Origin of the sequence: Lutibacter aestuarii, assembly GCF_042676885.1 — a bacterium.
Classification (GTDB): Bacteria; Bacteroidota; Bacteroidia; order Flavobacteriales; family Flavobacteriaceae; genus Lutibacter; species Lutibacter aestuarii.
Genome location: NZ_JBHTIC010000006.1, coordinates 173,014 through 230,684, shown reverse-complemented (window position 1 = coordinate 230,684; position 57,671 = coordinate 173,014). Strand labels below are relative to the sequence as shown.

57 protein-coding genes (2 of these 57 only partly in view) are annotated in these 57,671 nt (G+C 28.1%); 23 read left to right on the top strand and 34 right to left on the bottom strand.

Annotation, left to right across the window (positions count from 1 at the left end):
- The 6 genes from ACFQZW_RS05775 to ACFQZW_RS05750 form a co-directional block, all read right to left on the bottom strand.
- On the bottom strand, positions 1 to 350 hold the start of the coding sequence (locus ACFQZW_RS05775) for a penicillin-binding protein 1A (RefSeq protein WP_298262751.1). It extends 1,933 nt beyond the left edge of the window; 350 of the gene's 2,283 nt are visible here — the first part of the coding sequence; the start codon lies at positions 348 to 350; the stop codon falls past the left edge of the window.
- Complete coding sequence (locus tag ACFQZW_RS05770) at positions 347 to 850, bottom strand: gliding motility lipoprotein GldH (protein WP_298262752.1); 504 nt, start codon at positions 848 to 850, stop codon at positions 347 to 349. Before ACFQZW_RS05770 ends, ACFQZW_RS05775 begins: the two co-directional genes overlap by 4 nt.
- Positions 825 to 2,126 (bottom strand): PSP1 domain-containing protein, encoded by a 1,302-nt coding sequence (locus tag ACFQZW_RS05765; RefSeq protein ID WP_386781715.1) that lies wholly within the window; start codon positions 2,124 to 2,126, stop codon positions 825 to 827. The genes ACFQZW_RS05770 and ACFQZW_RS05765 overlap by 26 nt, the downstream gene beginning before the upstream one ends.
- 114 nt (positions 2,127 to 2,240) lie before the next feature.
- A complete protein-coding gene (locus ACFQZW_RS05760) occupies positions 2,241 to 2,471 on the bottom strand; it encodes a ferredoxin (protein ID WP_298262754.1) in 231 nt (76 codons plus the stop codon).
- 1 nt (position 2,472) lies between these two features.
- On the bottom strand, positions 2,473 to 3,726 hold the full coding sequence (locus tag ACFQZW_RS05755; RefSeq protein ID WP_386781712.1) for a peptidase U32 family protein: 1,254 nt from the start codon (positions 3,724 to 3,726) through the stop codon (positions 2,473 to 2,475).
- 115 nt (positions 3,727 to 3,841) lie between these two features.
- Positions 3,842 to 5,185, bottom strand: a complete 1,344-nt coding sequence (locus tag ACFQZW_RS05750; protein WP_386781710.1) for a Kelch repeat-containing protein — start codon at positions 5,183 to 5,185, stop codon at positions 3,842 to 3,844.
- Between the two features lie 188 nt (positions 5,186 to 5,373).
- Between ACFQZW_RS05750 and ACFQZW_RS05745 the strand changes: the two genes are divergently transcribed.
- On the top strand, positions 5,374 to 6,363 hold the full coding sequence (locus ACFQZW_RS05745; protein WP_298262757.1) for an aspartate-semialdehyde dehydrogenase: 990 nt from the start codon (positions 5,374 to 5,376) through the stop codon (positions 6,361 to 6,363).
- A gap of 54 nt (positions 6,364 to 6,417) precedes the next feature.
- Here ACFQZW_RS05745 and trxA read toward each other — a convergent pair whose 3' ends face one another.
- Positions 6,418 to 6,777, bottom strand: a complete 360-nt coding sequence (trxA, locus tag ACFQZW_RS05740) for a thioredoxin (RefSeq protein ID WP_298262758.1) — start codon at positions 6,775 to 6,777, stop codon at positions 6,418 to 6,420.
- A gap of 208 nt (positions 6,778 to 6,985) precedes the next feature.
- Here trxA and ACFQZW_RS05735 point away from each other — a divergent pair, with 208 nt between their 5' ends.
- Positions 6,986 to 9,130, top strand: coding sequence for a prolyl oligopeptidase family serine peptidase (locus ACFQZW_RS05735; protein ID WP_372800759.1), 2,145 nt, complete (start codon positions 6,986 to 6,988; stop codon positions 9,128 to 9,130).
- Positions 9,131 to 9,183: 53 nt separating this feature from the next.
- On the opposite strand, the gene ACFQZW_RS05730 is transcribed toward ACFQZW_RS05735, so the two are convergent.
- Complete coding sequence (locus tag ACFQZW_RS05730; RefSeq protein ID WP_386781706.1) at positions 9,184 to 9,639, bottom strand: 3-oxoacyl-ACP synthase; 456 nt, start codon at positions 9,637 to 9,639, stop codon at positions 9,184 to 9,186.
- 39 nt (positions 9,640 to 9,678) lie between these two features.
- Positions 9,679 to 11,013, bottom strand: coding sequence for a YfcC family protein (locus ACFQZW_RS05725; protein ID WP_298262761.1), 1,335 nt, complete (start codon positions 11,011 to 11,013; stop codon positions 9,679 to 9,681).
- A 103-nt stretch (positions 11,014 to 11,116) separates the two neighbouring features.
- On the opposite strand from ACFQZW_RS05725, the gene ACFQZW_RS05720 reads away from it, so the two are divergent.
- The 6 genes from ACFQZW_RS05720 to ACFQZW_RS05695 all read left to right on the top strand — a co-directional run bounded on the left by ACFQZW_RS05720 (position 11,117) and on the right by ACFQZW_RS05695 (position 16,191).
- On the top strand, positions 11,117 to 12,061 hold the full coding sequence (locus ACFQZW_RS05720; RefSeq protein WP_298285175.1) for a TIGR01212 family radical SAM protein: 945 nt from the start codon (positions 11,117 to 11,119) through the stop codon (positions 12,059 to 12,061).
- A gap of 57 nt (positions 12,062 to 12,118) precedes the next feature.
- Positions 12,119 to 12,853 (top strand): sulfite exporter TauE/SafE family protein, encoded by a 735-nt coding sequence (locus ACFQZW_RS05715; RefSeq protein WP_298262763.1) that lies wholly within the window; start codon positions 12,119 to 12,121, stop codon positions 12,851 to 12,853.
- Positions 12,854 to 12,989: 136 nt separating this feature from the next.
- The gene (locus ACFQZW_RS05710) at positions 12,990 to 14,123 is read left to right on the top strand and encodes a saccharopine dehydrogenase family protein (protein ID WP_298262764.1); all 1,134 of its coding nucleotides are present in this window, start codon (positions 12,990 to 12,992) and stop codon (positions 14,121 to 14,123) included.
- Positions 14,124 to 14,187: 64 nt separating this feature from the next.
- Positions 14,188 to 14,751, top strand: coding sequence for a TetR/AcrR family transcriptional regulator (locus ACFQZW_RS05705; RefSeq protein WP_298262765.1), 564 nt, complete (start codon positions 14,188 to 14,190; stop codon positions 14,749 to 14,751).
- Positions 14,752 to 14,834: 83 nt separating this feature from the next.
- Positions 14,835 to 15,977, top strand: coding sequence for an MBL fold metallo-hydrolase (locus ACFQZW_RS05700; RefSeq protein WP_298262766.1), 1,143 nt, complete (start codon positions 14,835 to 14,837; stop codon positions 15,975 to 15,977).
- Positions 15,978 to 15,984: 7 nt separating this feature from the next.
- Complete coding sequence (locus tag ACFQZW_RS05695; RefSeq protein WP_298262767.1) at positions 15,985 to 16,191, top strand: hypothetical protein; 207 nt, start codon at positions 15,985 to 15,987, stop codon at positions 16,189 to 16,191.
- Positions 16,192 to 16,212: 21 nt separating this feature from the next.
- Here the strand turns inward: ACFQZW_RS05695 and dinB are convergent, their stop codons facing one another.
- The gene (gene dinB, locus ACFQZW_RS05690; RefSeq protein WP_298285184.1) at positions 16,213 to 17,307 is read right to left on the bottom strand and encodes a DNA polymerase IV; all 1,095 of its coding nucleotides are present in this window, start codon (positions 17,305 to 17,307) and stop codon (positions 16,213 to 16,215) included.
- A 100-nt stretch (positions 17,308 to 17,407) separates the two neighbouring features.
- Here dinB and ACFQZW_RS05685 point away from each other — a divergent pair, with 100 nt between their 5' ends.
- A complete protein-coding gene (locus ACFQZW_RS05685) occupies positions 17,408 to 18,709 on the top strand; it encodes a M18 family aminopeptidase (RefSeq protein WP_298262769.1) in 1,302 nt (433 codons plus the stop codon).
- 61 nt (positions 18,710 to 18,770) lie between these two features.
- Here the strand turns inward: ACFQZW_RS05685 and gdhA (ACFQZW_RS05680) are convergent, their stop codons facing one another.
- From gdhA (ACFQZW_RS05680) to gdhA (ACFQZW_RS05670), 3 genes are all read right to left on the bottom strand, one after another.
- The gene (gdhA, locus tag ACFQZW_RS05680) at positions 18,771 to 20,108 is read right to left on the bottom strand and encodes an NADP-specific glutamate dehydrogenase (protein ID WP_298262770.1); all 1,338 of its coding nucleotides are present in this window, start codon (positions 20,106 to 20,108) and stop codon (positions 18,771 to 18,773) included.
- A gap of 193 nt (positions 20,109 to 20,301) precedes the next feature.
- Positions 20,302 to 23,334: a PEP/pyruvate-binding domain-containing protein gene (locus ACFQZW_RS05675; protein WP_298262771.1), complete on the bottom strand. Its 3,033-nt coding sequence runs from the start codon at positions 23,332 to 23,334 to the stop codon at positions 20,302 to 20,304.
- Positions 23,335 to 23,454: 120 nt separating this feature from the next.
- Positions 23,455 to 24,798 (bottom strand): NADP-specific glutamate dehydrogenase, encoded by a 1,344-nt coding sequence (gdhA, locus tag ACFQZW_RS05670; protein ID WP_372802692.1) that lies wholly within the window; start codon positions 24,796 to 24,798, stop codon positions 23,455 to 23,457.
- A gap of 262 nt (positions 24,799 to 25,060) precedes the next feature.
- Between gdhA (ACFQZW_RS05670) and pheS the strand changes: the two genes are divergently transcribed.
- Positions 25,061 to 26,080, top strand: a complete 1,020-nt coding sequence (gene pheS, locus ACFQZW_RS05665; RefSeq protein WP_298262773.1) for a phenylalanine--tRNA ligase subunit alpha — start codon at positions 25,061 to 25,063, stop codon at positions 26,078 to 26,080.
- Positions 26,081 to 26,109: 29 nt separating this feature from the next.
- Positions 26,110 to 26,511 carry a hypothetical protein gene (locus ACFQZW_RS05660; protein WP_386781698.1) on the top strand — a complete coding sequence of 134 codons (402 nt, stop codon included), beginning with the start codon at positions 26,110 to 26,112 and terminating at the stop codon, positions 26,509 to 26,511.
- Positions 26,512 to 26,520: 9 nt separating this feature from the next.
- On the opposite strand, the gene ACFQZW_RS05655 is transcribed toward ACFQZW_RS05660, so the two are convergent.
- The 5 genes from ACFQZW_RS05655 to ACFQZW_RS05635 all read right to left on the bottom strand — a co-directional run bounded on the left by ACFQZW_RS05655 (position 26,521) and on the right by ACFQZW_RS05635 (position 33,875).
- Positions 26,521 to 30,267, bottom strand: coding sequence for a PAS domain S-box protein (locus ACFQZW_RS05655; RefSeq protein ID WP_386781696.1), 3,747 nt, complete (start codon positions 30,265 to 30,267; stop codon positions 26,521 to 26,523).
- 138 nt (positions 30,268 to 30,405) lie between these two features.
- Positions 30,406 to 31,290, bottom strand: coding sequence for a hypothetical protein (locus ACFQZW_RS05650; protein WP_386781694.1), 885 nt, complete (start codon positions 31,288 to 31,290; stop codon positions 30,406 to 30,408).
- 35 nt (positions 31,291 to 31,325) lie between these two features.
- On the bottom strand, positions 31,326 to 31,853 hold the full coding sequence (gene hemG, locus ACFQZW_RS05645) for a menaquinone-dependent protoporphyrinogen IX dehydrogenase (protein ID WP_386781692.1): 528 nt from the start codon (positions 31,851 to 31,853) through the stop codon (positions 31,326 to 31,328).
- 106 nt (positions 31,854 to 31,959) lie between these two features.
- Positions 31,960 to 32,955 (bottom strand): NAD(P)H-dependent glycerol-3-phosphate dehydrogenase, encoded by a 996-nt coding sequence (locus ACFQZW_RS05640; RefSeq protein ID WP_298262778.1) that lies wholly within the window; start codon positions 32,953 to 32,955, stop codon positions 31,960 to 31,962.
- A gap of 50 nt (positions 32,956 to 33,005) precedes the next feature.
- Positions 33,006 to 33,875 (bottom strand): fructosamine kinase family protein, encoded by an 870-nt coding sequence (locus tag ACFQZW_RS05635; protein ID WP_298285206.1) that lies wholly within the window; start codon positions 33,873 to 33,875, stop codon positions 33,006 to 33,008.
- Positions 33,876 to 33,973: 98 nt separating this feature from the next.
- On the opposite strand from ACFQZW_RS05635, the gene ACFQZW_RS05630 reads away from it, so the two are divergent.
- Genes ACFQZW_RS05630 through dut form a run of 4 tightly spaced genes read left to right on the top strand, consistent with a single transcriptional unit; the run spans position 33,974 to position 37,188 of the window.
- Complete coding sequence (locus ACFQZW_RS05630; RefSeq protein WP_298285207.1) at positions 33,974 to 35,428, top strand: oligosaccharide flippase family protein; 1,455 nt, start codon at positions 33,974 to 33,976, stop codon at positions 35,426 to 35,428.
- A gap of 4 nt (positions 35,429 to 35,432) precedes the next feature.
- Positions 35,433 to 36,275 (top strand): alpha/beta hydrolase, encoded by an 843-nt coding sequence (locus tag ACFQZW_RS05625; RefSeq protein ID WP_298285210.1) that lies wholly within the window; start codon positions 35,433 to 35,435, stop codon positions 36,273 to 36,275.
- Positions 36,276 to 36,292: 17 nt separating this feature from the next.
- Positions 36,293 to 36,730, top strand: a complete 438-nt coding sequence (locus ACFQZW_RS05620; protein ID WP_298262782.1) for an SRPBCC family protein — start codon at positions 36,293 to 36,295, stop codon at positions 36,728 to 36,730.
- A gap of 26 nt (positions 36,731 to 36,756) precedes the next feature.
- Positions 36,757 to 37,188 carry a dUTP diphosphatase gene (gene dut, locus ACFQZW_RS05615; protein WP_298262783.1) on the top strand — a complete coding sequence of 144 codons (432 nt, stop codon included), beginning with the start codon at positions 36,757 to 36,759 and terminating at the stop codon, positions 37,186 to 37,188.
- A gap of 96 nt (positions 37,189 to 37,284) precedes the next feature.
- Here dut and ACFQZW_RS05610 read toward each other — a convergent pair whose 3' ends face one another.
- From ACFQZW_RS05610 to recA, 5 genes are all read right to left on the bottom strand, one after another.
- On the bottom strand, positions 37,285 to 38,238 hold the full coding sequence (locus ACFQZW_RS05610) for an ABC transporter ATP-binding protein (protein WP_298285213.1): 954 nt from the start codon (positions 38,236 to 38,238) through the stop codon (positions 37,285 to 37,287).
- 8 nt (positions 38,239 to 38,246) lie between these two features.
- Positions 38,247 to 39,206: a succinylglutamate desuccinylase/aspartoacylase family protein gene (locus tag ACFQZW_RS05605; protein WP_386781687.1), complete on the bottom strand. Its 960-nt coding sequence runs from the start codon at positions 39,204 to 39,206 to the stop codon at positions 38,247 to 38,249.
- A complete protein-coding gene (gene rimK / locus ACFQZW_RS05600; protein ID WP_298262786.1) occupies positions 39,196 to 40,071 on the bottom strand; it encodes a 30S ribosomal protein S6--L-glutamate ligase in 876 nt (291 codons plus the stop codon). The genes ACFQZW_RS05605 and rimK overlap by 11 nt, the downstream gene beginning before the upstream one ends.
- 11 nt (positions 40,072 to 40,082) lie before the next feature.
- Complete coding sequence (locus ACFQZW_RS05595; protein WP_372800363.1) at positions 40,083 to 40,520, bottom strand: ATP-dependent zinc protease family protein; 438 nt, start codon at positions 40,518 to 40,520, stop codon at positions 40,083 to 40,085.
- Between the two features lie 185 nt (positions 40,521 to 40,705).
- Positions 40,706 to 41,713: a recombinase RecA gene (gene recA / locus ACFQZW_RS05590; protein ID WP_298262788.1), complete on the bottom strand. Its 1,008-nt coding sequence runs from the start codon at positions 41,711 to 41,713 to the stop codon at positions 40,706 to 40,708.
- 97 nt (positions 41,714 to 41,810) lie between these two features.
- On the opposite strand from recA, the gene ACFQZW_RS05585 reads away from it, so the two are divergent.
- Positions 41,811 to 42,326: a DinB family protein gene (locus ACFQZW_RS05585; protein WP_298262789.1), complete on the top strand. Its 516-nt coding sequence runs from the start codon at positions 41,811 to 41,813 to the stop codon at positions 42,324 to 42,326.
- A gap of 9 nt (positions 42,327 to 42,335) precedes the next feature.
- On the opposite strand, the gene ACFQZW_RS05580 is transcribed toward ACFQZW_RS05585, so the two are convergent.
- The 8 genes from ACFQZW_RS05580 to ACFQZW_RS05545 all read right to left on the bottom strand — a co-directional run bounded on the left by ACFQZW_RS05580 (position 42,336) and on the right by ACFQZW_RS05545 (position 47,417).
- Entirely contained in the window at positions 42,336 to 42,920 is a 585-nt protein-coding gene (locus tag ACFQZW_RS05580) for an NUDIX domain-containing protein (protein ID WP_386781683.1), read from the bottom strand.
- A 13-nt stretch (positions 42,921 to 42,933) separates the two neighbouring features.
- Complete coding sequence (locus ACFQZW_RS05575) at positions 42,934 to 43,458, bottom strand: hypothetical protein (protein ID WP_386781681.1); 525 nt, start codon at positions 43,456 to 43,458, stop codon at positions 42,934 to 42,936.
- 18 nt (positions 43,459 to 43,476) lie between these two features.
- Positions 43,477 to 43,920: a GNAT family N-acetyltransferase gene (locus ACFQZW_RS05570; protein WP_372800358.1), complete on the bottom strand. Its 444-nt coding sequence runs from the start codon at positions 43,918 to 43,920 to the stop codon at positions 43,477 to 43,479.
- 1 nt (position 43,921) lies between these two features.
- Positions 43,922 to 44,830 carry a cation diffusion facilitator family transporter gene (locus ACFQZW_RS05565; protein ID WP_298262793.1) on the bottom strand — a complete coding sequence of 303 codons (909 nt, stop codon included), beginning with the start codon at positions 44,828 to 44,830 and terminating at the stop codon, positions 43,922 to 43,924.
- A gap of 36 nt (positions 44,831 to 44,866) precedes the next feature.
- On the bottom strand, positions 44,867 to 45,292 hold the full coding sequence (locus ACFQZW_RS05560) for a Fur family transcriptional regulator (RefSeq protein ID WP_372800356.1): 426 nt from the start codon (positions 45,290 to 45,292) through the stop codon (positions 44,867 to 44,869).
- A gap of 1 nt (position 45,293) precedes the next feature.
- Complete coding sequence (gene rpiB / locus ACFQZW_RS05555) at positions 45,294 to 45,731, bottom strand: ribose 5-phosphate isomerase B (RefSeq protein WP_298262795.1); 438 nt, start codon at positions 45,729 to 45,731, stop codon at positions 45,294 to 45,296.
- A 504-nt stretch (positions 45,732 to 46,235) separates the two neighbouring features.
- Complete coding sequence (locus tag ACFQZW_RS05550) at positions 46,236 to 46,421, bottom strand: hypothetical protein (RefSeq protein WP_298262796.1); 186 nt, start codon at positions 46,419 to 46,421, stop codon at positions 46,236 to 46,238.
- A gap of 81 nt (positions 46,422 to 46,502) precedes the next feature.
- The gene (locus ACFQZW_RS05545; RefSeq protein WP_372800353.1) at positions 46,503 to 47,417 is read right to left on the bottom strand and encodes a diacylglycerol/lipid kinase family protein; all 915 of its coding nucleotides are present in this window, start codon (positions 47,415 to 47,417) and stop codon (positions 46,503 to 46,505) included.
- Positions 47,418 to 47,526: 109 nt separating this feature from the next.
- On the opposite strand from ACFQZW_RS05545, the gene ACFQZW_RS05540 reads away from it, so the two are divergent.
- From ACFQZW_RS05540 to tatA, 4 genes are all read left to right on the top strand, one after another.
- A complete protein-coding gene (locus ACFQZW_RS05540; protein WP_298262798.1) occupies positions 47,527 to 49,386 on the top strand; it encodes a sensor histidine kinase in 1,860 nt (619 codons plus the stop codon).
- A 154-nt stretch (positions 49,387 to 49,540) separates the two neighbouring features.
- Positions 49,541 to 51,751, top strand: coding sequence for a ribonuclease R (gene rnr, locus ACFQZW_RS05535; protein ID WP_372800349.1), 2,211 nt, complete (start codon positions 49,541 to 49,543; stop codon positions 51,749 to 51,751).
- Between the two features lie 61 nt (positions 51,752 to 51,812).
- Complete coding sequence (locus ACFQZW_RS05530) at positions 51,813 to 52,487, top strand: head GIN domain-containing protein (RefSeq protein WP_298262800.1); 675 nt, start codon at positions 51,813 to 51,815, stop codon at positions 52,485 to 52,487.
- Between the two features lie 94 nt (positions 52,488 to 52,581).
- Positions 52,582 to 52,776 (top strand): twin-arginine translocase TatA/TatE family subunit, encoded by a 195-nt coding sequence (tatA, locus tag ACFQZW_RS05525; RefSeq protein WP_298262801.1) that lies wholly within the window; start codon positions 52,582 to 52,584, stop codon positions 52,774 to 52,776.
- A 66-nt stretch (positions 52,777 to 52,842) separates the two neighbouring features.
- Here the strand turns inward: tatA and ACFQZW_RS05520 are convergent, their stop codons facing one another.
- The 3 genes from ACFQZW_RS05520 to gltX all read right to left on the bottom strand — a co-directional run bounded on the left by ACFQZW_RS05520 (position 52,843) and on the right by gltX (position 55,752).
- Positions 52,843 to 53,160 carry a heavy metal-binding domain-containing protein gene (locus ACFQZW_RS05520; RefSeq protein WP_298262802.1) on the bottom strand — a complete coding sequence of 106 codons (318 nt, stop codon included), beginning with the start codon at positions 53,158 to 53,160 and terminating at the stop codon, positions 52,843 to 52,845.
- Between the two features lie 3 nt (positions 53,161 to 53,163).
- Positions 53,164 to 54,090 carry an SPFH domain-containing protein gene (locus tag ACFQZW_RS05515; RefSeq protein WP_298262803.1) on the bottom strand — a complete coding sequence of 309 codons (927 nt, stop codon included), beginning with the start codon at positions 54,088 to 54,090 and terminating at the stop codon, positions 53,164 to 53,166.
- A gap of 135 nt (positions 54,091 to 54,225) precedes the next feature.
- The gene (gene gltX / locus ACFQZW_RS05510; RefSeq protein WP_298262804.1) at positions 54,226 to 55,752 is read right to left on the bottom strand and encodes a glutamate--tRNA ligase; all 1,527 of its coding nucleotides are present in this window, start codon (positions 55,750 to 55,752) and stop codon (positions 54,226 to 54,228) included.
- 501 nt (positions 55,753 to 56,253) lie between these two features.
- On the opposite strand from gltX, the gene ACFQZW_RS05505 reads away from it, so the two are divergent.
- The 3 genes from ACFQZW_RS05505 to ACFQZW_RS05495 all read left to right on the top strand — a co-directional run.
- A complete protein-coding gene (locus ACFQZW_RS05505; protein WP_298262805.1) occupies positions 56,254 to 56,643 on the top strand; it encodes a hypothetical protein in 390 nt (129 codons plus the stop codon).
- 290 nt (positions 56,644 to 56,933) lie between these two features.
- On the top strand, positions 56,934 to 57,308 hold the full coding sequence (locus ACFQZW_RS05500) for a hypothetical protein (protein WP_386781671.1): 375 nt from the start codon (positions 56,934 to 56,936) through the stop codon (positions 57,306 to 57,308).
- A 33-nt stretch (positions 57,309 to 57,341) separates the two neighbouring features.
- Positions 57,342 to 57,671, top strand: partial view of a sensor histidine kinase gene (locus ACFQZW_RS05495; protein ID WP_298285245.1) — the 5' portion only. 447 nt of this gene lie beyond the right edge of the window; the window shows 330 of its 777 coding nt (coding positions 1-330); the start codon lies at positions 57,342 to 57,344; its stop codon lies off the right edge, out of view.

The window sequence follows — 57,671 nt, the reverse complement described above, 5'->3', positions numbered from 1 at the left end:
GCAACAGCACGCATTGTAGCTTTAAAATCTATTCCAGAATGCTCGTAAAAACGCTCGTCTTCAGTTGCAATAAGAGCCTCCACTAGGTTTTGAGGCAAGTCAGAGTATTTTACAGGAGTACGGTTTTCAAATGCATATTTTCCTAGGGTTTTACCATCAATAGAAATGACTTCTGAAGCTAAGTTTTTTTCGGGATTTTCTAACTCTTCAAATGTGGGTAGTTTTCCAAAAACACCCCAAGACGCTAATAAAAATATTAAAATTAACGAAGCTGTTCCTCCTAAAACAACCATCCAAAACCATTTTACATATTTGTTAAATTGAGTGCTTGTAGTTTCTTTTTTTGTCATTTTTTAACTTTTTCTATACTTAAACCTACATTTGTAATACCTTTTAAAGGTTCTTTTCCTTCAATATCTTGAATACTTCTTGTAGCTTGTTGAATCATAAATTTGTAATCTCCTTTTTCAGAAAATACTACATTTTCTTTATAAAAAAGTTTGTTTTCTTTAATATCTGTAAAACCAGAACCCAACCATTTTCCTGAAGCATCCGTCATTTCATATTCCAAAGTATCAACTACTTGAAAACCACTTGGAAATTCAATTTTAGTTATTAAAAACAATGAGCTAAACTCATAATCTTTATTATTTCTAATATTTATAAACACATTTTTAGATGAAATAGTATCTAGGTTTGGCACAATAAAATCTAGTTTAGCACCTGAAGGCCATTCATGATTATCAATAGATTGATATTGGTCAAATACCATGTTTGAATTACAAGAAATAAGCAGTAAGGCAATTATAATACTACTTAATTGTTTACGAATTTTTAGTATTGTTTGCACTTTTTTTAGGAGGTCTTCGTTTTTTATTTCTATTTACTTTAGTCTTTGGTTGATTTCCATCTACAGCCTCTTTTGCTTTTATAATATTTTTTTTAGGCTGATTTTTAGGAAGATTGGTATTTTGTTGATTTTTAGGCTTATTAATTCTATTTTTATTTTTGTTTTTTCTCTTCTTCTTTCTTTTTGGAATATCAAAACGAGTTAAGCTATCTTGGCCAACAACATTTTCAAAATCTGTTTTTGGATCTTCAATTAAATCAACTTCATAATCTTCTAATGAAGAAATTTTTTCTTTATTATTATTTAAAGTAATAATTTCTTGAACCTGATCTAGGGTAAGTTTATACCATTTACTTCTATTTTCTTTATAAGTATACCATAATAGGTTTTTGAAAATATCCATTTTAATAAAAACGGCATCTCCTTTCTCGGTTTTTAAAACAACATCTTGTTTAGGAAAATCAGTTAAAGCGTCTAAATAAGTATCTAGCTCATAATTTAAACAGCATTTTAATTTACCACATTGCCCTGCTAATTTTTGAGGGTTTAAAGATAATTGTTGATAACGAGCAGCTGTAGTATTTACTTTTCTTAAATCGGTTAACCAAGTTGAACAACATAACTCACGTCCACAAGAACCAACGCCTCCTAATCTAGCAGCTTCTTGACGCAAACCCACTTGTTTCATTTCAACACGAATGCTAAAAGCACTCGCTAAATCTCTAATTAACTGTCTAAAATCAACTCGTTCATCAGCTGTATAATAGAACGTAGCCTTATTTCCATCGCCTTGATACTCAACATCTGAAAGTTTCATTTTTAATCCTAAACGACTTAAAATTTCTCTTCCTCTATATTGTGTATCGTATTCTTTATCACGTGCAGCTTGCCAAATATCTATGTCTTTTTGAGTTGCTTTGCGGTATATTTTTTTTACGTCTTCACTATCAGCATCAATTCCTTTTTTCTTCATTTGAATTTTTACCAATTCTCCTGTAAGCGAAACTGTACCAACATCGTGACCTGGATTTCCTTCTACAGCAACTACATCACCCATAGAAAGTTGTAATTTATCTACATTTTTATAAAAATGTTTTCTTCCATTTTTAAAACGAACCTCTACAATTCTCATTGGTTCTTGCCCTGTAGGTAAAGCCATATTAGACAACCAATCAAAGACCGAAAGTTTATCACAGTCTCCTGTACCACAATTTCCGTTACTTTTACAACCTTTTGGAATTGTATTTATATCTGAAGAGCAACTATTACAGCTCATATATTAAATCTATTTTATTTAAGTTAAGTAAAATTGAACCTGCAATTTTACAATCTTCACTAATTTGTAAAGATATAATTAATATTACTAAAGTAAAACGTTTAAAATTGGATTTTAGGTTTGTTTTACATCAATAATTTTTACCGGACAAGCTTCCTTTGCTTTTAAACTTGCATCAAAAATAGTTTCGTCTGATGATTTAATTGTGAAAAATCCTTTTTTTTCTTTAGAATGTAGTAATACTGATTTTCCGTCTTTTTTGGACATTTGAAATTGAGCAGGAGCTAATTCAACACAATAATTACAGCCAATACATTTAGCTCTTTGCAAGGTTATAATTACCATATTAAGCCTCTACTTTATTTTCAACAATTTTATATAATTTATCTGATGGACGGATTCTAAAATCTAATGGAATGGTGCACGAATCTCCTTTTTGAGCTTTTGTACCTTCAACATCATTTACATACATTTCTTTTACTTTCATTTCTTTAGCACCAGTGGTTGGTCCTGTTATTAAAATGGTATCTCCAATAGTAATATCGTAGGCTTCAATTTTAAACTCTCCAATATTAGACTTTGGGAAATAATGCATTCCTTTTCCTAGATATACTTTCTTTTGAGTGGCATGACTTCCAGAGCCCTTGCTCCACTCTCCTAATTGTTGCCCTAAATAATATCCACTCCAAAATCCTCTATTATATACTTTTTCCAACTCTTGCATCCAAGTAATCACTTTTTCTTTGCTGTAAGTTCCTTCTTCAATACTATCAATAGCATCTCGGTAACATTTAATTACTTTAGCTACATATTCTGGAGCTCTACCTCTTCCTTCAATTTTTAACACTTTTACACCTGCATCTACAATTTCATTTAAAAAATCTATGGTACACAAATCTTTTGGCGACATAATATACTCATTATCCAACTCCATTTCAACGCCGGTTTCTTGATCTATAACGGTATATTTTTTTCTGCAATTTTGTTTACAAGCTCCTCTATTTGCAGAGGAATTATGATTATGCAAACTCATATAACATTTACCTGAAACAGCCATACATAAAGCCCCATGTCCAAAAATTTCAATTTCAACTAAGTCTCCTGCTGGCCCCCTAACATCATCTTTTACAATTTGTTCAGTAATTTTCTTTACTTGACGCAAACTCAACTCTCTGCTCAACACCATAGTATCTGCAAACATGGCATAAAACTTTACAGTTTCAATATTGGTAATATTTATTTGTGTTGAAATATGAATTTCCATTCCAATTTCTCTTGCCGTAGCTATTACTGCTTGATCCATCGCAATAACTGCTGTAATATTTGCGTCTTTTGCTTTTTGAATTAAAGTTTTTACTATTGATAAATCGTGGTCGTAAATAATAGTATTTAAAGTAAGATAGGTTCTTACATTTTTAGCCTTACACCTATCAGAAATTTCCTTTAAATCATCTAACGTAAAGTTAATTGATGCTCTTGCTCTCATGTTTAATTGCTCAACACCAAAATAAATTGAATCTGCTCCATTGTCTAAAGCAGCTTGTAATGATTCAAAATTTCCGGCTGGAGCCATTAATTCTATTTTTCCAGTAGTAGTCATTCTTTTTTGATTTTTTGCAAAATTACATTTTTTATGGTAAGTAATAGAATTCCAAAGCAATAATCGATTTAGAAATCCAAGTAATTATATTTATTGATTAATAACACCTAGCTTTTTAATGAATTTTTTTTGATTTTTCAATTTTAGTCTTATTAAATTCATCAATATCTATACTATAAAGCGCTCTTGAAGGATAAAAGGAATAATTGGTTTTATTAAAACCTCCAAGAATATATAATTTATGATTGAAATAATAAAGTTTGGCTTCTTTCAAATTTAAATCTATTGAGTATTGATTTAATTCATTTGTTAAAATATTGAATGTTACTATTTTATCTGTATCAAAAATATAAATTATGTTTTCATAATTTGCCAAAGCTGGTTTACTAACTCCCTCAAACAATTCTCCTTCTTTTTTCCATTTTCCAGTAATTAAATTATACGATTCAATTGAACTCAATGGTACTTTATTATAGCCTCCTATTAAATAAAATTTATCATTTACCAATACACCTTGAGTTTCTTTTGATACTGGCATGTTTCCTAAATGATACCAAAATCCAGAGTTAACTTCATATAAATGTACTGTATTTGAATATTGTTTTACTCCAAGTTTATTTTTACTAATTGAACCTCCCATTACAATAATATTTCCTTTATAAACACAAGAAGCAAAGTCAACTGCTTGATGAGGATTTGTATCATCAATTTTAATTTTATTTGTTTCTAGATTTAGAACTTCAATTTTATCATCTAAATATTCTCTTTTTTTACTTATTGATGAACGTTTACCTCCTAGAATATAAAATTTATTATCAATTAAATGCGCATTATGATAGGCTCTTTTCCTAAACTTGATGTTCAATTTTTCCCATCTATTATTATTTATATCATAACGTTGTATAGCTCCACTATAACTCTCCTTTGAAAAATTTACACCTTTCCGTAAAAAATCTTTAAAAGAAATTTCTGGATTAAACTCAATAAGTTTTTTAAATCTATCCTCTTCATAAGAAACATCTCCTCCAAAAACATAAATATGCTTATCTTTTAAAATTGATCCAAATGAATAAACCCCTTTTTTCATTTCAGCTAAGACATTGAATTTTATTGAAGGTTTTAAATTTATTTTATTTGAAACCTTTATTTCTTTAAGTGCATTAACATCTTTTAAAAGGTAGATAGAATAATTATTTTTACCAGCTATAAAAGGGATTTCTAAAATACCATATGCAACATGTGAGAATCTAATAGTATCTGATTTAACAATTTTATATGGAAATTTTAAGTGATAATTTCCTTTATAATTAGTTAAAGTGCCTCTATTTATACCTTTCATAAATACATGAACCCCTTCTATTGGCTTATTGGTTTGCGTATCTAAAACTGTACCTTCAATGTATTGAGAATAAGACCAAAAAGAGCTTAATAAAAAACATATAATTGTTGTTGCTTTCATAAATATATTTACCATGAGTATCAAAAATCATACCTAACTAAATAATTAACAAACAGAAACTTGGTAGTAAATACAATATACTTATTTAACAAAAAATTATTTATTTGTTAATTTTCAAATATTTACACTTTATTGTTACATTTTTTTATAAAATTTGTAGCATTATTTTAAATCTAAAACAAAATTAAATGAAAGTAGCTGTTGTAGGTGCTACCGGAATGGTAGGAAACGTAATGTTACAAGTTCTAGCAGAAAGAAATTTTCCAATTACTGAACTATTACTAGTAGCTTCAGAAAGATCTGTAGGGAAACAAGTATCATATAAAGATAAAACATATACTGTTATTGGATTGCAAGATGCAGTTAATGCCAAACCTGATATTGCTTTATTTTCTGCTGGTGGAACAACTTCAGAACAATGGGCTCCAAAATTTGCTGAAGTTGGTTGTACCGTTGTAGACAACTCTTCTGCTTGGAGAATGGATTCAACTAAAAAATTAGTGGTGCCAGAAATTAACGGAAATGTATTAACTAAAGAAGATAAAATTATTGCCAACCCAAATTGTTCAACAATTCAGTTAGTAATGGCATTGGCACCGTTACACAAAAAATATCGCATGAAACGTGTAGTAATTTCAACCTACCAATCCGTTTCAGGAACAGGAGTAAAAGCCGTTCAACAATTAGAAAATGAAACAAAAGGTGTAAAAGGAGAAATGGCTTATCATTATCCAATTAATAGAAATGCAATTCCACATTGTGATGTTTTTTTAGAAAATGGTTATACGAAAGAAGAAATGAAATTGGTTAAAGAACCTAAGAAAATTTTAGGTGATGATTCTTTTTCTGTAACTGCAACTGCAGTTCGTATCCCTACTGCTGGTGGGCATTCTGAAGCTGTAAATGTTCAGTTTGAAAAAGATTTTGATTTGGCTGATGTTCGCAAATTATTAAGTGAAACCTCTGGAGTAATTGTACAAGATAATTTAGATACAAATACATATCCAATGCCAATATATGCCAACAATAAAGATGAAGTATTTGTAGGTAGAATAAGGAGAGACGAATCGCAATCTAATACATTAAATATGTGGATTGTAGCAGACAACTTACGTAAAGGAGCTGCAACCAATACCATTCAAATTGCCGAATATTTAGTAGAAAATAATTTGGTTTAATTAAAACTAAAAAGCCGCACAATGTGCGGCTTTGATTTTGGGGTTTCTTGAGGTTTATTTTGAAACCGATAATACATCGTTTATTATTTGCTCTAGTTGATGTTTAGGCAACGCACCTTGAGCCATTTGCGGATCTGCATCTTTAGGAACAAATAACATAGAAGGAATACTTCTAATACCAAAAGCCGCAGCTAATTCTTGTTCTGCTTCAGTATCTACTTTATAAATATTTACTTTTCCTTCGTAATCATTACTTAATTCTTCTAAAACTGGAGCTATCATTTTACAAGGACCACACCAATCTGCATAAAAATCAATAATGCAAGGCAGTTCTCCTTCAAATTTCCACTCTTTATTTTTTTCGAAATTAAAAACCTTTTCTAAAAAAGTTTCTTTTGTTAATAATTCAGTCATTTTAATATATTTTATAATTATATAGCAATTTTTATTCCGTTTTGTTTAGACGACAAAGTGACATAAAAACTTACATATTTAACGTAACAATAGTTACAGCTATTTATTAACTAAGTGCTTAATTCTTAAAAATTTCCTAAATAAAATTTATACTGATTTCAAAGGCACTTTTTTTAATTAAATTTGTTAGCAACTAAAAACAACTACAATGAAAAAAATTTTAATAGTAACAATGATTGGAGTTTTTATGATATCTTGTAAAAATTCTGAATCTGAAAAAACCAGTTTAAATTTGAAGTACCCTACAACTAAAAAAGTTGATACTGTTACCAATTATTTTGGAACAGAAGTTAAAGATCCTTATAGATGGCTAGAAGATGATAGATCTAAAGAAACTGCAGATTGGGTAAGTGCGCAAAATGAAGTGACTTTTAACTACTTAACAAAAATTCCTTATCGGGAAGAGTTGAAAAATCGTTTAGAAAAATTATGGAATTACGAAAAAATTGGTTCTCCTTTTAAAGAAGGTGAATACACTTATTTTTATAAAAATAATGGACTTCAAAACCAGCATGTTTTGTACCGGTTTAAAGGAAACGAAGAACCAGAAGTTTTTTTAGATCCAAATACATTTTCTGAAGATGGTACAACATCGCTAGGCGGATTATCTTTTTCAAAAGATGGAAATACCATTGCCTATGCTATTTCTGAAGGTGGTTCTGATTGGAGAAAAATTATTATAATGGATGCTGTTTCTAAAGAAATTAAAGAAGATACCCTACTCGATGTTAAATTTAGTGGTCTTTCATGGAAAGGTAATGAAGGAATTTACTATTCTAGTTATGAAAAACCAAAAGGAAGTGAACTTTCAGCAAAAACGGATCAACATCGTTTATTTTATCATAAATTAGGCACTTCACAAAAAGAAGATATTATAATTTTTGGGGATAAACAAAAAAGAAGATATGTAGGTGGTGGTGTTACTGAAGATGGCAAATACTTAATAATTAGCGCTTCGGTATCAACTTCTGGAAATGAATTATATATAAAAGATTTATCCAACCCTAATAGTGCAATTATTCCTATAATCACTAATTTTGACTACGATACTTCTGTTATTGATAATGATGAAGATACTCTTTTATTACTCACAAATTTAGATGCTCCAAACAAACGAGTTGTAAAAGTGAATGCAAAAAATCCAACACCTGAAAATTGGATTGATGTAATTTCAGAAACTAATAATGTATTAAATGTTACTACAGCAAGCAAAAGTATTTTTGCAAATTATATGGTTGATGCTGTTTCTCAAGTACAACAATACGATTACAACGGAACATTAATTAGAGAAATTAAATTACCTGGAATAGGAACCGTTGGAGGCTTTAATGGGAAAAGCACAGATGAACTAATTTATTATTCATTTACAAACTATACAACTCCCGGTTCAATTTATTCATTTAAACCTGCAAATGGCGAATCTAAATTATATGTAAAACCTGCTATAGATTTTAACTCTGATAATTTCGAATCAACTCAAGTATTTTATACTTCAAAAGATGGAACTAAAATTCCTATGATTATCTCATATAAAAAAGGAACTGAATTAAATGGTAAAAATCCAACTATTTTATACGGTTATGGCGGTTTTAATATTAGTTTAACTCCAAGTTTTAGCATTGCTAATGCTGTTTGGATGGAACAAGGCGGTATTTATGCAGTTCCTAATTTAAGAGGTGGTGGTGAGTACGGAAAAGCTTGGCATGATGCTGGAACAAAACAACAAAAACAAAATGTATTTGATGATTTTATAGCCGCTGCAGAATATTTAATTGAAAACAACTATACCTCTTCAGGTTACTTAGCTATTAGAGGAGGTTCTAATGGAGGTTTGTTAGTTGGTGCAACAATGACTCAAAGACCTAGCTTAATGAAAGTGGCGTTACCTGCCGTTGGAGTTATGGATATGTTGCGTTACCATACTTTTACTGCTGGAGCAGGATGGGCTTATGATTATGGAACTTCTGAAGATTCAAAAGAAATGTTTGAATACCTAAAAGGATATTCTCCTGTGCATAATGTAAAAGAAGGTGTTGAATACCCGGCAACTATGGTTACAACAGGAGACCATGATGATAGAGTTGTACCTGCACATTCATTTAAGTTTGCCGCTGAATTACAAGCCAAACAAAGTGGAAGTAATGCTACCTTAATTCGTATTGAAACCAACGCAGGTCATGGTGCAGGAACACCTGTATCAAAAACTATTGAACAATACGCTGATATTTTTGGATTTACTTTATACAATATGGGATATAAAGAATTACCTAGTAAAACAAATGTTAAAGGTTAATTTTATAAATACTTTAATAGAAAAACCGTTCAATTGAGCGGTTTTTTTATCAATCAATATATTTCTATAATTTTTATATCATTAAAAGCAATTACATCTCCAACACTACTTCCCAATAATTGTTTACCTATTGGTGAATTAATTGAAACGGCAAAATAGTCTATATTTTTAATAAGAATTTTACCTGCGCTTATTGCTAAATAATAAGTAGCTTTGTTGGTAATCACAACACTTCCTAAGCAACTTACTTTAGATGTTTTTCCAATAGATATTTTATTCAAAACTTCTTTCATTTGTTGTACTGAAGCTAATTGTTGACTAGCTTTTTCCATTTCTAATTGTAACATAGCTCTTCCCGTTTCATGCTTATCTCCTGCAGAACTCTTAGTTTCAGATAGCAGTGCTTTTTGATTCGAGTTCATCATTTGTTTAATGGTAAGCGATCTGTTATTTACAAATTGTAAACAAGCTTCAAATAATTGTTGTTTTATTTTTAATGAATCTTTCATAATTAGTTGGTAAAAATAATTTATAATCTCATTAAAAACTTAAAAACCTATATAAATAGCAATTACAATCGCTATTGCACCAACAAATAATATGGCTATTACAAACCTAAAAATAAACTTTAACCATTTATTAAAAGGAATTCCTGCAATAGCTATGACAGCCATTAATGCTCCTTGAGTTGGAAAAACTAAATCCATCATTACAGCACCATATTGATAGGCTAATACACAAACTTGACGAGAAATTCCTATTAAGTCTGATAAAGGAGCCAAAACAGGCATTGTTAAAATTGCTTGACCCGAATAACTTGAAACAGGAAAGTGTAATAAAGATTGAGAAATCATCATTGAAATAGCAGCCAAACTTTTTGGTAAATATTGCATAGGTGTGAAAAGACCATAAATGATTGAATCTATAATTTTACCTTGTTGAAGGATGATTGAAATGCTACTAGCAAAACCAACAATCATGGCGGCAAAAACCAATTCTTTAAAACCCTCAATATAAGTTTCAATAGTGCCATTCATTCCTAATTTACCTATTAAGCCTACAATAATTCCCAAAGTAAAAAACTCAGCCGACATTTCATTAAACCCCCAATTATATTTCATCATTCCAATGATTAGCACAACAAATGCTAACCCTACTAATGCTAAAATTATAATACTTCTTAAACTTATTTTTTGGATTAATTCGTTTGGTTCAATTAGCTTGCTAACTTTATTTTTGTTAGCATATCTAATAATCATAAACATCCATATAATAAAAGCAAAAAGCATGATTAATAATCTATATACACTTCCTGATAAAAATTCTAATCCGGTTTCTTTTTGAGCAATTACCACAGCAAATGGGTTAATTGGACTAAATGAAGCTCCTAAAATTGCCGAACCATAACTAATTGCTATAGCAACAAAAGCATTATACCCTAATCGTGAAGTTAAATAAAGTAAAACAGGCATCATAGCAATAACTTCTTCTTGCAATCCACTTAAAGCTCCAGCAATTAAAAAAATTATTGAAACTAATATTAAAACCACTTCTTCTTTACCTTTTAATTTTATTGTTAAATAAGTAATCCCTTCTTTGAGTGCTCCTGTTTTTTCAATAATATAAAAACAGCCTCCTATTAAAAGAATCAATGCTATTAAATCAGCTCTGCTAACTATACCTTCTGGAATAGCTAAAATGGTTTTGAAAACAGATACTGGTTCAGCATCAATAAGTTTGTAAGAATTTGGAATAACAGTAACTTGATTTGTATTTGGGTTAGTAACTCTTTGATATTCACCTTTAGGAATAAGATAAGTTAAAATTGCAGAGAGCAAAATAAAGCCAATCATAATCACCAAGGCATTCGGAAATTTTTTCATAGATTTAGTTAGTTTAGTCTTTATGAAGATAATAAAAAAATATAACCCTTAAGTTTTAGGTATTCTAAACAGATCCTATTATTTTTGGAATTTAGACAAAGTTGTGGAAATTAAAGGAAAACGATACAATGATTATGGCTCATTTATCAAACTACATTTTGGTGAACGAGTTCAGAAAATATCTCTTGATATAGGCTTTTCTTGCCCAAATAGAGACGGTTCTAAAGGTTATGGAGGTTGCACCTACTGTAATAATAATACATTTAATCCTGATTATTGCGAACCTCAAAAAAGCATCAAAGAACAGCTTGAACAAGGCATTGAGTTTTTCTCTAAAAAAGGTAAAAACAATAAATTTCTAGCATATTTTCAAGCTTACACCAATACTTATTCAGATTTTGAGTCGCTAAAAGCTATGTATAATGAAGCTTTAAAAGTTCCCAAAGTTGTTGGGTTAGTTATTGGAACTCGCCCAGATTGTATTTCAGATGAAATTATTAATTATTTAAATCAGCTTTCAAAAAAATACTTTATTTCTTTAGAGTTTGGAGTGGAAAGTACCAATGAAAATACATTACTAAATGTAAATCGATGCCACACATTTGAAGATACAAAAGCAACTTTTGAAAAATGTAAAAATAAGAGCTTTCATTTAGGAGCTCATATTATATTAGGGCTTCCAGGAGAAAATAAAAAAGATTTATTAAACCACGCAGTTGAAGTTTCAAAATTACCTATTGATACTTTAAAAATACATCATTTACAAATTGTAAAAAATTCTGTAATGGCTATTCAATACAAAAGAAATCCTGAAAATTTTAACTTATTTACCTCTAAAAAATATATAGATTTTGTTACCGAATTTATAAGTTATTTAAACCCTAATATTGTAATAGAACGCTTTGTGAGTGAAGCACCTCACGATTTATTAATTGCACCAAAATGGGGTAAATTAAAAAACTTTGAAATTGTAGCTAAAATTGATAAAAAATTAAAAGAAAAAGACACTTGGCAAGGTAAAAATTATACACTTGAACTTATTAAATAATAGTGTACTTTTAATTAAACAGAGTTTTGGAAAAGTGAACTTTCAAAAATTTTTAGTTTGGATTATTTTTTACTCTTTATCATACTAGCATTAGCTGCAGAAATTCTTGGAACCGTTGGCGGATTTGGTTCTTCATTATTTTTTGTACCTATCGCTAGTTTCTTCTTAGATTTTCATTCTGTTTTAGGAATTACAGCAATTTTTCATGTTTCAAGTAACCTAACTAAAATTGCTTTTTTTAGAAAAGGTCTTGATAAAAATTTAATGATTTGGGTAGGCACTCCAGCAATTTTGTTTGTAATAATTGGGGCTTATTTTAGTAATTTATTTAACTCCAAAATATTAGAAATTATACTTGCTTGTTTTTTAATAATTACAAGCCTTACATTTTTATTCTTTAAACAAATAATACTCAAACCAACTATAAAAAATTCTGTTTTAGGAGGAATCTTTTCAGGACTAATTGCAGGCTTAATTGGCACTGGTGGAGCGATAAGAGGAATTACTTTGACCTCATTTGGATTAACTATAGAAACTTTTATAGCTACCTCAGCTTTTATAGATTTAGGCGTTGATTTAAGTAGAAGCATTGTATATTACAACAACGGATTTGTTCATAAACACGATTTATATTTAATTCCTTTTTTATTAATTGCTAGTATTTTAGGAACTTTTATTGGTAAAAAATTACTTAATTATATTTCAGAAAATAGATTTAAATCTATCGTATTAATCTTAATATTAATTACAGGTGTTATCACCTTTTTAAAATTAACTATATTTAGCAATTAATATGTTGTATGTTTAACAAATGAAACTTCACAAGATTAAACACCTTTCAGAAATGCCTTGGATATTTATTCCTGGTTTATAAATTGAAAACAAATTCTTTAAAATTCAATTTATCTACTCATTTTAAATTTTTCTTATGATTTCAATTATTGTATTAGGCGCTGGTATGGTTGGAAGTACTATGGCAATTGATTTAGCAACAAAACACCGAGTAACAATTTCAGATTTAAATAACAATGTATTAAAAAAAGTTGCAAAAAAAGGTACAACTTTAACAACACTTCAATTAGATGTAACTAATAAAAAAGAACTTCAACAAGCACTAAAACCTTTTGATTTAGTAATTTGTGCCGTTCCAGGATATTTAGGTTTTCAAACGTTAAAAGCTGTTATAGAAGCACAAAAAAATGTTGTAGATATTTCTTTTTTTCCTGAAAACTCTTTAGAATTAGATCAACTTGCAAAAGAAAAAAATGTCACAGCTATTGTTGATTGTGGTGTAGCTCCTGGAATGGGAAACATCATTCTTGGCTATTACAACGAAAAGCTAAAACTAACTGATTTTGAGTGTTTGGTAGGAGGTTTACCTAAGGTTAAAAAATGGCCTTTCTGTTATAAAGCCCCATTCTCCCCTGTTGATGTTATAGAAGAATACACGAGACCAGCACGCTATATTGAAAATGGTACAGTAATAACTAAAGAAGCTCTATCAGATTGTGAGTACGTTGATTTTAAAGGCATTGGCACTTTAGAATCGTTTAATTCTGATGGATTACGATCTATTATTTTTACTATGCCACATATAAAAAACATGAAAGAAAAAACGCTGCGTTACCCCGGTCATGTAGAATATGTAAAAGTGTTAAAGGAAAGTGGTTTTTTTAATAAAGAAAAAATAACTATTAACGGAACTTCTATTTCTCCATTAGATTTCACTTCAAAAATATTGTTTAATGAGTGGAAACTAGGTGAAACTGAAGAAGAGCTTACCGTAATGAGAATTACATTAAAAGGATCCAACTCTAAAGGTCAATTAAAAACAATAGTTTACAATCTACATGATGAATATTGTGAAAAAACACAAACTACATCAATGGCTAGAACAACTGGTTATACAGCCACTGCGGTAGCTAATTTATTTTTAGATGGATTATTTGTTGAAAAAGGTATTTTTCCTCCAGAATTGATTGGTAAACATGAAATTTGTTTCAATTACATTTTAAATTATTTAGAAGAAAGAAATATACACTACATAAAAAAAGAAAATTAATTTATTACTTTTTTGGTAATATCAAAAAATAAATTATTTTTGTTGACTGATTAGTCAATTTTAAATGGATAAAAAAGAATTATTACTAGAAGCCGCTACCAAACTTTTTGTTGCAAGAGGTTTACATGCAACACCAACATCTGCTATTTCTAAAGAAGCAGGGGTTAGTGCAGGTATTCTTTTTCATTATTTTAAAACAAAAGATGATTTAATTGATGAATTATACCTATCCATAAAAAAAGAATTAAACTCTTCCATATTAAATGACATTAACAAAATTAATTCTGACATTGGAAAATTACGTTTAATATGGTCCAATTTATGGAATTGGGGACTAGATAATAAACTGAAATTTAAGTTTTTACAACAAATAGATCACACTAATTGTTCAGAGAAAGTTAAACAACACCCTGAAATAATGGAAAAACAACAACATTTTAGAGCTTTCATTGAAGAATCAATTGATAAAAAAATTATAAAAAATATTGATATTCAATTTTTAATGAGTTCTATGTTTTATCTAATAGCTTCACTGGTTAATCATTTAACCATGTTTCCAGAGTTACGCCACAATCAAGTATTTATTGAACAAGCTTGGGAAATGTATTATAATAGTTTAAAACCTTAAAAAAATTTCTTTTTAATATTGAGTAAATAGTCAGTTTAAACTATAAAATTAGGATAAAAATAATTGTTAAAATATAAACAAAATTGAAAAAAGACAAAACCATTAAAAAAGTATTAAAAAAAATTATGATTGGTATTTTATCTGTTATTGGAATAATCTCTTTAGTTGGTATTACTTTTATAAATGTGAGCCCACAGTTTGGAGCTACTTCTAAAAATGGAAGTTTAGAACGCATTAGAAACTCACCCAACTTTTTGAATGGAGCTTTTAAAAATATAGAAAAAACAGTTCAAAATACTGGTTTTAAATGGAGTACTATTCCTCAGTTTTTTACAAATGGAAATAATAAAGTTCCTTCTAGTGAATTACCTTTAATAAAACTAGCAAGTTCTCATTTTAAAAATCAACCTCAACAGCCCAGAATAACTTGGTTTGGGCATTCTGCTGCTTTTGTAGAGTTGGAAGGACTAAATATTTTTATTGATCCTATGTTAGGAGATGTTCCCGCTCCAAGTCCAATACTAGGTTCAAAAAGGTTTCAAAAAGAGTTGCCAATTTCTATTGACTCTTTACCAAAAATAGATGTGATTTTAATTTCTCATGACCATTATGATCATTTAGACTATGGGTCTATTTTAAAGCTAAAAAATAAAGTAACTCAATTTTACGTTCCATTAGGAATTAAAGCTCATTTAACATCATGGGGAATTGATGAAACTAAAATCAAAGAATTTGATTGGTGGGAGAGCATTCAATTTAAAGAAATTGAGTTTGTTTCTACACCTGCTCGTCATTTTTCAGGAAGAGGAATTACCAATAGAAATAGTACATTATGGTGTTCTTGGGTTTTAAAATCTAAAAGTTCAAGTATCTTTTTTAGTGGAGATAGTGGGTATGGAAAACATTTTAAAGAAATTGGAGAAAAATATGGACCATTTGATTTTTCAATGATAGAATGCGGACAATATAACGATCAATGGGCACAAATTCATATGACTCCTGAAGAAACAATAAAAGCAAGTATTGATGTTCAAAGCAAACTTACAATGCCAATTCATTGGGGTGCTTTTAAATTAGCTTTACACAGTTGGAATGAACCAATTATAAGAGCAACCACTAAAGCAAAAGAGCTAAATATCAAATTTACAACACCTAAAATTGGAGAATCAATTTTATTAAATCACGACAATTTTCCAAATAGTTCGTGGTGGCTTAACAAAAAATAATAAGATTATGGTTTTAGTATTTAAAACAAACATTTTTCATCAATTAGAAATCCATGTTAGAGACCTGCTATCAACTTTTAGAAATATTTCAAGAATTGATTTTGATTTTGAAGACCGTGATAAAGTATTAAGAGTTGAAGCTTCAAAAGATATCAGCTCAGAAATCGTATTTTTATTAAATTCAAAAGGGTTTTATTGTAAGGAACTTGAATAAGTTACTGCATTTAGTATTCTGTTAAAACTCAAATTTTAGCTGTACATTAATGGGTTTTTCTGGTTTCTTTTTTAAATGAATATTTAAATTGGTTACCGAAATTCCTAGTAAACGCACAGAATTTAAAACTTTTTCTTGAAACAATAATTCTTTAACGGTTTCAAATAAAATTGCTTTTTCTTTTACAAAATAAGGCAATGTTTTGCTCCTAGTTTGAGTTTTAAAATCGCTATATTTTATTTTTAAGGTAATTGTTTTTCCCGACACCCTAGATTTTATCAATCGGTTTTCTAACTCTTCAGATATTTTTTCCAATTTTTCAATCATAAAAATTTCTGAGGTCAAATTCTTTATAAAGGTATGTTCTGCAGCTACTGATTTTCGTTCTCTGTTTGGTTTTACTTTACTTTGATGAATACCTCTAACTATTTGATAATAATGTAAACCCGATTTATTAAAATTTCTAATTAAAAATTCTTCTGTTTTTTCTTTCAAATCCTTTCCATTAAAAATACCCAAGTTGTACATTTTAGCAGCAGTAACTTTACCTATTCCAAAAAACTTTTCAATAGGTAACGTTTCTAAAAATGAAATAACCTCTTCTGGAGGAATTGTTTTTTGTCCGTTTGGTTTATTAATATCTGAAGCTATTTTGGCAATAAATTTATTCACTGAAATTCCAGCAGAGGCACTTAAATTCAACTCTTCAAAAATTCGTTGTCTTATTTCTTTTGCAATTAAACTAGCCGAAGGATTTCCTTTTTTATTTTCTGTAACATCTAAATATGCTTCATCTAGTGATAGCGGCTCTACTAATTCGGTATACTCATAAAAAATAGCTCTAATTTTTTGTGAAATTTCTTTGTATCTTGAAAATCTTGGTCTTACAAAAATTAAATGTGGGCACTTTTTTTTTGCAACCACTCCACTCATTGCTGAACGCACTCCAAATTTACGAGCTTCATAACTAGCTGCTGCTACTACACCTCTTTCACTTTCACCTCCAACAACAATTGGTTTTCCTTTTAAGTCTGGATTATCTAATTGTTCAACAGATGCATAAAAAGCATCCATATCAACGTGAATTATTTTTCGATATGATACGTTTTCTTTCACTTTATAAAACTACAAAACTTAAAATTCATTTGTATAGTAACCTTTAATAAATTCATATATTTGTTAGATACATTTTAAACTAAAATTATAAGACTTTTTTATGGCAAAAAACCTAAAATACGCTAAAGATTTAATTAATTTTATTTACGATAGTCCTAGCCCATATCATGTAGTAAACAATGCTAAAAAAAGATTGATTGAAAAAGGATTTTCTGAATTAAAATTAACCGATAAATGGAACATTTATAAAGGTGAAAAATATTTTGTTTGCCAAAACAATACTTCTCTTTTTGCATTTACTGTAGGAACTGGAAACTTAGAAGAGAGTGGCTTTAAAATTATAGCCTCACATTCTGATTCTCCAACATTTAAAATAAAACCTTCACCTGAAATTTCAGTAGATAATAAATATATTAAATTTAATACCGAAACTTACGGAGGACCTATTTTAAGCACTTGGTTTGATCGTCCATTATCTATTGCTGGTAGGGTTAGTGTAAAAAGCGACAACCCTTTAAAACCAACATCTCATTTAGTAAATATCAAACAACCTATTCTTGTTATCCCTAATTTACCAATCCATTTCAATAGAAAAGTAAATGATGGCATTGCCTTAAACAAACAAATTGACATGTTGCCTGTAACTACCGTTGTGAGTGAGGAGTTAAATACAGACAACTTATTGGCAATCAAAATTTCTGAAGAAATAAATGTTCCTGTTAAAGATATTTTAGAAGTCGATTTAAACCTTTATAATTTTGAAAAAGGAAGTATTATAGGATTAAATAATGAATTTATTTGTTCAGGTAAATTAGATGATTTAGCAATGGTACACGCTAGTTTAAATGCTTTTTTAGATGCTCCAATATCAAACTCAACTAATATTTTAGCTGTTTTTGATAATGAAGAAGTGGGTAGTAGATCTAAGCAAGGAGCTGGCTCCCCTATACTTAAAGATATCTTAAAAAGAATAGTTACTGTCCAAAATAAAAATGAAGAAGAGTTTCAGCGTGCTATTTACAATTCATTTATGATAAGTGCTGATATGGCTCATGCATTACATCCTAATCATCCAGACAAACACGATCCTGTAACAAGACCTATTATTAATGGTGGACCTGTTATAAAAATTGAAGGAAATCAAAAATATACTACTGACAGCGATTCTAGTGCTGTTTTTGAAATGATTTGTAACAAAGCTTCAATACCTTGTCAAAAGTTTGTTAATCGCTCTGATATGCTAGGAGGTGGTACTTTAGGAAATGTTTCTGCAGGTCAATTAGCAATTCGCTCGGTTGACGTAGGAAATCCAATGTGGGCTATGCACTCTGTTATGGAAACAGGAGGCGTAGAAGATCACTCTTATATGACCAAGGCGTTGAATCAATTTTATAACTTATAGTTTAATTAAAAAGGGTTGCAAATATTGCAACCCTTTTTAATATCATCAATAAAATAATTTATTAAATAACACCTAAATCTAACATTGTATCGGCTACTTTTATAAAACCAGCAATATTAGCTCCTTTAACATAATTAATATAATTATCATCATTTGTTCCGTATTTCAAACAAGCTTCATGAATTGAACTCATAATTGTTTTTAATCTAGCATCAACTTCATCACTAGACCAATTAATTTTCATTGCATTTTGAGTCATTTCCAATCCAGAAACTGCAACACCTCCTGCGTTTGCTGCTTTACCTGGAGCAAATGGTAATTTATTGTTATGGAATACATCAATAGCTTCAGGGGTACAACCCATATTTGAAACTTCAATTACGTATTTAACGCCATTTTTTACCAACATTTCGGCATCATCTCCATTTAATTCATTTTGAATTGCTGATGGCATAGCGATATCGCAAGCAACTTCCCAAGGTTTCTTTCCTGGGAAAAATTTAGTTTCAGGAAACTCTTCGGCAAAAGTAGAAACAATATCATTATTTGAAGCTCTTAATTCTAATAGATATTCAATTTTATCAGCATCAAGACCATTTTCATCATAAATATAACCATCAGGTCCAGAAATAGTAATTACTTTACCTCCTAGCTCAGTAACTTTTAAAGCTACACCCCAAGCAACGTTTCCAAATCCGGAAACTGTTACAGTTTTACCTTCAAAAGTATCATTATTAGCTTTTAACATTTCATCAGCAAAATAAGTTGCTCCAAAACCAGTAGCTTCAGGTCTTACTAAACTTCCTCCCCAATTAAGTCCTTTACCAGTTAAAACTCCTGTATTTTCTTGCTGAAGTTTTTTGTACATTCCATACATAAAACCAATTTCTCTACCACCAGTTCCAATATCACCAGCAGGAACATCGGTATTTGGACCTATTAACCTCCATAGTTCAAGCATAAAAGCTTGGCAAAAACGCATAATTTCTGTATCAGATTTACCTTTTGGGTTAAAATCAGATCCTCCTTTACCACCTCCCATAGGTAGTGTAGTTAAGGCATTTTTAAAAATTTGCTCAAAACCTAAAAACTTAAGAATACTTAAGTTTACACTTGGGTGTAATCGAATTCCTCCTTTATAAGGACCAATTGCATTATTAAATTGAACTCTATAACCTAGGTTTACTTGAACATTTCCTGAATCGTCTAACCAAGAAACTTTAAAAGTTAAAATTCGGTCTGGTTCCACTAAACGCTCAATAATTTTTGCAGCTTCATATTGAGGATTTTCATTATAAATAACTTCAATAGATTCTAGCACTTCGTGCACTGCTTGAAGAAACTCTTTTTCTCCTGGATGCTTCGCCTCCAAGGAATTCATTATGTCATTTACATTCATGTTTTTTGGGTATAATTATATTTATTTTTTTTCTAATTTATTACAAATTTATTTCATAACAAATTTACTGAATTTTCTTTTATTTGCCTAAAAAAGATGTAGTTATATTGCTTATGTTATACTTTTTTCAAACACATTTTTCACTTTTAATTTATTACTAATTTGAAGTTCTTTCTTTTTAATTACATTTTATTTACATAAACCCATCTGGAGGTAATAAATCGATAGATTCTTCAATTATATCTTCATTTTCTTTTAAAACGAATCCTTCTTTATAAATAACTGCTTTGTTGCTTTTTCCATCCACCAAAATAGTTAAAAAGTTTTCAAAGTTAATATGTCTTAAATACTCATCTTCATAAGTTGCTTTTTGTTTATTTAAATAATCTATATCAAAAAAACCGTCTTTTATAAAAGGGTTTATGGTTAAATAACCCACTTTAAAAGAAGTTAAATTTTGAAAGAAATGAGTTCCTTGGCTAGGATCTATTCTAAAGTCATGCAGACCAGACTCAATAATTATTTTTGCTGAAGATATTTGCGGCCAAATAACAGGAATCCCCAACCAAGGATCGCTTGATCCCCAACGTCCAGGACCCACTAGAATATAATTTTTACCAGACTCTTCAAACTTTTTATTAATTTTTTCTACAGCAACTGCAATTTGTCTTGTATTGGCCGAATTAAATGTTTCAGGTTTTACATAAACAATATCGCAAATATTCTCGTATTTCCCATTTCCCAAAGCAGATTCAGAATAAATTATAGTATCTGAAAAATCGATTTTTGTTGGTAATTCATTGGTTGATTCTATACTCTCTACAATCGGTCTAATTTGCAAAAAACTAAATTCTTTAGGTTGTCCAGCCGGCACATCTAATTTAATTGCAAACTCCATTTCTATAGGATTTCTCATTTCTCGTTGTCCTACCCTCAATAAATCCTGTAATATTTCGCTTAACGGAAATGTATTGTATTTTAAAATATTATCAAATGTAATTACTCTAATTCCATCATGTAATACTCCAGGTCTGATAATATTATTTTGTAAATCGTAGGTCGAAGCTACATACTTTAATGAGCCATGGTCTTTTGCTTTTCTTAGACTAATTTTTTTCTTGTTTATGGCTTCGCTTGTAGAGGCTTTATAACTACTTGGATCCATATCTAATCCATAAAAATATTTTTGAGTTTCTCTTTGCGCAGTACCTGGTGATGATAATTGCAGTATTTTTTTGGGATGATGAGGAGAAAAACGCAACGTATTTCCACCGCCAACAATAATTTCACCTAAGCCTAAAGCAATATTAGCAATACCTTCATTTGGTTTTTCCTCTCCTAATGGATAAAAATTTATGGAACGAGCTACACCTGAAATGTTTGGATAATATACATCGTTGTATTTTTTTCCTATTACTTCTTGTAAAATAACCGCCATTTTATCTTCTTCAATAGTATGTGAAGTTGCTTTTAAATACGATTTACTATTTTGATAAAATGCAGATGCAATTACAGATTTTACTGCATTAGAAATCATTACTAACATTTTATCTAAATTGGTATTTGGAATCATATATGTAGCAAAAACTCCTGCAAATGGCTGATAATGAGAATCTTCTAAAACACTAGATGACCTAACTGCAATTGGGTTTTGTGACGTTTTTAAAAAGGCCTCAATATCGTCCATAGCCCATTTTGGAAGGTCTTTTGATACAAACATTTTTAAAATTTCTTCATCGTTGTTACATTTAGCAGCAAAACGTATTAGTTTGTGAGTTTCAATAAATTGGTCAAAAACATCGGTACTTATTACTACGGTTCTTGGAATGGAAATATTTACATTGTCGTATTTTTTAAATAACTTATTTCGTTTTAAAAAGGAATCAATAAAAGCTAAACCTCTTCCTTTTCCACCTAAAGCACCTTCTCCAATTCTAGAAAAACCAACATATTCATCGTACCTATTTTTGTCAAACTTTACAATTACTCCACGAGATCGATAAACTCGGTAGGCTTTTATAGATTTTATTAAAAATTCTCTAACTTGGTTAACGTCTTCAAAATCTTCAAATTCAATATTTCTTAACAAATCGGCTAATGGAAATAATGCTCTAGACTCTAACCATTTAGAATACTCACTTCTTTTAGCATGGTATACAATTGCTTCATTTGTGACCGCAGTTAATGCTTTTTGAAATTCACTTAAATCTTTAGTTATTGCCAGAACTTTCATTTGTTCTGGATCCCAAAACTCAAAATTTCCGAAAGAAAAATATTTTGTTATGTAATATTTTATATCAACTCCCAGTGTTTCAGAATGTTTATATAAGAATTTTCCTTTTAGTTCTAAAGTTCTTTTTTCATTATTTTTATCAGATGATTGAATTAAAAAAGGAAAATACCTTTTATAACTTCTTACATATTTTAAAAAAAGAAAACCTGCTTCAGGATTTCGTACTCCATTCTTAAAATAATTAACATCTGAAATAACTCCTAATAGCTTATCTTTGTATTTTTCAAAAAGGGTTATTCCTTCTTCATAAGTAGTTGCTAATAATATTTTAGGTCTACCACGCATTAGCATCATTTGTCTGTGTTCATTTAACCCTTCAGACATAAATGCATGGGTTTGTTTTAAAATAGTTTTATAAATAAGTGGCAAATATCTTGAATAGAACTTCAATGAATCTTCAACTAGTAAAATAGCTTTTACGCCAATATCACTAATATCATTTTCAGCATTCATTCTATCTTCCGTTAATTTTATAATTGCCAAAAATATTTCCACATTTCCATTCCAATGAAATACAAAATCTATAATTCCTGTATTTTCTTTTTGAAGCTTACTTCTTAGTTCTGATGAATAGTGGCTTAAAGCTGCAATAGGTACATTTGGGCAAGCTTCTTTAATTTGTTTAGAAGTTTCAAAAGCTTTGTAATTACCGATATCTAACCACGTTATAACTAAGTCTATTTTATTAGATTGAAGCATTCTAATTGCTCTTTTAGCAGAATTAGCATGCATAAAACTTGGAGGATATCTTAGGTGTAAAGCGGTATATTCATTAAAAATACGTTCATCAATTCTTCCATCTTCTTCCAACATATAATAATCATAATTTGAACATACAATTAATACTTTATGAATCCTATTTTGCATTAATTGATTAAACTCAAATTCTTCAAATTCATACGTTTTTAAATCTGGAAGCTGTTTGTTTTTCATAATTATCTTTAGTTTAACTTTTGCTAAGTTAAAATTTTCGTTAATAGTTTTATAATTATAACACTTAAAAAAAGACCGCCTTAAAAGGCAGTCTTTTTTGCGTAAATATAAATTTAAGGATTAAACAATACCTTGCGCTAACATTGCATCAGCAACTTTAACAAAACCAGAGATGTTTGCTCCTTTAACATAATCAATATATCCATCATCTTGTTTCCCAAATTTAATACAAGAATCGTGAATATCAGCCATAATTTTTTGAAGTCTCACATCAACCTCTTCACGTGTCCAATTAATACGTAACGAATTTTGAGACATTTCTAAACCAGAAGTTGCTACACCTCCAGCATTAGATGCTTTTCCAGGAGCATAAAGTATTTTAGCTTCTTGGTAAGCGGTAATCGCTTCTGGTGTAGATGGCATATTAGCACCTTCACTTACTACATAGCACCCATTTTTTAATAATGTTTTTGCTTCGCTTTCATTTACTTCATTCTGAGTTGCACACGGTAAGGCAACTTCACATTTTACAGACCATGGTCTTTCCCCTTTAAAAAATTTAGCATTTGGATATTTATTTATATAAGCACTAATTCTACCTCTTTTGTTATTTTTAAGATCCATTACAAAAGCAAGTTTATCGGCATCTATACCATCTTCATCATAAATATAACCTGAAGAGTCAGACAAAGTAACTACTTTAGCTCCTAATTGAGTTGCTTTTTCACAAGCATATTGAGCTACATTTCCTGAACCTGATATAGTTACTGTTTTCCCTTTTATAGTATCTTCTTTAGTTTCTAGCATACTTTGAGCAAAATATACCGTTCCATAACCTGTTGCTTCAGGTCTAATTAAAGAGCCACCCCAAGACATTCCTTTACCAGTTAATACACCCGTAAACTCGTTACGTAATTTTTTATACATTCCAAATAAGAAACCTATTTCTCTTCCACCTACACCAATATCTCCTGCTGGAACATCTGTATTTGGTCCAATATGACGGAATAACTCACTCATAAAGCTTTGACAAAAGCGCATAATTTCACCATCAGATTTTCCTTTAGGATCAAAATCTGACCCACCTTTACCACCACCCATTGGTAATGTAGTTAAAGCATTTTTAAAAACTTGCTCAAATGCCAAAAATTTAAGAATGCTTAGGTTTACTGTTGGATGAAAACGCAACCCTCCTTTATAAGGTCCAATAGCTGAGTTCATTTCAATTCTAAACCCTCTGTTTACAATAATTTCACCGCTATCATCAACCCAAGGAACGCGGAACATTAAAACCCTTTCAGGCTCCACCATTCTTAATAAAATGTTTTTGCCGTTGTAAATTTCATGGTTAGCAATATAAGGAATAACCGTTTCGACTACTTCTTCTACAGCTTGTAAAAACTCAGGTTCAAATTGGTTACGTTCTTTCACCAAATTCATAAACTCTTTAATTTTTGATTCCATAATTTTTGATGTATTATTTTGAATTTTATTTAATTTGCTACACAAATATAGCCAATTTTTAAGGCTATATTTAAAATAATAAACTTTATTTACGAAAATATTTTAGTTTTCTAAAACGTTTTCGTAAAAGGTTATTTTAAGAATTACTTATACCTATTATAAATCCTTATTTATATATTTAAAAAGTGATATTTATCATTCATCTATTCATATTATTTATGAAAATAAAAATGCTTAAATTTGCATTCTAATTTTATACAAAATGTTAGATAAGGTAAAGGAATTGATTGAAGAAGTAGCAGCATTTAATGCAACTTCAAAAGATGAAATTGAAACGTTTAGAATTAAATTTTTAGGTAAAAAAGGAATACTTAATGATTTATTTGCTGAATTTAAAAATGTTGCCCCTACAGATAGAAAAGAATTTGGTCAGGTAATAAACACTTTAAAAAACACTGCCCAAGATAAAGTAAATGAACTTAAAGAAGCACTTGAGAAAGTTTCTGAACAAAAAGGTGTTTATGGTGATTTAACTAGGCCTGAAGAACCTATTGAATTAGGCTCTCGTCATCCAATTTCATTAGTTAGAAATCAAATAATTGATGTTTTTTCTAGAGTTGGTTTTACGGTTTCTGAAGGACCTGAAATTGAAGATGACTGGCATAATTTTACAGCACTTAACTTACCCGAATATCATCCAGCACGTGATATGCAGGATACTTTTTTTATTGAAAAAAACCCTGATGTATTACTCCGTACCCATACGTCGTCAGTACAAGTGCGTTATATGGAAAATCATAAGCCGCCAATTAGAACAATTTCTCCAGGTCGTGTTTTTAGAAATGAAGACATTTCGGCAAGAGCACACTGTATCTTTCACCAAGTAGAAGGTTTATATATTGATACCGATGTTTCATTTGCTGATTTAAAACAAACATTATTATATTTTACCAAAGAAATGTTTGGGAAATCTAAGATTCGATTACGTCCGTCGTATTTCCCATTTACCGAACCAAGTGCTGAGGTAGATATTTATTGGGGATTAGAAACTGAAACCGATTATAAAATAACCAAAGGAACAGGTTGGTTAGAAATTATGGGTTGTGGTATGGTAGATCCTAATGTTTTAAAGAACGCAAATATTGACCCAGAAGTTTATTCAGGTTATGCTTTTGGAATGGGGATAGAACGTATTGCAATGTTACTTTATCAAATTCCTGATATTAGAATGTTTTATGAAAATGATGTTCGCTTTTTAGAACAATTTAAATCAATCTTGTAATTTTCTTTATTTAAAATACTATTTTTCTTATGAAAAAAGATATTGAAATACCAGTGGTAAAAGATGTTTTTATGGCTGTTGTAAAAGAATATAATGATGAATTTAAATGTAACGATTGGAATGCTTATATTGTTAACAATAAAGCTGAACTTATTGAAATGGTATTAATTGTGTCTAAAGGATATGATGAGGACCAAATGATAGAAACAGCGGTATTGAGACATAAAATTGAAAAACTTCCTTCAAAATCTTATGCAAAAGTAGAGTTACTTCAAGAAGATGTATTAAAACTTACTAATTTTTTTAATGTTACTTTTTTTGAAGGAACAACAATGTTCGATAAAAAATATGTGTTTAAAAAAGGAGCTATAAAAGAAAGTGCTTTAAGACACATCCCTTTATTAAATAAAAAAGGAATTATTGTACATTAAGTCAATTATTTAACCAATTATTTCTTGATTTTTGTTTAACAAGTAACTTTCCATAATAATTTTTAAATCATTTTTATTTATTGGTTTTGTAATAAAATCATTACACCCTGCATCAAACGCTTTTTCTTTGTCTTCTGTAGTTGAATATGCTGTTTGCATAATTATTGGAATTTCAGTATTAAACTCTCTAATTTTTTTGGTAGCTTCAAATCCATTCATTACTGGCATATTAATATCCATTAAAACAAAATCAATTTCACTATTTTGTTGACACATTTCAAGTGCTTCCTTACCATCTTTTGCATGTAATATATTACAGTCTACGTTTATCTTTTCTGTAATTATAATTTCAATAAATAAATAATTTACTTCTTCGTCTTCAACTATTAAAATAGTATGTTTTTTATTTTCTTTTGTTGATTTATCTTTTTGAGAATTATTATCTATTATATTATTAACTGGTTTATAAGGAATTGAAACTTTAAAAGTAGATCCTTTTCCTTTTACCGAATCAACTGAGATTATACCTCCTAAAAGCTCCGTATTTTCTTTAGCAATGGAAAGCCCTAAGCCTAATCCACCTGCATTTTGAGATAGTTCTTTTTCTTCTTGAGAAAACCTCTCGAATATGGTTTCTTGTTTGTCTTTATTAATTCCAATACCTGTATCTTTTACAAAAATTTCTAAGTTTGCACCAACCAATTGATAGCCAAAACTTATACTTCCTTCATTGGTATATTTTAAAGCGTTTTCTAATAGGTTGCTGAGTATTTTATTTAGTTTAGATTTATCTGTAAATATTGTGCTCTCAACATCAGAAAGTCCATTTTTAATGTATAATGGTATTTGGTTTTCTTTTGCTTTTAAATCAAAAATTGAGAATAGTTCCAATAACAAATCATTTAAACAAACTGGTTTTTCAATGACCATTACTTGTTTGGTTTCTAACCTTGAAATTTCAAGAATATCATCAATTACACGGAGTAATTGGTTACCGCTATTTTGTATGATATTGATAAAATAATTTCGTTTATCTTCAGTAATTGATGGGTCGCTTAAAAATTGAGAAAAGCCTAAAATACCATTCATTGGTGTTCTAATTTCATGCGACATATTATTTAAAAACTCTGTTTTAAGCCTATTGCTTTCTTCGGCTTTTTCTTTTGCTTTTATCAGCTCAATTGTTTGTTCTTCAATTTTTGACAGTGCTTTTTTTCTAATGGTAATATCTCTATGAGAACCTAATATTCTCTCTACTTCACCTTTTTTATTTTTTATGACTTCAGCTGTTGAAAGTATCCAAATATAAGAACCATTTTTATGACGGAATCTGAACTCAGTAACATATTGTTTTTGTGGGTTTTTTAAATACTCTTTAAACTCATGTAATTTCACATCTCGTTCATCAGGATGTAAATGATCTACCCAAGTAGAAAATTCATTTTCAAGTTCATCCTTATCATATCCTATTTGTTTTTTGTAATAATTTGAAAAATGAGTTTTACTTGTTTTTACATTCATATCCCAAATTCCCAAACCAGATGCAGCTACGGCAAGTCTATAACGTTCGTCGCTTTTCTCAGCTTTTAATTTAGCAATGTTTAATTGTTTTTCAGCTTCTTTTATAGCTGAAATATCCACTACCGACACAATGGATTTTCCTTCAGAATCTATTTCAGACTTTATAATTGCTGAAATAACTTTCCCATCCATTCTTAAAAATTCTGTTTCACCATAAAACTCTTTTTTATTAAGTGCAACAGCGGTAATTTCATTTGCCAAGCTTTTAAAAGATTCTTTGGTATTAGTTTTTTGTAAAAGAACTCTTAATTCTTCAATGGATTTAGCTCCTAATAAATTAAACGTGCTTTTATTAACTCTTAAAATTTTAATTTTTGAAATGCACTCAATTAAAAAACTTTTATTTTTATTTAAGTATTTATTTAAGTTTGATGCTTCAATTCCTGCATCTTTTATTAATTTTTTTACCTCTGAAAAATCTTCTTCCCATAAAGATATTGGGCTGTTGTCAAATAAGTTTTTAAATTTGTTTTTACTTTCAATATGAAGTCTGTTTTTTTCAGATAACTGTTCACTAAGTTTTCTTAATTCACTATTTGTAGCCTCTAATTTTAGGTTGGCTAATTTTAAGTTAGAAATATTGGTTACTAAGGCAAATGAACCAATACGCTCATTATTTTTATTATATATAGGTGAGGTATTAAATGAACAAGCTACATTTTGGCCATTACTTTTTAAAAGCTCAATTTCATAGCTTGTTGAAAGTCCAAATGCTCTTTTTTTAATTTCACATTTAAAAATTTTAGCATTTTCTTCGTCTACAAAGTCATAAATTGATTTGCCTATAATTTCAGACTCATCTCTCTCTAAAATTGCACACATTTTTTCATTAACTTGAAGCGTATTAGAATTTATATCGATAATCCAAAAACCTTCATTAGCAGTTTTTAAAATATTTGATAAGTAATCTTCTTTTTCTTTTAATAAATTATAGGCTGTTTTTAGTTCTTTTTCCGATTTTTTTCTTTGTGTAATATCTTCTTTTATGGCAAGAAAATTAATAATCTCATTCTTACTATTTTTAATAGGTGTTATTGTTGCTTGTTCCCAAAATAGTGTTCCGTTTTTACTTTTATTTTGTATTTCTCCTTTCCAATTTTTCCCACTTAAAATAACATCCCACATTTTTTTATAAAAATCTTTAGAATGTTTTCCTGAGTTTAAAATACTTGTATTTTTTCCTTGCGCTTCTTTTAAATTATAACCTGTAAGTTCTGTAAATTTTGGGTTTACATATTCTATATTTCCATGTATATCAGTAATAACAATAACATTTGCACTTTGTTCAACAGCTTTTGATAATTTAACATTTTCAATTTCTGATTTTTTTGATTTTGTCAAATCTTTGATAACACAAACTTTTAGTGTGTGGTTATTTTTAGATTTTACATTTCTAGATTCAATTTCAATAGGAAATACCTCTCCATTCTTTTTAATACCTTCCATTTCAAAAGGTATATCCATTTTATTAACAATATTACTTTTAATAAAAGAATGATATTTTTTTGGAAACAATTTTTCTAAAATGTCATTACCTATAAGTTCTTCACTCGAGTAACCAAACATTTTTTCAAAGGTTTCATTTATTTCAAAAACTTCACCTTTATTATGAATTAAAATTCCTTCAAGTAAAATATTTCTAAGCTTTTTATGCTTTAACTCATTTTCACTAAATAATTCTTTATAAATAGCTTTTTCAAGTATTTTTTCAACTTTTATGGCTACTATTTTTAATATGGTTTCTAAAGTTTGTGAGTTTTCTATAGGTTTAATATCCATAAAGGTTATTAAGCCAATAGGTTTTTTATTAGAACTCAAAAGAGGAATGCCAACATAACTCTCAACCTTCATTTCAACTAAAGATTTATCCAATGGAAATAATTGTTGAACTTTTGAGGAGTAACAACAAAAATCTTTATCAATTACAACATCACAAGGAGTATCTTTTAATTTATAAGTTATGTTTGGTAAAAATTTTTGATTTCCATAAAAGGCTCGTGTTTCAACAGTATTTTCCTCTATACTGGAATAAGTGCTTATTAATACATATTCAATATTTAATAATTTTGAAAGAAACTTTACTGTTTGATTTAAAAATTCATTAATTGAAGAGTTATATCCATTCTTATAGATAAACTCTAACGTGTCATTAATGTATTTTTGCTGTATAGGCATTTTCTAGGGTTAGGGGTTAAAGCAGCAAAGATAAGCATATTATGTTATATACTTACTGACAATGGTCAATACAAATATAGCCAGATTTATAGTTGTTTTGTTTAAAAAAATAATTGTTAATGCTCTTACAATTGTTTGTTATTTTAATTCAAAAAAGAAAATATTATCAGCATTGTCGTATCTAAAAGTATTTAAATATCCTTTGTTTTTAGAAATAAACACAACGCCTAAATCATCAAACTCCGAATTAAATACTGTTGCTTTTTGTGGTAGTTGCCATATTCCATTTATCTTAGTGATTTTAAAAATATTGAAATCTCCTTTTTCAACATTAATTTCATCAACCACTAATTTATCATTCATTCTTTTATATGTTACTTCTTTAACGTCTCCTTTAGAACTATTTGTTGAAAAATAAATAGTATTATTATTAAAAAATGTTGGATTGATAATATCAAAATTTGATTGTGTAATAAAAATAGGTTTTCCTTTTTCCCATTTATTATCTTTTGTTCTCTTTAATTCTAACAAATGATTTTTTCCATTTTCATTTGACACAATAACCATACTTTGCCCATCTTTTGAAATTGATGGGTGCGCATAACTAAATTGATTTACACATATTGGTAATTTTTTTATTTTCTTAATTTTATACCCCTCTAAATAACCTTTGTATATCACTAAATTTTCTTGATTATTACTAGAAACAAAGTCCTTTCCTGTAAAATAAATTTCATTATTAAAAACAGTAGTTAATCCAGAATAAAACTTATTGCTAACCTTTATTTTTTTCGATGTAGATTTTAAATCGGAATAATATAATTTATAAATTTTGTATTTTCCTAAGGAAATATATAATAGCCCATTTTTATAAATTGTTGGAAAAATATTTTCTTTTGAATTTTCTGAAATATAGGTGTCAAATATTCTTATACTATCTGTTTCAACGATGAGTGATGATTGTGCTTTTAGATAATTTAAGCACAATAAACATATAATAACAAGGTTTAGTTTAAACTTCATCAATGCAATTTAAGTTTTTTAACTTAAAACTAAGTTTAAAATGTGGCTAACCTTTTTCCAAATTGTTTTACTTTCTTCCAATTAGTATATTCAATTTTTGTGTTTTTATCTGTAGGTCCTTTGGTCATCCACATAATAAATTGAATCATAATTCTATCAAAAGTCTTGTATTTTTTATAATCTAACATTCCTGCAAAAACTTCTACAATTGTAGGTTTCCAAGTAATATTTTTAAAAAACTTAATAACATACGGATTGGTTTCTGCTGTATTTTTTTCTGGTTTACGTGCTACTAAGTTTACAGAAAAAAAGGCTGTTTTTATGGTATCTAATTGTGGTTTGTTTTTATTAATAAACTCAATAATTTTTTCATGATGAACTCCATACCTAATACTTGATCCAATAATTAACTTGTCAAAGTCTGAAATGTTTTTATTAAAAGTATCAATGGTAAATAAATCTACCTTTTTACCTTTTTCTTCTATAGTTTTTACAAGTTCATTGCAAATTTTTAATGTATGACCATCCACAGTAGCATAAATAATTCCAATTCTTTCGTTCATCAAAAAACCTTTTTAATTATATGCTCAAATTTACAAAACCTGCAATTTGTTTATGCTGACAAATATCACACCTAAAAATGATATAAAAAAGATTGAATGGAAGATGTTAATCTAATTCTTCTGTTAATTTTTTAAATATTTGTTTTGGGTTTTTATGCTGATATAACACCGCATAAACCGCATCAATTATTGGTGTTTTTGCTCCGTTTTTTTCGTTTAATAAATAAGCACTTTTTGCTGCATAATACCCTTCCGCAACCATACTCATCTCCATCATAGCACTTTTAACAGTGTATCCTTTCCCAATCATATTTCCAAACATCCGATTTCTACTAAAAACAGAATATCCAGTAACCAATAAATCTCCTAAATACGCTGAATTATTGATGTTTCGTTTCATCTTATGTACTTTTTTAATAAAACGCTTCATCTCTCTAATTGAGTTTGACATTATTACTGATTGGAAATTATCTCCATATCCTAGCCCATGGGCAATTCCAGCAGCTATTGCATAAATATTTTTTAACATTGCTGCATACTCGGTTCCTATAATGTCATCAGAGGTTTTTGTTTTTATATAATCGCTCGAAATATATTTACTTAACATTCTGGCTTTTTTTCTATCTTGACATGCTATGGTTAAGTAAGATAACCTTTCCATTGCAACCTCTTCAGCATGACAAGGGCCAGTTATAACTCCAATATTTTCAATAGGAACTTGATACATTTTATGAAAATGCTCTCCTACAATTAAGCCACTTTCAGGAACAATTCCTTTAATGGCTGAAAAAATTATTTTTTCAGAAATATTTTCTGATATTTTATCTAACTCTCCTTTTAAAAAAGCTGAAGGAATTGCAAAAATTAAAACATCTGCATAATTAACTAATTCATTAATATCATTAGATAATAACAATTTAGAAACATCAAATTCTGCTGAACTTAAATAGTTAGGGTTATGTTCATTAATTTTAATATAGTCTATTGCGTTTTCATTACGCATATACCAGCCAACTTCATTTAAATTTTCACACAACATTTTCACAATGGCTGTTGCCCAACTTCCACCGCCAAAAACGGCTATTTTAGGGTTTTTAATCATGTTGAAAGATTTTAGGTATCAAATGTAAAAAAACTTACTGAAACCAATCCTTAAAATTTAGTTATAATCGTTTTTATACTTTGTAAATACGGGTTTCCAAATAAATTTAAATGAATTAAAAGTGGATATAAATTATACAAATCTTTTCGAGTATTGAATCCTTTTTCTAAGGGATAAATTTCTTGATAGACATTATAAAAATTCAAAGAAAATCCTCCAAATAATAAGCTCATTGCTAGGTCAATTTCTCGATGTCCATAGTATACTGCTGGATCAATAAAAACAGCCTTGTTATTTGCAGTACTAATATAATTACCACTCCACAAATCGCCATGAACTGCACTTGGTTTTTCCTTTGGTAAAATTGTTGGTAATTGTTGATATAGGTATTCAAATTTTCTAAGATCTCCTTTTGTAAGTAATTTTTTATCAAAAGCTATTTTTACCTGAGGTTTTAATCTGTTTTCAATAAAAAAGTTATCAAACTTATTAAAAAAGCTATTTTTTTGAATTAATTGTCCCATATAATTAGAATATTCTAATCCAAATTTATCGCTTTTATGTTGATGTAAATTAGCGAGTTGATGTGCAAAATTTTTCCAAAAATTATTGTTTTGAAATTCTTTATCAATCCAGCTTAACACTAAATAAATTTTAGAGTTAAAACTTCCTTCTAAAATAATTTTAGGCGTAATTGCTTCATTTAATTTTAAAAACTTCAGCCCTAAAACTTCTTCTTTAAATCCGTTTTTGAAAACCGATTTATCATTTATTTTAACAAAATAATTATGGTTGTTTGCTGAAATTTTATAGGTTAAATTAATTGAGCCTCCACTAATACTTTCCCATTTAAAAGTAAGGTTAGTATTTAACTTAATAGTTAATTGTTTTTCTATGTAATGCTGTAATTTCAAATCCATTATTTTAAAGTTACATCTTCTTATTGAAACTTAAAAATTATTTTATTGAAATGAAGTGATACTTTTGTACTTTTATAGTTTTACTTTAAAAACCCAATTTGAGCGCACTTAAACGATTTTTTAAGGATACTATTATATACGGAATTGCAGCAGTTTTACCTCGTGTAATTAACTTTTTGTTAGTAAAAGTTCATACAGATGCGTTGCCAACAAATAATTATGCGGAAAATACTAACTTTTACATTTGGATTGCATTATTTGCTGTTTTATTAACTTTTGGAATGGAAACTGCTTTTTTTAGGTTTTATAATGCCGAAAAAAAGAAAGATTCAATAGTATCAACTGCATTTATTAGCGTATTAACTTCTGCAATCATTTTTTTAATAATTGCATTTATTTTTTCTGATTTTTTTATCAAACTATTTGATTTTACAACGAATCCACTTCAGTTCAAATTATTTGTAGGAATTTTAGCCATTGATACCATAGCGGTAATTCCATTTGCATATTTAAGAGCTTCTAACAGACCTCTTAAATATACTGCAATTAAACTGATAAATGTTGGTGTAATTGTACTTATCAATTTATTATTTTTAAAATTTATACCTTCATTTGTTGAACAAGGAAAAAATTTGCCTAAAATTTTAAATGAAACTTATAATAGTACTCCATTAGTTAATTTTATTTTTATTGCTAATAGTGTAGGTAGTGCCATTTCTTTAGTTTTATTACTTCCGTATGTTTTAAAGTTCAAATGGAGTTTTAACAACGTATTATTTAAAAAAATGGTTGCTTATTCTTGGCCAATTGCTATTGCTGGAATTGCCTATGTAATAAACGAAAACTTAGATAAAATTTTGATTGGTAAAATGATTGATAAAAACGCCATGGGAATTTATTCTGCCTGTTATAAATTGGCCATTTTTATGAATTTATACATTATGGCATTTAGGTTAGGTGCTGAACCTTTCTTTTTTAATCATTCAGGAGAAAAAACTGCAAAAGCTACTTATGCTAAAATTTTAAATTATTTTATTATTGTTGGTGCTTTAGTTTTTGTAGGAATTGTAATTTTTATAGACCTTTTAAAGCGTCCTTTTATAAATGAAGCTTATTGGGACGCAATAATAATTGTTCCTATTGTACTGCTAGCAAATTTATTTTTAGGGATTTACCACAATTTGGCCATTTGGTATAAATTAACCGATAAAACTAGGTTTGCAATGTATTTTTCTATTTTGGGAGCTATAATTACTATTCTTGTTAATATAATTTTTATTCCTATTTTTGGATTTATAGCATCTGCTTGGGCTACTTTAATTGCTTATGCTAGTATGATGCTTGTCTCATATTTTATAGGAAAAAAATACTATCCTGTTCCTTATAACCTAAAAAAATCTGGGAGCTATTTAGCTGCTTCAATTATTATTGCATTTATTTCTTTTAATTACTTTAGAGAAAATTATGTAATCTCCGTTGGGCTGGTCCTTGCTTTTGCTTTTTTAATTTATTTCAACGAAAAAAAGGAAATTTTAGCCCTTATTAAAAAGTAAATTCATGAAAAATATTCTCTTATATTTTAGTTTATTAGTATATTCTTCATTATTGTTTGGACAAAGCTTAAGTGAAAAAAAATCAACAGCAGCTAACAATGTTTTTATTTTAAAAAAAGAGTTTGTTATTCCAAATTTAAATAATAGTAGTCGTAAAATTTGGGTGTATTTACCACCAAATTATAATAGTAGTTCAAAAAAATATCCTGTTATTTATATGCATGATGCTCAAAACTTATTTGATACCTATACGTCTTATGCTGGTGAATGGGAAGTTGATGAAACTTTAAATAAGTTGTATAACACAACTAAAAAAGGGTTTATAGTAGTTGCTATAGAAAATGGTGGAACTGAAAGAATTAATGAATATACCCCTTGGGAGCATCAAAAATATGGTGGAGGGAAAGGTGAAATTTATATCAATTTTATTAAAAATACCTTAAAACCATATATTGATAAAACTTATAGAACAAAACCTCAACCAAAACACACTGCACTGATTGGAAGTTCTTTAGGCGGATTGATATCCTATTACGGCGGATTAAAATATCCTAAAACATTTGGAAAGATTGGAGCCTTGTCAACCTCCTTTTGGTTTTCTAATAAAGTAGCACATTTTACAAAGCTCTATGGCAAAAACAACACTTCAAAATTATATCTTTTAATAGGTGAAAAAGAAGGTAAAAATATGATTGAAGACACTCAAAAAATGAAAAAACTATTAATTGAATCTGGTTTTAATACTAAAAATATAAAAGTTAAAATTAATCCTGATGGTGCTCATAATGAAGCCTTTTGGAAAAGTGAATTTTCAACTGTAGTAAAATGGCTATTTAACCTAAAATAACCCTAACAATTGAAAGTATGAAAGCAAACGAAACTATTATAGTAGAGGAACAATTAAGCGCTCCAATAAGTGTTGTTTGGGATGCAATTACCAATTTAAATAGCATGAAAAAATGGTTTTTTAATAATATTCCATCTTTTAAATCTGAAGTTGGATTTAAAACTCAATTCAATGTAAAATCAGAGGAAAGAAACTTTTTACATTTATGGGAAATTATCGAAGTTGTTCCTTCTAAAAAAATTGTTTATAATTGGAAGTATGCTGAGTATTCAGGCAATTCATTGGTTTATTTTGAACTTTTTGAAAACATTAACAACACCACTAAAATAAAGCTTACTTGTAAAATTACTGAAAGTTTTTCAGATGATATTCCAGAATTTAAAACCGAAAGCTGTAGAGGAGGATGGAATTATTTTATAAAACAAAATCTTAAAAATTATTTAGAAAATTCTTAAAATTAAACACCTATAATAAACAAAAAATGCAAATACAAATCATTAATAAATCAAAACACGAATTACCAAATTATGAAACCATTGCTTCTGCAGGAATGGATTTAAGAGCTAATATTTCTGAACCAATTACGTTAAAACCATTGGAACGAACTATAATTAAAACAGGCTTATTTATTGCTTTACCTGTTGGTAGTGAAGCACAAGTAAGACCGAGAAGTGGTTTGGCTGCTAAAAAAGGCATTACCGTTTTAAATGCCCCTGGAACAATAGATGCTGATTACCGAGGTGAGATTGGTGTTATTTTAGTTAACCTTTCCAATGATAATTTTGTAATAAAAGATGGCGAACGTATTGCACAATTAGTAATTGCAAAACACGAACGTGCAGATTGGGAAGTTGTTGATGTATTAAGTGAAACCAAACGTGGAACTGGAGGTTTTGGATCTACAGGTGTTTAATTTTAATAATTCTTAATATAATACTTTTAAAAAGTGATGATAGACATTAAGGTATTGATGTAAAAACACTCTTTATTTTCTCGATAACCGTTGAATTTAGTTACAATTAATTTTTATAAACACCTCTTGATTACTATTTACCTTTGTTGAGTGTTCAAAAAAAATAGTTTTATCTTTAAATTCAGCTTCAATTAAATAAAAGTTTCCTTTAAAATAAGAATTTACCACTTTAGCTTTTAACTTAGAATTTGAATTTGAAGTTAAGGTAATCTCATTTGGATATAATAATACCGTTTTGTTTAAAGTTTTCTTTGAATCAATTAACTTTAATGGAAGTTCATTTATTTCATTAAAAAATGACGCAACATACGCAGATTTTGGTTGGTTATATAACTGTTCTGGCGTTCCTTGGGCAACAACTTTTCCATTTCTAATTACTAAAATTTCATCGGCAAAAGAAAGTGCATCAGTAGTATCATGTGTTGCAACAATACACAAAATATTTTTAGATTTTAAGTACTTAAACAAACTTCTCCGAAGCTTATTTTTTCTAAAATTATCTATATGGCTAAAAGGTTCATCCAATAATAAAACCTCTGGTTCTTTAGCCAATACTTTTGCAATTGCAATACGCTGTTTTTGACCGCCACTAAGGTTTTTAACTTTGGTTTTTAAAAAATCAGTCATATCCACAACTTTTAATAATTCTAGAATCCTATTTTGTTTATTAGGATCTAAACTTGATATGTTTTTACCTACATTTTCTTCAACTGTTATATAAGGCATCAAATCAAAATCTTGCGGTAAATATTTCATAAATTCTTCACCTGGAATCAAATAAAAATTTGGCCCAAGCAATTTATTTTCATTCCAATAAACAGCTCCTTTATCTATATGTAACAGCCCATAAATAATTTCTAATAAAGTGCTTTTTCCACAACCACTTTCACCTACAATGGCAATATAATCTCCTTTATTAGCTTTAAAACTAATATTTTTTATGACTTCGTTTAAAGTGTACCCAAATGAAACCTTATCTACTTTTAACATAATTTATTTTATTCAAAACCTATATGAAGTAATGCATCTCCTTGATTTACCACGGGAGAATGGTTAGCATTTAATATATAACCTTCTTGCGGGTTTTTAAAAATGGTTTCATTAGTACCAAAAGGGTCTGAGATACTTCCTAATTTAATGCCTTTTTCAACCTTTTGTCCAACGTTTATATAAGATCTATACATTCCTGATTGTTTGGCTCTTATCCATTTAGAACTTTTAATTAGAATGGGTGGGTTTTCTTTAGAATGTTTTGATATTTTAGAAGAAAAATCTCTCATTCCTAAGTGATGCATTACATTAATTGCACCTTGAATACCAACTTTTGTCACTATTTTATCAAGATTTAATGATTTTCCTCCTTCAAAGAGAAGAACTTTTTTACCTAAATCTACCATAGATTTTCTAAAAGTCTTTTCTTTATTCTTGCTATAAACAATAAATGGAGATCCAAAAATTTTAGCCAATTCTAAAGTTTCGTCATCTGTACCATCAATTCTAACTTGAGAATAATTAAAACGTTGAGCCCCTCCAGTATGATAATCGATACAATAATTTACTTTTGGAATAACTTTCATCATTAAATGATACGCAAATCTACTTGCTAACGATCCTTTAATAGATCCTGGAAAAGCTCTATTTAAATCTCTACCATCTGGAAACTCTCTTGTTTGATTTAAAAATCCAAAAACGTTTAATAAAGGAATACAAATTACAGTACCACAATCAGGCCTATGCAATTCTGAAGCTATTAATTGCCTTACAATTTCAACTCCGTTAGTTTCATCTCCATGAATGCCCCCTATTAATAATAAACAAGGTCCTTCTTTTTTACCTCTAGAAACAATGATGGGGACTTCAATTTTAGTTCCAATACTAAGCTGAGCAATATCCATTTTTAATTGTATGGTTTGCCCTAAACTTATTTTTTGATTTAGAATTTTAAACTCATTCGGCATGACGCTCAATATAATGAATTATTTTTCCAGCAATATCAACTCCTGTAGCAGCTTCAATTCCTTCTAAACCAGGAGAAGAATTCACTTCTAAAATTAAAGGGCCTCTATCTGATTGTAATAAATCTACACCTGCAACACCTAACCCCATAACTCTTGCTGCTTTTAATGCAGCGTTTTCTTCATCTATAGATAATTTTATAATTTCAGCAGTACCTCCACGGTGTAAGTTTGAACGAAATTCGCCTTCTTTTCCTTGTCTTTTCATGGCGCCAACAACTACACCATCAACAATAAAAACTCTAATATCAGCTCCCTTTGCTTCTTTTACAAATTCTTGAACAATTACTCTTGCTTGTAACCCATTAAATGCTTCTAAAACAGATGTTGCTGCATTGTCATTTTCAGCTAAAACCACCCCTAAACCTTGAGTTCCTTCCAATAATTTTATAACTAAAGGAGTGCCCCCAACGTCATGGATTACATCTTCTACGTTTTTAGAATAATTGGTAAACACCGTTTTTGGTAAACCTAAACCTGCTCTGGATAATACTTGTAAACTTCTAAGCTTATCTCTAGAGCGCATTAGTGCTTGAGATTCAACAGCTGTAAAAACTTTCATCATTTCAAACTGACGCACTACAGCTGTTCCAAAAAAAGTAACCGAAGCTCCAATCCTAGGGATTACAGCATCTACATTTGTAATAAGTTCATGTTTATATCTAATTGCTGGTTTTTTCTTTTCAATAATAATATCACATTTAGTATGGTCAATTATTAACATTTCGTGATTTCTATTTTTACCTGCTTCAACAAGTCTTTTTGTAGAATATAAATTTGGATTTCTTGATAAAACAACAATTTTCATGTGAGTTTGTTTTATGAATTAGTTTTTTTAAATGATACATTTTTTTTAGCTGTATCAACAATAAATTTTTTGGATAGAAATTTTCTTCCCAACAATACTGGATATTTCATAGATCCTCTTTCTGTTAGTGTAAGCTCAATTGGATATTTTTGACTGAAAAGAACAATTTCTGTTAAAATTAGATATCTATCTTCTACCATTCCATTGGAACTTTTTACTTTTTTTTGAGTAAAATTTTCAAATAAAAAATATTTTTCATGATATTTTTCATGCTTAGGATCTAAAAACTGACATTTTAATTGATGATTTTCAATTTCTATGTGATGACAATGAAAACTTGATGTAAATGCTCCAGTGTCAATTTTAATATCAATATCAAACAATTCTAGTTTTGGAAAATCTGCAATATCAGTTCTGCCTATAATTAATTTTTCAGTATTATTTTTCAAAAGAGATAAAGAAAGTATAAAAATTTAAAATTTATTTTTTATGATTTTTGAGTGCCAAAAGTAAACTTTTATTAAATATAGAAAAGGTTTTGAATAAAATAAATATTTTATTGATAAATAGTTAGCAAAAAAAGGATTGTTTTAAAATTTAAAACAATCCTTTTAGTTTAATATATTAAATTCGTTTATTCTTGAGAATTGATAGCTTCTTTAATTTTAGTTTCTAATTCTTCTGCTAATTCAGGATTGTCTTTAATTAATCCTTTAACTGCATCGCGACCTTGACCTAATTTAGTATCTCCATAACTAAACCAAGAACCACTTTTTTTAACAATTCCAAATTCTACACCTAAATCTAAAATTTCTCCTGTTTTAGAAATTCCTACACCATACATGATATCAAATTCAGCTGTTTGAAATGGAGGTGCTACTTTATTTTTTACAACTTTTACTTTAGTACTATTACCTATTACTTTGTCGCCATCTTTTATTTGGGTTCTTCTTCGAATATCTAATCTAACTGAAGCATAAAATTTTAAAGCATTTCCCCCAGTGGTTGTTTCAGGATTACCAAACATCACTCCAATTTTTTCACGTAATTGATTGATAAAAATAACAGTACAATTGGTTTTATGAATAGTTCCTGTTAATTTACGCAAAGCTTGAGACATTAAACGAGCATGTAACCCCATTTTAGAATCACCCATTTCTCCTTCAATTTCACTTTTAGGCGTTAAAGCAGCAACCGAGTCTACAACTACAATATCAATAGCTCCAGAAGAAATTAAATTATCAGCAATTTCTAAAGCTTGTTCCCCATGGTCAGGTTGAGAAATAATTAAATTATCAATATCTATTCCTAAATTTTGAGCATAAAAACGATCAAAAGCGTGTTCAGCATCAATAAAAGCTGCAATACCTCCTGCTTTTTGAGCTTCTGCAATTGCGTGTAAGGTTAATGTTGTTTTACCTGATGACTCTGGACCATAAATTTCAATAATTCTTCCTCTTGGGTAACCTCCAACTCCTAAAGCTAAATCTAACCCTAATGATCCTGAAGAAATAGCATCTATATCATCTATTGCTACATCTCCCATTTTCATTACAGTTCCTTTCCCATAAGCTTTATCTAATTTATCTAAAGTAAGCTGTAATGCTTTTAATTTTGCTACTTTTTCTTTGTCTTCTGCCATAATATTAAAAAATATGTTTAAAATGAATGTTGCTAAAATATAAAAAAGTATTGAGTATATTTAGCCTTTGTTTAGAATTCTATTAACTATTATTAACATGAAAATAAAAAATTTATTAATTGCATTTATTGTACTAATTTCCAATAACTTAATAGCTCAAAATGATGCTATTTCTGCTTTTTTATTGAAATGGGAAAATTCTAAAAATTATTTAATAGAAATTGCAGATGCTATGCCTGAGGAATCTTATAATTTTAAACCTATTGAAAGACAAATGAGTTTTAAAGAGCAGCTACTCCATATAAGAACTAATATGGTGTGGTTAAGTGAAACTTATTTTATGAATGAAAACTTTACAAAAACGGGCAAAATTAATCCTACAACAAAAAAAGAAATTATTGAGGAATTAACTATAACTTTTAATAAAGTTTCAAAAATTATTAATCAAACTTCTTTAGATGATTTAACTACAAAAGTTGATTTTTTCGCGGGCTCTAAAAGCAAATTACAAATTTTAAATTTATTACAAGATCACGTTACACACCATCGTGGGCAATTAATTGTCTATTTAAATTTAAATAATATTACGCCTCCAAAATATAGCGGATGGTAATTAGTTTATTTACTTACACAATTTATTTAGTTGTGCATATTGTAATAGTATAACCGTTTTAGCGTCTTTAATTTCTCCTGATGAAATCATGTGTATAGCTTTGTTAAAATTAAGCTCTAATACTTCAATTTCTTCGTGTTCAGAAGCTAAGCCACCTCCATTACCAAGTTTCATTTCATCAGAATACTCTGCAATAAAATAATGAATTTTTTCTGTAACTGCTCCTGGTGTAGAATAAATTTCAAATAATTTTGTTGGATTGTTTATTTGGTAACCGGTTTCTTCTTCAGCTTCTTTTTTAATACACGTTAATGGATCATCTTCATCTAATAAACCAGCACAAACTTCAATCATCATACCATCTGAATTGGCATTTAAGTAGGTGGGCATTCTAAACTGTTTGGTTAAAATTACCGTGTTTTTTGTAGAATTATATAATAAAATTGCAGCTCCATCTCCTCTATCATAACATTCTCTATTTTGTGTTTGCCACTCTCCTTTTTGGGTTTTGTAGTCAAAATTTACTTTATCTAATTTATACCAATCGTTGGCTAAGTTTTTTATATAATTAATTTTAACTTTAGAATTTTTCATTAAAAATTATGAATTATTGTTTAATTAAAGAATTGGTACCAAAACAGCTATATTCTTTGTTTGGAAAAGACACATCAAAAATGGTTTTAATTTCAGAAACACTAATTTTTTCTATAGTTAAACGTGCTTTTCCTCCTGGAACAAAATTTTCAATAAGTTCAGTTTCAAAAATAAAAATATCATCTGTTGATAATTCTTCATTCAAAATATACTGATTTACATAACCTTCATTGTTAAATTGTCTGTAAACTAATTTATTTCTAGAAGTATCAAAACTTATAAATCCTTTATCTATATGGTGCTCTCCTTTTGGGTTTTGTTCTGTTGGTTTAAAATTAGATTCATGGGTAACTTCAATATATTTATTATTCATTATAAAATTATAAGAAGCTGTAATTTCTGAGGTAGAGTTTCCAAAACCACTTCCAGTTCCTTTCCAATCTCCTATTAAAAATTGTAATTTATGTAAGCTATTATCTTGTGAAAAAGAATAAAATGTACTTAAGCTTAAAAATACTAAAATGGTTAACTTTTTCATTTAAATATAAGTTTTAAGTTAATTTTTTATCATTGCTATATGTGGAATATTATCTTCTAAATACTCATCACCTATTTGTTTAAAACCATGTGACTCATAAAAAAATTTTAAATATGTTTGAGCTGAAATTTTTATTGTAATTTCGTTAAAATAATGTTCAATTGCTTTTATAGAATGTTTTAAAATAATATGTCCATAGCCATATTTTCTCTCATTAGCCGCAACCACCACTCTTCCAATACTTGCATTTAAAAAATAATCATTAGGTTTAAAAATACGTGTATAAGCAACAATTTTATCATTTTTAAACCCTAAAATATGCATTGCTTTTTGATCTTTGTAATCAATATCTTGATATACACAGTTTTGTTCAACAACAAAAACCTCACTTCGAAGTTGGAGAATTGCATACAATTCATTTGTTGTTAATTCTGAGAATGATTTTACTACAACTTCTAACATATTAATCTTGTTTTATCAATTCTTTTAAATCATCTCTCTTAAATTCTGGTTGAAAATTACAATGATTAATATGAAATTTTTCCAAAAGCATAGTTTCAATAGTTTCGCAAATAATATCAAATTCAGAAAGTTTAATATCATTCATAAATTCAATATGAGCTTCAATATGAATATCGTGATCGTTCAATTGCCAAATATGAACGTGATGTATATTTTTAACTTCATTTATTTTTAAAACTTCAGTAGCAACATTATCAATCATAATATGTTTGGGTGCAAAAAGCATTAAAATTTTTACGGATGAAATTAAAATGTCCCAACTAAGGTATATTAAATAAACTGAAATTATAAGAGTTAATAAACCATCTACCCAATAAATTTGATAATATTTCATTAATAAACCACCTATTAAAACCGCTACAGAGGTTAACATATCTGATAACAAATGAATGTATGCAGAACGCATATTTAAATTACTTTGTGCATCTTTTTTTAATAATAAAACACTAAATCCATTAGCGGCAATTCCTAAAATTGCTAACCAAATAACTAAATTACTTTCTATTTCAATTGGAGCTGAAAAACGTTTAACTGCTTCAATACCTAAGAAAATTGCTACTACTATTAGAGTAGCTGCATTTATAAATGCAGCAATAATTTCGGCACGTTTATACCCAAAAGTATATTGTTTGGTTTGCTTTTTTTTACGGGTAAGAATATTAGCTATATAACTAATTATTAAGGATATAACATCTGAAAAATTATGAACAGCATCAGAAATTAATGCTAAACTTCCTGAAATAAAACCTCCAATAACTTGAGCTGTTGTAATAAGTATATTTAAAACAATTGAAAGCAATAAATTTGTTCCAGATAAAGTAGTATGACTATGTGAATGATTGTGACTCATTTTTTTAATTTTATAACACAAAATTAGAGTTTAAATTTATGCAACTTTGTTGCAAACTTCACAAATTCCTTTAATTATTATTTCGGTAGTAAAAACTTTAAAATTTTTTAACTGAATTTTTGGTAGTGACACATAATTTATACAAGTGGTAATTTTACATTTTTCGCAATAAAAATGTGGATGAATATCAGTATGCTTTTCAATTTTACAATTACTTTCACATAATGCATATTTAGTAACTCCTGTTCCATCATTAATTTTATGAACTAAAGCTTTAGTTTCAAAAGTTTTTAATGTTCTATAAAGTGTTGTTCTTTCTGAATAATAAAATTTATGTTCTAATTGAGGTAAACTAATGGCAGAATTTTGTTCTAAAAAAAACTGCAATACTAAAATACGCATTGCAGTTTTTTTAATTTTTTTAGTATTTAAGAGCTTAGTTATTTCATTATGATAAATCATATTAACAACATTTTGTAGGTATTTTATCTACACGATTTTGATGTCTTCCACCTTCAAATTCAGTATTTAAAAAAATATCTACAAAACTTAAAGCTTGTTGTAATGAAACAAAGCGAGCAGGAATTGATAAAACATTTGCATTGTTATGTAAACGAGCTAATTCAACTAATTCATTATTCCAACAAAGTGCAGCACGAATTCCTTGATGTTTATTAGCAGTCATTTGTGCGCCATTTCCACTTCCACAAATTATAATTCCAAAAGCTGCTTTATTGTTTTCAACAGCATCAGCTACAGGATGAATCGCATCTGGATAATCCATACTATCTGAAGTATCAGTTCCAAAATTTAAAACTTTAATACCTTTGCGTTCTAATTGTTTAATAATTTCAAATTTATACTCAGTACCGGCGTGATCATTACCAATTGCAATTACCATAGTTGTAGTTTTGTTAATAAGTTAGGCTACAAAAATACAAATTCACCGTTATTAACAGCAATAAAAACAAATGTTAATAGTATTTTTTATATAGTTGATTAACAATTAGTTTACATAAATTTAAGATTGTGAATAAGTTTAGAGTTAAAAAAGAAAACTATTTTTTGAATTATAAAAAGTTTTTATTAATACTAAAATTAGATTTTAACTCGCAAATTTTTTTATTGAATTTTTAAATCAAGTTTTAAACATATTTTAAAGCTGTTATTAACACTCAAATTAAAAAATATTATACAAAAAAATGGGGAATTAACACTATTAACAGCTTGTTAATAACTACTACATTTCTATTGATTTTAAACATTTTAAAATTTAAGTAAATGTTAATAGAATTTTAAAAACGATATTTCAAAATATTAAAACAAAAAGTTATTGTAGCTATTAACAACCTATAATAACAAAAAATATTTTTTAAAATTTTAAAAACTTCTTTTTATAATAATTCTAATTGTTAATAAAGTTGAAAATTTTAACCTGAGCCGCCTTTTTTAAAATTGTAGGAGAAGAAGTAACGGTTTCAATTGATTCATCTTCATTTGAAAAGAAAGTATTGATGCTCTTTATAGAAATATAAATTCCTATAAAAAAGATACAAATAAAAAAGATAATAATTTTAAATAACCGTTTCATTGTTAAGCTGTTCTGTTTTTAATAGACGAACAATTTTAACATTTGTTACAGTTTTATTAAGAAAATTTTAACTTTTATTTTTTATGGTACTATAAAATTAATTGATTTTGGTACAATAGAGACACTAAAACTACCCGAACCAATTATTTCTCCATCTGCTTGAATATAAGTATCTTGTGTGTCTAAAACAGTAATTTTTAACTCAGAAGATTTGTAATTTTTTATTATTTTTAAATGAGTTATTTTTCCATTAAATAAACCTTTAATATTTTTTAAAAGTGTTAAAAGTGAAATATTTTTAACATAAGTTATATCAAATAAACCATCTGTTGAATTGGCATTTTGAGTTAATTGCATACCTCCACCTGAATATTTACAAATACCTATTAATAAAGCAAGTGCTTTACCTTTTAATACTGTTTTATTAAATTTTATTTCTAAATTACTTTTTTTATAAGTTGTTAAACTCACTAAAGCACCTGTTAAATACGCTAAAAAACCTAAATGTTTATACTTATGAACTTTATTAACTACATAACCATCAAATCCAATACCAGCTAAATTATTAAAGTAAATTTCTTTACCAGTTTCTTTAATATTTAGTTTACCTATATCTTGTTGAATAATTTTTTCAGCTTTAATAACTTTTATAGCTTCTTTATAATTTTTTGAAATATGATAAGTTTTTACCCAATCATTTCCAGTACCAATAGGTATAATTCCAATTTTTATATTGGAAATATTTTTACTATTTAAACTTAAAACAGCATTCACAAAATTATGTATTGTACCATCACCACCTACACAAATAAGCTTTTTATAACCTTTATTTATTGCTTGATGAATTAGTTTAATGGAATGTTTTTCATATGCTGTAAAAGCAAATTCAAATTCTATATTTTGATGATTTAATTCTTTATAAATTTTAGGCCATTTTTTTTTAGAAATCCCATTTCCTGAAGTTGGATTTACTACAACAAACCATTTTGTACTCATTTGGTATAAATTAAAAAGAGCACCAAAATACAAATTGTTATTTATATAGTTGTTATTATTTATTACACGTATAATTATTTGTATTTTTGATGAAATTTTAGCCCAATATATGTTTAGAAAAAATATAAAACTTCAATTTATATTAATAAATATAGTTCTTTTATTACTTGTAATTATTGCTTTATTTTCAATTAAACATTTAAAAAATAATTATAATAAAGAAATTGAAAAAACATTAAATACAGCATCTAGTAGCGTTCAATCAGCTTATCATTTATGGTTAGAAAATTTAAAAGTAGATATTGAACTTGTTGCAAATGATCCAGTAGTAATTAATTTTACTGAAAAACTATTAACATACCCTCTAGATTCATCAATATTAATTAATAATAATACACAGACAGAATTAAGAAAATATTTAAATCCATTTTTAAAAATACATGACTATATAGGCTTTTTTATAATATCAACAGAAAACTATGTTAGTTATGGATCTATGAGGAATTCTAATATTGGAACAAAAAATTTAATAAGTAAAGATTATCCAGATTTATTTGATAAAGCAAAAAAAGGAGAATTTTTTGTTGTACCTCCAATTGCTTCAGATGTACCTTTAAACAATAAAAATAATTTTGAAAAGGAATTAACTATGTTTATTGGTTCACCTATTAAAAATAAAAAAGGCAAAATAATTGCTATATTAACTTTTAGAATTAACCCTTTAAAAGATTTTAGTAATATCGCTAAATTTGGAACTATTGGTAATAGTGGGGAAACTTATGTAATTGATAAAAATGGTTTTATAGTAACTCAAAGTAGATTTTTAAAAAAGTTAAAACAAGATTCACTTCAAGTACATATCTCAAATTCTGAAACATTTAAAGTTACTAATCCTAGTAGTAATAAATTTAAAGAAAATAGTATTAAAATTAAAAATCAGTATTTACCATTAACGCTAGCTGCTAAAAATGTATTAAATAAAGAAACTAACATAAATACCGAAGGTTATTTTAATTATTTAGGAACTGAAGTAATTGGATTTTGGACTTGGGATGAAATTCTTCAATTAGGTTTTATTACAGAAATTAATGTTTCAGAAGCGTTAAATCCATTTTATAAATCTAGAAATATTGTTTTATTTATGTTAATAGTAACAATAATTTTAGTATTATTATTATCATATTTAATCATAAAACTAGCTAAAAAACACAGATTAAAATTAGTAAAAATTAATGAAAGTCTTGAAACTAAAGTACATGAAAGAACACTTGAACTGCAAGAAATTAATGCTACTAAAGATAAATTTTTTTCTATCATAGCTCATGATTTAGCAAACCCATTTAATTATTTAATTGGTATGACAGATTTCTTATCTGAAAATATAGAAACTGTAGATGCTGAAACGAGAGATGAATTAATTTTAAAGCTTAATGATTCTGCAACAAGTGCGTTTGATTTATTATCTAACCTTTTAGTTTGGGCTAGAAGTCAACAAAAAATGATTAAAATTTCGCCTAAAAACTATAATTTAAAAGAATTAACTGATACTAGTATAAAACCACTTATAAATATAGCTAAAGAAAAAAATATTCAATTACTAAATAAAATACAACTAAACAAAGATGTTTATATAGATCAATATATGGTTTCAACAGTTATTAGAAATTTAGTAAACAATGCCATAAAATTTACTAACTATAATGGTATAATTGAAATTGAAGCTATTAAAAATGAAAATATAGTAACTATTTCTGTAAAAGATAATGGAGTAGGTATGAGTGAAGAAATACAATCAAAAATATTTAAAATTGGTGAAAAGGTTTCAACTCATGGTACAAATAATGAATCTGGTACTGGATTAGGTCTTATTTTATGTAACGAATTTATTTCTAAAAACAATGGTAAAATTTGGGTTGAAAGTATAGTTGGAATAGGATCTACTTTTTATTTTACAGTACCATCTGCATAAAATTTTAAACTCTTAATAGTAAATAAAATTATCTTACAATATTTAATATACTTTACTATTTAATTTAAACAATCTACAAATTTTAATTTAAATAACTTATAATTAACTTAATAGAAGTACAAATAATTGTACTTTTGATTATTAAATAAAACACATGTCAAAAAGAAAAAAAATTTATAAAAAAAAAGGAAATATTATTAAAGATTTAACTAGAAAAATCTTACAAATTTTAAATCAATCACCAGGTAATAGTTTTAATTATCGACAAATTTCTGCAAAATTAGATATTACAGATGCTAATGGTAGAAATCAAATTATTCAAAAATTAGAAGCATTAAAATCACAACAAAAGGTAGAAGAAATAGAGCGTGGAAAATTTAAAATAATTCCATTTGATAAATACTTCATTGGAACTATAGATGCTACTGCAAATGGAAATGCTTATTTTATTTGTGATGAATTAGAGCATGATATTTACATACCAGCTCGTAATTTAAATAAAGCCTTAGATAAAGACACGGTTAAAATATATTTATACAATAGAAGAAATAGTAAAAAAGAAGAAGGCGATGTAGTAGAAATTATAAAACGCGCTAAAACAGAATTTGTTGGGGTACTTCAACTAAGTAAAAACTTTGGTTTTTTAGTTCCTGATGATTCTAAAATGTATGCAGATATTTTTATACCAAAAAATAAATTAAAAAATGCAGAACACGGTGTAAAAGTATTGGTTAAAATGTTAGATTGGCCAAACAATTCTAAAAATCCTTTTGGTGAAGTAATTGAAGTTTTAGGAAAGCCTGGTGATCACGAAACAGAGATTCATTCCATACTGTTAGAATACGGTTTACCTTATAAATTTCCAGAAAAAGTAGAAGCAGAAGCTGCTAACATTTCTTTTGAAATAACAGATGATGAAATTTCTAAAAGAAGAGATATGCGTAAAGATTTAACCTTTACCATAGATCCAAAAGATGCCAAAGATTTTGATGATGCCTTATCTTTCAAAGTATTAGAAAATGGTAATTATGAAATAGGAATCCATATAGCAGATGTTTCATATTATGTCCAAGAAAACACTATTTTAGAAAATGAAGCTTATGAAAGAGCTACTTCGGTATATTTAGTTGATAGGGTAGTACCTATGTTACCAGAAGTATTATCTAACGGTGTTTGCTCTTTACGCCCTCAAGAGGAAAAATTAACCTTTTCTGCAGTTTTTGAAATCAATGAAAAAGCTCAAATTATACATGAATGGTTTGGAAGAACTGTAACCTATTCAGATATAAGATTTGCTTACGAAGAAGCACAAGAGATTATAGAAACTAAACAACCTATAATTTCAAAAGAAATTTCTATAACAGGTGAAGCATATACAGTAACACCTGAAATTGTAACAGCTATATTAACATTAGATACTTTAGCTAAAAAACTTCGTAAAAAGCGATTACAGCAAGGTGCAATAACTTTTGATAGAGTAGAGGTAAAATTTAATTTAAATGAAAATGCGGAGCCAATAGGTGTGTTTTTTAAAGAATCTAAAGATGCTAATAAACTAATTGAAGAGTTTATGTTGCTTGCTAATAAAAAAGTTGCAGAATTTATTGGAAGTAACAAAGGTGTACCAAGTAAAAAAACATTTATTTATAGAGTTCATGACGAGCCTGATATTGAAAAATTAGCTTCGCTTCAAACCATTGTTAGTAAGTTTGGTTATACCAATAAAATTGATACTAAAAATAAAAAAACGACTTCAGAATCTTTAAATAAATTGTTAAAAGATGTACATGGAACTGGTGAAGCAAATATGATTGAAACACTAGCGGTACGATCTATGAGTAAAGCTGAATATACAACAGAAAATATTGGTCATTACGGATTGGCTTTTGATTATTACAGTCATTTTACATCACCAATTCGTCGTTATCCAGATGTTATGACGCATAGATTATTACAGCATTACTTGGATGGTGGTAAATCTCCTAAAGCTGAAGCTTATGAAGAAAAGTGTAAACATTCATCCGATATGGAACAACTAGCTTCTAAAGCCGAACGAGATTCCATAAAATACATGCAAGTAAAATATATGGAAGATCATAAAGATCAACAATTTGAAGGGGTTATTTCGGGTGTTACCGAATGGGGAATTTATGTTGAAATCATTGAAAATAAATGTGAAGGAATGGTTCGTATTCGTGAAATTAAAGATGATTATTATTTATACGACGAAAAACAATATGCTTTAGTGGGTCAATCAACAAATAATTTATATCAACTCGGAGATCGCGTTATCATAAAAGTAAAACATACAGATTTAGAACGTAAGCATCTAGATTTTAATTTATTAGAAAAAATTGATAAATAATTAACTAAAAAGGTATAATTATTGTTTTATAAAATAGTTATAGAAATAAATATTTATTACAATGAAAAAAATAACTTTATTACTGATACTTATTTCAACCTTAGGAATGAGTCAAGAAACCATTACCACAAAATTAGGAGATTTTCATACCTTAAAAGTTTTTAATGGTTTAACAGTTGAATTACAAAAAGCAGCAACTTCAAAAGTTGTAATTTCAGGATCACAATCTGAAGATGTATCAATTAAAAATGCGGATGGTGTTTTAAAAATTAGATTACATTTTCCAGATAGTTTTACTGCAGAAGATGTAAAAATTGTATTATTTTATTCGAAAGATATAGATGCATTAGATGCTAATGAAGGTGGTAAAATTTTTTCTGATGAAACATTAAAACAACAACATTTAGAAGTAAGAACACAAGAAGGGGCAAAAATTAATTTAGCGGTTAATACCAAACATTTAACAGTTAAAAGTGTTTCAGGAGGTATTATAGAATTAACAGGTGTAACAGAAAATCAAACAGTTGAAGCAACTACAGGAGGAATATATGAAGCATTTGAAATGCAAAGTAAGCAGGCAATTGTTACCGCTGCATCTGGTGCTAACGTTGAAGTTAGTACAAGTGAAATTTTAGATGCTAAAGTTCGTTTTGGAGGGAATATTTACTACAAAGGTACGCCTGAAGTGCTTAAAACAAAAAAAGTAATAGGAGGTAAAATTGTAGATAAAAACTAATAATAAAGTTTTTTAACCAAAAAAAATTGAGTTTTATAAAAGTTAGTATTGGTTTTGAATTAATTACTATCTTTGTAACTTAAAATTTAAACAAATGAATGCACTTTATATATTTTTAGGAATGGTTGGACCTTGGCAATGGATTATAATTGGATTGGCAATTTTATTATTGTTTGGAGGAAAAAAATTACCAGAATTAATGAAAGGCTTAGGTGGCGGAATTAAAGAATTTAAAAAAGCTACAAAAGAAGACGATGGTGAAGATGAAAAGATTGAAGATAAAAAGTAATTCATAACATGTTATTACATAAAAAAACCTGAGCAAATTTTGCTCAGGTTTTTTTATGTTCAATATTTAGAATTTTACAGCAGTTCCAGAAGCTGTAACCATTAGCATTCCTCCATTAGGGCCAACAGTTTCATAATCTAAATCCACACCAATTACAGCAGTTGCTCCTAGTCTTTGAGCTTGTTCTTCCATTTCTTTTAATGCGGTTTCTTTAGCTTCTCTTAAAACTCTTTCATAAGAGCCTGATCTTCCACCCACAATATCTCTAATTCCAGCAAAAAAGTCTTTAAATATATTAGCTCCAATAATGGTTTCACCAGTAACAATTCCAATATATTCTTTAATATTGTTGGTTTCTAAGGTATTAGTAGTTGATAATATCATAATTTAGTTTTTAGAATCTTTTTTATCATTTGCTTTTTTCATTGCTTCACCAATTTGGTTTGAAGCTGTAAACGAAGCCACCATATTATTTAACATATCACTTCCGGCTTGTGGCGAATTCGGTAATAATATTAAATTAGAATTTACGTGTTCACCAATACTTTGTAAAGTATCATAATGTTGGGTTACTACAATTAAAGCAGATGCTTCTTGAGAATTGATACCCACATTATTTAAAACATCAACCGATTCTTCTAAACCACGTGCAATTTCTCTACGTTGATCTGCAATACCTTGTCCTTGTAAACGTTTACTTTCTGCTTCTGCTTTTGCTTTTTCAACAATTAAAATGCGTTGAGCATCACCTTCAAATTGCGCTGCTACTTTTTCACGCTCTGCAGCATTAATTCTATTCATTGCTTGTTTTACTTGAGAATCTGGATCAATATCTGTAACTAATGCTTTTACTATATCGTAACCGTAATCGAGCATAGCTTCTTTTAATTCTCTTTGAATTGCAATAGCAATGTCGTCTTTTTTCTCAAAAACATCATCTAAAATCATTTTAGGAACTTCAGCTCTTACCACATCAAAAATATAGGCAGTTATTTGGTCGTGAGGGTTTTGAAGTTTGTAAAAAGCGTCGTATACTTTTTCTTTTAAGATTTGAAATTGAACAGAAATTTTTAATTGTACAAAAACATCATCTTTTGTTTTTGTTTCTACAATTACATCTAACTGTTGAATACGTAAACTAACACGTCCTGCAACTTTTTCAATTAAAGGTACTTTAAGGTTTAATCCTGGAGAATTGGTTCTTACATATTTTCCAAAACGTTCAATAACAGCAATGGTTTGTTGTTTTACTACAAATAAACCAGATAAAATAAGTACAGCAACAATAAAAATAATTACATAGGTTTCTATCATTTTAATTTTTTTAAAGATTAATAACAAATTTAAAGATACTATGTTTTAAAATTGAATTCAAAACATAATGTATTTATTTGTAGCTTGAATAATAAAAATGTTACAGTCTTTAAAAAAGCAGCGTAAGATATTAAATTAAGTTAAGGTTTCTATGGCTTTATTTATTCTATTAATGGTTGCTTGTTTACCAAGCATTTCAGCAATATCAAATAGGTGAGGCCCTTTCATAGCACCAACTAAGCTTAACCTAAAAGGTTGCATTATTTTTCCAAAACCTATTTCTTTTGATGTAATCCAATCTTTAACAATAGTTTCTATATTTTGCGAATTAAAATCTTCAATTTTTTCTAAAACAGGAATTAATTCATTCATTAAGGATGAAGTGTCTTCTTTCCAGTTTTTCTTTGAAGCTTTAACATCATAATTAACAGGGGTTTGAAAGAAATAATCACTTAATTCCCAAAAATCAGTTACAAATGTAGCGCGTTCTTTAATTAAAGAAACTACTTTGGTAATATAATTAAAGTCTTTTGATATTCCTTTTTCTGATAAAATAACTTTATATGATTTAGCTAATTCTTCATTAGATTTTAACATCATATATTGTTGATTAAACCACTTGGTTTTATCGGGACTAAATTTGGCGCCACTTTTACTAACACGTTCTAAAGAAAATGTTTGAGAGAGCTCTTCTAAAGTGAATAATTCTTGTTCAGTACCTGGATTCCAACCTAATAAGGCAAGCATATTAATAAATGCTTCGGTAAAATATCCATCTTCTTTATAACCGCGAGAAATTTCTTTTGTTGCTTCATTTTTATATTCTAAAGGAAATACAGGAAATCCTAATTTATCACCATCACGTTTGCTTAATTTTCCTTTTCCTACTGGTTTTAAAATTAAAGGTAAATGTGCAAATTTAGGAATTTCCCATTCAAAAGCTTCATACAACGCAATATGGAGTGGTAATGATGGTAACCATTCTTCACCTCGAATTACATGACTGATTTCCATTAAATGATCATCTACAATATTTGCCAAATGATAGGTTGGCATTCCATCACTTTTAAATAAAATTTTATCGTCTAAAATTTCCTTTTTAAAGGAAACATTTCCACGTATAATATCTATTGCATTAATAGTTTCAACATCTTTTTTTTGGTTGTACATTTTAAAACGAACTACATATTTTTCACCATTTGAAATACGTTTTTCAACTTCTTCTTTTGAAAGAGTTAATGAATTGGTGAGTTTTTCTCTATTGTGCCAATTGTAAATAAAGGTTTTTCCTTTTTCTTCATGGTTTTTTCTATGAAAATCTAGTTCCTCAGCAGTGTCAAATGCATAATATGCTTTTCCTTTTGTAATTAATTCTTCGGCATATTTTTTATAGATTTCTTTACGTTCAGATTGGCGATAGGGTCCAAATTTTTCATTTTTATTAGGTCCTTCATCAAATGGAATATTACACCAATTTAAGGCGTCAATAATATACTGTTCGGCATTTTTTACATAACGAGTTTGATCTGTGTCTTCAATTCTTAAAATAAAAGTTCCGTTGTGTTTTTTAGCAAATAAGTAGTTAAAAAGAGCTGTTCTAACTCCTCCAATATGTAAAGGTCCTGTTGGACTAGGTGCAAATCGTACTCTAACGTTGTTCATTTTAATTTGTTTTAAAGTGCAAAGATAATTTATAGATATAAAAATTAGCATTTATATTACAAAAAAAAGGTTGCTCGAAAGCAACCTCTAAAATCAGCCCAATAAATGATTTTAAGAACCCTTTGATAAAAATCAAAGAATACGTTAACGTAGGGATATATTAAAAGACAATTTTTTCATCTTACTAAAAACTACTATTTGTTTATTTGTTTAACAATTGGAGTTTCAGAATAATTAATTACTTTATTTAACAAATAAAAATTTAAACAAACTGCAATTAAAATGAACAATCCAATAGCAAATCTTTTAATACTCATACGTGTAAAATTTTTATTAGTAAACATTTTAACTTAGTAATTATATACTACAAATGTATGTGTGCTTGAACTAAATTTTAGCAGTAGATATCCCTGTTTTAATAGGGGAAATATCCCCTTATTAAAGTTTTTCATTTTAAATTAAAAGCGTAACTTTAACTTTTTAACCAAACGAAATATTACTATGAATAAAATTACCCCAACTAGAGCCAAAGAACTAAACCAAAATTTTGTAAAAACTCGTGGAAAAGCAATAGATATAGCTATTGGAAAAAAAGACGCTATCTCAGCTTGGTTTTCTATAGATGAATTAAAAGAATACATTGCTTTTGTTGAAAAAGAAGGCAAACAAAAAGGAGTTACAGTAAACGGATTGCGTGTATATTTTGGAGCCTATGCTGATACTGATATTGAGATACCAAAAAAGAACATGTCAACCGTATTTTTTGTACCTACTCAGGCAAATTTAGGCTCAGGAAATGGTGGAGATGGAGATAATAGCGATATTGGTGATATTGATGGATTAAATCATGGAACTATGGGTGAACCACCTTCAGCTACTTATCCTCAATAGTTTTGAATTTATATGCACTTTTTTTTCCAACGTTATATCTAATTGTTATAATTTTTGGAATTGTAAATTATAACAAAATTAAAGATGTTTTTTTCTTAAAACTTTTTTTAATTTTTTTAATTTATTCATTTTTAACTGAAATAACTGCTTTTTATATAGGTATTTATAAAGGCATTAATACTTTTTATATTTATAATACTTGGACTATTGTTAGCACTTATTTCTATTTATACTTTTTTTTAAATTTGGTTGGTAATAATTTTAAAAGAAACTTTTTAAAATTATTAATTTTGATTTATTCTATATTTTCAATTATTGATATACTTTTTTTTGCAGATTTTATTCATAAAGGTTTAAATAACAATACCATTATAGCAAATATTTTTATAGTAATTAGTATTTTAATTTATTTTTCTGAGCTATTACAAAGCAGCGCTATTTTAAATATTAAGCATACTATTTATTTTTGGATTGCTATAGGTGTTTTGCTTTATAATATTGGATTTTTACCTATTATAGTGATAGCTGAGTATATTAATTATTCGGGTGTTTTTAGATATACAATTTATGTATTAAATTTTATAACGGATAGTTGTTTTATCTTAGGTTTTGTATTAAGTAAAAAAGAGTATAATAAGTTAACATTAACATCTTTAGGTGAGTAAAATTTTAAGGTTATGAAATATAATTATTAGCTTATGGATCAAAAAGAAATTCAAGTATTGGTATTAGTAGTAACTATTGTTATACTGGTTTTATCCTTAGCAGTTATTCTATTTTTTTCTTACTTTCAAAAGAAAAAAACTGCTTATTTAATTGAACAACGTGAAACCAAAAAAAGATTTGAAGAAGAAATTACCAAATCAAAAATGGAAATTCAAGAACAGGCACTTCAAAATATTAGTTGGGAAATTCATGACAATGTAGGCCAATTGCTTTCTGTTGCTAAAATGCAATTAAATATGGTTCAATTTTCTTTGCCTGAGGAACAACAAATTAAAATACAAGAAACAGGAGATATTGTTGGT

Excerpts from the sequence above, each read along its gene's own strand:
- ACFQZW_RS05765 (WP_386781715.1), bottom strand. The coding sequence starts at position 2,126 with ATGAGCTGTAATAGTTGCTCTTCAGATATAAATACAATTCCAAAAGGT.
- ACFQZW_RS05760 (WP_298262754.1), bottom strand. The coding sequence starts at position 2,471 with ATGGTAATTATAACCTTGCAAAGAGCTAAATGTATTGGCTGTAATTAT.
- ACFQZW_RS05755 (WP_386781712.1), bottom strand. The coding sequence starts at position 3,726 with ATGACTACTACTGGAAAAATAGAATTAATGGCTCCAGCCGGAAATTTT.
- ACFQZW_RS05750 (WP_386781710.1), bottom strand. The coding sequence starts at position 5,185 with ATGAAAGCAACAACAATTATATGTTTTTTATTAAGCTCTTTTTGGTCT.
- ACFQZW_RS05745 (WP_298262757.1), top strand. The coding sequence starts at position 5,374 with ATGAAAGTAGCTGTTGTAGGTGCTACCGGAATGGTAGGAAACGTAATG.
- trxA (WP_298262758.1), bottom strand. The coding sequence starts at position 6,777 with ATGACTGAATTATTAACAAAAGAAACTTTTTTAGAAAAGGTTTTTAAT.
- ACFQZW_RS05735 (WP_372800759.1), top strand. The coding sequence starts at position 6,986 with ATGAAAAAAATTTTAATAGTAACAATGATTGGAGTTTTTATGATATCT.
- ACFQZW_RS05730 (WP_386781706.1), bottom strand. The coding sequence starts at position 9,639 with ATGAAAGATTCATTAAAAATAAAACAACAATTATTTGAAGCTTGTTTA.
- ACFQZW_RS05725 (WP_298262761.1), bottom strand. The coding sequence starts at position 11,013 with ATGAAAAAATTTCCGAATGCCTTGGTGATTATGATTGGCTTTATTTTG.
- ACFQZW_RS05710 (WP_298262764.1), top strand. The coding sequence starts at position 12,990 with ATGATTTCAATTATTGTATTAGGCGCTGGTATGGTTGGAAGTACTATG.
- ACFQZW_RS05705 (WP_298262765.1), top strand. The coding sequence starts at position 14,188 with ATGGATAAAAAAGAATTATTACTAGAAGCCGCTACCAAACTTTTTGTT.
- ACFQZW_RS05695 (WP_298262767.1), top strand. The coding sequence starts at position 15,985 with ATGGTTTTAGTATTTAAAACAAACATTTTTCATCAATTAGAAATCCAT.
- ACFQZW_RS05685 (WP_298262769.1), top strand. The coding sequence starts at position 17,408 with ATGGCAAAAAACCTAAAATACGCTAAAGATTTAATTAATTTTATTTAC.
- gdhA (WP_298262770.1), bottom strand. The coding sequence starts at position 20,108 with ATGAATGTAAATGACATAATGAATTCCTTGGAGGCGAAGCATCCAGGA.
- ACFQZW_RS05675 (WP_298262771.1), bottom strand. The coding sequence starts at position 23,334 with ATGAAAAACAAACAGCTTCCAGATTTAAAAACGTATGAATTTGAAGAA.
- gdhA (WP_372802692.1), bottom strand. The coding sequence starts at position 24,798 with ATGGAATCAAAAATTAAAGAGTTTATGAATTTGGTGAAAGAACGTAAC.
- pheS (WP_298262773.1), top strand. The coding sequence starts at position 25,061 with ATGTTAGATAAGGTAAAGGAATTGATTGAAGAAGTAGCAGCATTTAAT.
- ACFQZW_RS05660 (WP_386781698.1), top strand. The coding sequence starts at position 26,110 with ATGAAAAAAGATATTGAAATACCAGTGGTAAAAGATGTTTTTATGGCT.
- ACFQZW_RS05655 (WP_386781696.1), bottom strand. The coding sequence starts at position 30,267 with ATGCCTATACAGCAAAAATACATTAATGACACGTTAGAGTTTATCTAT.
- ACFQZW_RS05650 (WP_386781694.1), bottom strand. The coding sequence starts at position 31,290 with ATGAAGTTTAAACTAAACCTTGTTATTATATGTTTATTGTGCTTAAAT.
- hemG (WP_386781692.1), bottom strand. The coding sequence starts at position 31,853 with ATGAACGAAAGAATTGGAATTATTTATGCTACTGTGGATGGTCATACA.
- ACFQZW_RS05640 (WP_298262778.1), bottom strand. The coding sequence starts at position 32,955 with ATGATTAAAAACCCTAAAATAGCCGTTTTTGGCGGTGGAAGTTGGGCA.
- ACFQZW_RS05635 (WP_298285206.1), bottom strand. The coding sequence starts at position 33,875 with ATGGATTTGAAATTACAGCATTACATAGAAAAACAATTAACTATTAAG.
- ACFQZW_RS05625 (WP_298285210.1), top strand. The coding sequence starts at position 35,433 with ATGAAAAATATTCTCTTATATTTTAGTTTATTAGTATATTCTTCATTA.
- ACFQZW_RS05620 (WP_298262782.1), top strand. The coding sequence starts at position 36,293 with ATGAAAGCAAACGAAACTATTATAGTAGAGGAACAATTAAGCGCTCCA.
- dut (WP_298262783.1), top strand. The coding sequence starts at position 36,757 with ATGCAAATACAAATCATTAATAAATCAAAACACGAATTACCAAATTAT.
- ACFQZW_RS05610 (WP_298285213.1), bottom strand. The coding sequence starts at position 38,238 with ATGTTAAAAGTAGATAAGGTTTCATTTGGGTACACTTTAAACGAAGTC.
- ACFQZW_RS05605 (WP_386781687.1), bottom strand. The coding sequence starts at position 39,206 with ATGCCGAATGAGTTTAAAATTCTAAATCAAAAAATAAGTTTAGGGCAA.
- rimK (WP_298262786.1), bottom strand. The coding sequence starts at position 40,071 with ATGAAAATTGTTGTTTTATCAAGAAATCCAAATTTATATTCTACAAAA.
- recA (WP_298262788.1), bottom strand. The coding sequence starts at position 41,713 with ATGGCAGAAGACAAAGAAAAAGTAGCAAAATTAAAAGCATTACAGCTT.
- ACFQZW_RS05585 (WP_298262789.1), top strand. The coding sequence starts at position 41,811 with ATGAAAATAAAAAATTTATTAATTGCATTTATTGTACTAATTTCCAAT.
- ACFQZW_RS05580 (WP_386781683.1), bottom strand. The coding sequence starts at position 42,920 with ATGAAAAATTCTAAAGTTAAAATTAATTATATAAAAAACTTAGCCAAC.
- ACFQZW_RS05575 (WP_386781681.1), bottom strand. The coding sequence starts at position 43,458 with ATGAAAAAGTTAACCATTTTAGTATTTTTAAGCTTAAGTACATTTTAT.
- ACFQZW_RS05570 (WP_372800358.1), bottom strand. The coding sequence starts at position 43,920 with ATGTTAGAAGTTGTAGTAAAATCATTCTCAGAATTAACAACAAATGAA.
- ACFQZW_RS05565 (WP_298262793.1), bottom strand. The coding sequence starts at position 44,830 with ATGAGTCACAATCATTCACATAGTCATACTACTTTATCTGGAACAAAT.
- ACFQZW_RS05560 (WP_372800356.1), bottom strand. The coding sequence starts at position 45,292 with ATGATTTATCATAATGAAATAACTAAGCTCTTAAATACTAAAAAAATT.
- rpiB (WP_298262795.1), bottom strand. The coding sequence starts at position 45,731 with ATGGTAATTGCAATTGGTAATGATCACGCCGGTACTGAGTATAAATTT.
- ACFQZW_RS05550 (WP_298262796.1), bottom strand. The coding sequence starts at position 46,421 with ATGAAACGGTTATTTAAAATTATTATCTTTTTTATTTGTATCTTTTTT.
- ACFQZW_RS05545 (WP_372800353.1), bottom strand. The coding sequence starts at position 47,417 with ATGAGTACAAAATGGTTTGTTGTAGTAAATCCAACTTCAGGAAATGGG.
- ACFQZW_RS05540 (WP_298262798.1), top strand. The coding sequence starts at position 47,527 with ATGTTTAGAAAAAATATAAAACTTCAATTTATATTAATAAATATAGTT.
- rnr (WP_372800349.1), top strand. The coding sequence starts at position 49,541 with ATGTCAAAAAGAAAAAAAATTTATAAAAAAAAAGGAAATATTATTAAA.
- ACFQZW_RS05530 (WP_298262800.1), top strand. The coding sequence starts at position 51,813 with ATGAAAAAAATAACTTTATTACTGATACTTATTTCAACCTTAGGAATG.
- tatA (WP_298262801.1), top strand. The coding sequence starts at position 52,582 with ATGAATGCACTTTATATATTTTTAGGAATGGTTGGACCTTGGCAATGG.
- ACFQZW_RS05520 (WP_298262802.1), bottom strand. The coding sequence starts at position 53,160 with ATGATATTATCAACTACTAATACCTTAGAAACCAACAATATTAAAGAA.
- ACFQZW_RS05515 (WP_298262803.1), bottom strand. The coding sequence starts at position 54,090 with ATGATAGAAACCTATGTAATTATTTTTATTGTTGCTGTACTTATTTTA.
- gltX (WP_298262804.1), bottom strand. The coding sequence starts at position 55,752 with ATGAACAACGTTAGAGTACGATTTGCACCTAGTCCAACAGGACCTTTA.
- ACFQZW_RS05505 (WP_298262805.1), top strand. The coding sequence starts at position 56,254 with ATGAATAAAATTACCCCAACTAGAGCCAAAGAACTAAACCAAAATTTT.